The organism is Streptomyces sp. NPDC041940, assembly GCF_055589465.1.
Genome location: NZ_JBVJBP010000030.1, coordinates 1 through 56,495, shown reverse-complemented (window position 1 = coordinate 56,495; position 56,495 = coordinate 1). Strand labels below are relative to the sequence as shown.

The following is a 56,495-nucleotide window of genomic DNA, read 5'->3' as shown; positions in this document are numbered from 1 at the left end:
GACCCGGGGCATCCGGCCGTGGTCCGGTCGCTGTGGGCCGGTGCCGGGGCCCTGGTCCTGGCCGGGGGCACGGCCTACTTCCTGCTCCCGCTGGAGGGCCTCGCCGCCGACCGCCCCTGGCTGGGCTGGCCGCTGTTCGTCCTGTGCCTGGGGCTGGTGGCCGCGCTGCTGCTGCGTCAGGTGCGCGACATCGTGCTGGAGAAGCCGCACACCCGGTCGGGCCTGGTGATCTCGCTGCTGATGTGCCTGGCCGTGCTGGTCTTCTCGTCCGGCTACTACGCGCTCGCCCAGCAGCCGGGCCAGTTCACCGGCCTGCGCACCCGGGTCGACGCGCTGTACTTCACCGTCGTCACGCTCGCGACCGTCGGCTACGGCGACATCACCCCGAGCGGGCAGGAGGCCCGCATGGTGGCGGTCGTCCAGATCGTGTACACGTTCGTCTTCCTCACGGCGGCGGCCACCGCGCTGACGCGCCATCTGCACATGGTCGTCGCCCAGCGCGACCGGCGTCCGCCGCCGTCGTCCTCCTGAACCCGGACGGCGGCTACGCCGGGCGGGAGGCGCGGTAGTTGAACACCGACCACAGCACGAACAGACCGGTCACGATCATGATGATCGACCAGAACGGCTGGTACGGCAGCCAGATGAAGTTCGCGATCAGTGCCAGCCCGACCACGCAGGCGCCGGCGACCCGCGCCCACAGGGCGCCGGTGAACAGACCGAACCCGGCCACCACCACGAGCACCCCGACGACCAGATGGATCCAGCCCCACGCGGTCAGGTCGAACGCGAAGACGTACTCGCCGAAGCTCGTGTACACCTCGTCGTTCGCGATCGCGGCGATGCCCTGGAGCACCGCGAAGAGGCCGTAGACGACCATCAGGGTGCCGCCGAGAGTGAGGCCACCGGCCGCCAACGGGTCGCCGTCACCCCGGTCGCCGGGCGCGTTGTCGGGGGCGGGCGGAGCGGGGGGAGGGGGCGCGGCACTGGTCATGGCTGCCTCCTGGATCGGATGTCTGGTAACCCCACTGGAGCACCCGCCCGCGACCGGCGCGCCCGCGGCTGCGCCGAACGGGTGGACGCGGAGCCGCGGCTCCGTCAGGGACCCGGGCGAACGGTCCGGCGGACCGCGTCGCGGAGCCAGCGGTGCGCGTGGTCGGCGGCGTGGCGGGGGTGCCAGGCGATGCCGATGGCCAGGGGCGGCAGCGGCACGGGGACATCGAGCAGGCCGAGGCCGAGCGCGGTGGCGGCCTCGGTCAGGGGCGACGGCGGGGCGCCGGGCAGCGCGGCGGGGACGAGGCAGACGACGTCACTGCGGGCGGCGAGGTGCAGCGCGGCCAGGTGGCTGGGGAGGACGGCGGTGACCCGGCGGCGGAGATTGCGCTCGGCCAGGGCGGTGTCGAGGGGCCCGGTGAACCGGCCGCGGCGGCTGACCACGACGTGCTCGGCGGCGGCGAGCCGGTCCGGGGTCAGGGTCTCCCGGGCGAGGGGATGACCGTCCCGGACCGCGGCGACCATCCGCAGCGTGACGAGTTCCTCGACCCGGGTCTCGGGATCGACGTGGTCGATCGATCCGATCTCCAGGTCGATCCGGCCGTCGCGGAGGGCCGGCCCGGCCTCCAGTTCCTCGGCCCGCAGCCGCAACGAGATGCCCGGTGCCTCCTCCCGGGCCAGGCGCAGCAGCCCGGGGGCCAGCGCCGCGGCGACCAGGTCGGAGGCCTGGAGGCAGAAGGTGCCGCGCAGAGTGGCGGGGTCGGCCTCGGAGCCGGGGCCGAGCAGTGCCCCGAGGCGGTGTACCACCGCGGCGGCCTCGTCACGCAGCGCCTGGGCTCGGGGGGTGGGGACCATGGCCTGCCCCGCCCGGACCAGCAGGGGGTCCTGGAGGAGACGGCGGAGGCGGGCGAGGGTGCGGCTCATGGCCGCGGGGGAGGTGTGCAGGCGGGCGGCGGCGCGGGTGACGCTCTGCTCGTCGAGCAGGGCGTGCAGTGCCACGGCGAGATTCGCGTCGATGGCCGGGTCCGGGCTGTTCACCAGAGTAATTCCATTCCGGGCAATGATCCCTTGCTGAAGTTCCCATTGTGGCAACGGTGTTGGTCTCCGGAGGATGAGGATCACCGATCCGGCACCCGATCCGTGAGGCTCTCCATGATCGTCATCACTGCTCCCACCGGGAACATCGGCCGCCACCTGCTGCCCTTGCTCCTGGATTCCGCCCCAGCCCTGGGCGAGGAACTGCGGGTGGTCGTGCGCGACCCCGCCCGGCTCCCCGGCACCGTGCGCGACCGCGTCGAGGTGATCACCGGCTCGCACGGCGACGCCGAGGTCGTCGACCGGGCCTTCGACGGCGCGGACGCCGTCTTCTGGCTCGTCCCGCCGGACTCGTCCCTGCCCCCGCACGACGCCTACTCCGGGTTCAGCCTCCCCGCCACGGAGGCGCTCGCCGCCCACCGCGTCGGCCACGTCGTCGGCGTCTCCGCGCTCGGCCGCGGCACCCCGGTCGCCGACCGCGCCGGACTCGTCACCGCCTCCCTGGCCATGGACGACCTCATCGCGGGCACCGGCGTCGCCTACCGGGCCCTGGCCAACCCGTCGTTCTTCGAGAACCTCCTGGAGGAAGCGGAGTCGATCCGCGAGAAGGGCGTCTTCACCGATACCGTCGCCGCCGACCGCAAGGCCCCCTTCGTCGCGGTCGCCGACATCGCCGCCGTCGCCGCCCGCCTGCTGCTGGACCGCTCCTGGACCGGCACGGACAGCATCCCGGTGCTCGGCCCCGAGGACGTCTCTCCCGACGATCTCGCCCGCATCATGAGCGAGCAGCTGGGCCGTCCCGTGCGCTACGAACGCCAGTCGCTCGACGACCTGCGGGCCACCCTCGCCGGCCACGGCCTCGACGAGGCGTTCGTCCGGGGCGTCGCCGACATGAAGCGGGCCAAGGACGACGGCCTCGACGCCGGTGCCGTCCGCACCCCGGACACCGCGACCCCCACCACGTTCGCGCGGTGGTGCGCCGAGACCCTCAAGCCCGTCGTCCAGAGCTGACCCCACTCGCCCCGCACCGAAGGAGCCACCATGCCCACCGAGGAAACCGCCCTGCCCGTGACGGCTTTCATGCTCGTCAAGACCACACCCGAATGGCTCGCCCTGAGCCCCCGGGAGCGGGTGAACGCCTTCGCCACCGAGGTCGTCCCCGTGATCAAGGCCAAGACCACAGGCGTCCGCTCACGCTTCTACGACACGGAGTTCTACTCCGCGCGCGTCACCGACGTCTGGGTCTGGGAGGCGGACGACCACCACGCCTACCAGCTGCTCGTCGACGCCCTGCGGGAAACCCCCTTCTGGGACCGCTGGTTCGAGGTCGTCGACCTCCTCGTCGGCACCGAGAACGGCTACGCGCGCACCTACGGCGTCGACGCCGTAGCCACCATCACGACCTGACGCGCCGTCCTACGGCCGTCCCCCGCGGGCGAGGGCACGGATACGGTCGACCCCCTCCACCGCGAAGGTCTCGCCGGGGGCGATCTCCGTGAACCCCGCGTCACGGACCACCGGCAGTCCGCTGTTCGTCAGTTCCGGCCAGCGGGCCGGGGCGGCCGTCCGTACGGCGAGCGGGAAGCCCGCGTCGTGCCAGGCGGCCCGCTCCTCGCCGGTCAGCTCCCACCAGGCCAGTTGGGCGGCGTGGCCCGCCTGGGCCATCGCCTTGCCGGCCGTCATGCCGAGGTCCGGGTTCACCCACAGGACGGGGGCGGCCGGGTCCGGGTCCACCGGCGGCTCCGGGTCGTCCAGGTCGGTGCCGGAGACCTGGAGCCGGGCCAGGTCCTTGGGCCAGCCGTCCAGCGGGACCGGCGGGAAGACCCGTACCTCGGCGGACTTGCCGGTGACGGTGATGCCGGGCAGCGCCTCGGCCCGCCGCCACTCGGCGCCGCGCGCCCGCCGCACCACCTTGCGGATCCGTGCGTCCTGCCAGTCCCGCATGGCCCGCGCCCACTCACCGTCCCCGGCCGACCGCTCGTCGCCCAGAATCGTCAGCACCGCCCGCGCGGCCGTCTCCAACGCGTCCGTACGCGCCGGCGGGTCCGCCCGCTCGATCCGCACGACCAGCGGCAGCACGAACTGCGGCGCCGTGTCGCGCACCGAGGGCTTTGATCGGAAGGGACTGTCGCTCACGGGCGTCGGGTCTTCGCTCACGAAGCCCAGTGTGCCAGCCGCAAGATCGTGCAGGTCACCCCGAGCAGGCCGTGCGCTGGGCCTCCTGCCACTCGCAGACGGGGCAGAGGGTGATGCCCTTGTACGACTCCGGGTATTCCGTGGGCCTCCGGCACAGGACGCACTCGGCGTACGGGGGTCCCTCCGCCCGGGGTGGCCTGGCCGGGGCGATCAGGCAGTAGTCGTCCTCGCTCATACGTCCAGGGTAGGGCGGTCAGGGGCGGCTGGCCCACGATCGTCCGTACGGCCCGTTCGGTCGCCGGGGCGGCGCTGCGGGTGCAGTGCAGGACGACCACCGACCCGGGCCGCACCTCGTCCAGCACCTGCCGGGCGACCACGTCCGGGTCCGTTTCGTCATGTCGGCGTCGAAGGTGAGGGCGACGGTCCGGCCGCGGGTGCGGGGACCGTGTTCGAAGACGGGGGTGAGGCCGGCCGGACCGGGGGAGTCACCCGGGCGTCAGATGTCCCGCCGCTCCAGCGGCTTCGTCGCCGGGCCCTGGATCACCTTGCCGTCGGTGTCGAAGCGGGAGCCGTGGCAGGGGCACTCCCAGGCACGCTCCGCGCCGTTGAAGGCGACCAGGCAGCCCAGGTGGGTGCAGCGGGCGGAGACCGCGTGCAGGGAGCCGTCGTCGTCCCGGTAGACCGCGACGCGGTGGCCGTCGGCGCGGACCACGGCACCCTCGCCCGGCGGCAGGGCCTCCACGGGCGGCACGGGCCGCAGCCGGTCGCCCACGAAGTGCCCGGCGACCTTCGCCTGCGTCCTGAGGAACGACGGCGCCTCACGCACGGCCGGACGCAGCCGCCGCGGGTCGTACAGCCCGCTCCACGCGCACTCCTCGCCCGTGATCTGCGCGGTGAGCAGGCGGCCCGCCATCATGCCGCCGCTCATGCCCCAGCCGCCGAAGCCGGTGGCCACGTACGCGTGCCGCGCACCCGGGTGCAGCGGGCCGACCAGCGGAACGGTGTCGGTGGGGTCGGTGTCCTGCGTGGCCCAGCGGTGGGTGACGTCCAGGTCCGGGAAGTGGCCGGTGGCCCAGGCGGTGAGGTGTGCGAAGCGGGCCCGTGGATCACCGGTGCCGGGCGTGAAGTGCTCGCCCGTGACGATGAGCAGCCGCCGGTCGCCCTCGTGGGGTGCGGTGCGCACGGAGCGGATGCCCTCGTCGGGCGTGATGAACATGCCGTCCGGGTCCTGGTCGGCGGGGATCGTCCCGGCCACCACCAGCTCGCGGCGCGCCGACAGCCGGGCGAACAGCAGGGCCCGGTCGAAGATCGGGTAGTGCGTCGCGACGACGACGTCCCGGGCCCTGACCGTCGCCCCGGTCGTGGTCGACAGCCGGCACGGCTCGCCCTCGTCCAGGCCGAGGACGGCGGTGTCCTCGTGGATCCGCCCACCGCGTCCGACGAGGTCAGAGGCGAGGGCCAGCAGGTACTTGCGCGGGTGGAACTGCGCCTGCCCGGTGACCCGGACCGCGCCCGCCACCGGGAAGGGCAACCCGGTCTCCGTCACGAACTCGGCGTCCAGCCCGGCCTCGGCTGCCGCCCGTGCCTCGGCGCGCAGCTCGTCCACCCGGCCCGCGTCGCACGCGTACGTGTAGGCGCTCCGGGTCTCCCAGTCGCAGTCGATGCCCAGCTCCCCGACGATCCCGGCCGCGCGCTCGATCGCCTCGGACTGGGAGCGGGCGTACAGCCGCGCGCCCTCGGGGCCACGGGTGCGCCGCAGTTTGTCGTAGACCAGCGTGTGCAGGGCGGTGACCTTGGCGGTGGTGTGCCCGGTGACCCCGGCCGCGACCCGCCCGGCCTCCAGCACCGCCACGCTCCGCCCGGCCCGGGTCAGCTCCCACGCCGTGCACAGTCCGGCGATCCCGGCGCCGATCACCGCCACGTCGACGTCCAGGTCCTCCGTCAGGGCCGGATGGTGGCCGTCCGGTGCCGTATCGAGCCAGTACGAGCTGCTGACCTGCTGGTTCTCGCTCATGGGTCGCCGAGTACCCCCGAGGGTCCGCTTCAGTGGGCGGGCGTGTCGCTTTACAGAAGGAACCGGCGGAGCTAATGTACAACCAAATGGTTGTAGATGAGTTGGGTGACGAGACGGTGGACCGGCTGTTCCACGCCCTGGCCGACACCACGCGCCGGGACATACTGCGCCGCTGCGTGCGCGGGGAGCTGTCGGTGTCGCGGCTGGCCGAGTCCTATCCGATGAGCTTCGCGGCCGTGCAGAAGCACGTCGCCGTGCTGGAGCGGGCGGGTCTCGTCACCAAGCAGCGCAGCGGACGGGAGCAGCTCGTGTGCACGGACCCCGAAGCGGTGGGCCGCGCACGCCAGGCCCTCGACGAACTCGAGTCGGCATGGCGCGGGCGCGTGGACCGGATGGCCCGGCTGCTCGCCGAGGACCCCGGAACCGAAGAGAACGACGCTACGGAAGGACCCGAGAGATGAGTGTCACCAGTGTCGACAAGGACCTCGACCACCTCACCCTCACCCTGGTCGCCGACTTCGCCGCCCCCGTCGAGCGGGTGTGGCGGCTGTGGGCCGACCCCCGGCAGCTGGAGCGCTGGTGGGGCCCGCCGACCTACCCGGCGACCGTCGAGCAGCACGACCTGACCCCCGGCGGGGAGGTCACGTACTTCATGACCGGCCCGGAGGGTGACCGGCACCGCGGCTGGTGGCGGATCACGTCCGTCACCGCGCCTACGGCCCTGGAGTTCACCGACGGCTTCGCCGACGACGACGGCAAGCCCAAGGACGACATGCCGACCATCTCCGTGCGGGTCGCCCTCACCGAGCACGGCGGCGGAACCCGCATGGAGATGCGCTCCCTCTTCGACTCCCGTGAGCAGATGGAGCAGCTGGTCACCATGGGCATGGAGGAGGGCCTGAAGGAGGCCGTCGGTCAGATCGACGCCCTGCTGGCCGCCTGACCTTCTCCCGATCGTCCGCCGGGGCGCCGGGGCGCCGGGTTCCGCACCCGGCGCCCCGGTCGGGAGCGCGGCCGGGGCTACCGGCGCCAGGGGCCCGTCACCGCGAACGTGGTGCCGGGGGTGTAGCAGTTGACGTACATCGTGTCGCCGTCGGGGGAGAAGGTGACACCGGCGAACTCACCCCACTCGGGCTCCTCGGGGGTTCCGATGTTCTGCCTGCCGCGGGCCATCGCGTACACCTCGCCGCGCCGGGTCACGCCGTAGACGTGCTGGGCGCCGTTGCCGTCCTCGCAGACCATGAGGCCGCCGCTGGGTGCCAGGCAGATGTTGTCCGGCGACTCTCCCGGCTTCTGGATGTCGGTGTCGGGGCCGAAGGCGATCACCAGGGTCAGCCTGCGGCGCTCGGGGTCGTAGCGCCAGATCTGCCCGTAGTGGTCGGCCGCCGAACCGTCCGAGCGGCGGGCGAAGGACGACACGAAGTACACCGACCGGCCGCCCCAGTAGCAGCCCTCCAGCTTCTGCGCGTGCGTGATGCCCCCGCGGCCGAAGTCCTGGAACCGGATCGCGGTCTGCCCGGCCAGCGGGTCCGGTACGTCCACCCACTCGATGCCGTCGAACTCGGCGCCGATGTCCTGGATCGTGGACAGGTCGGGCACGCCGGGCACCCGCATGGCCTGGAGCCGGCCGCCCGCGCGCAGTGAACCCCGGCCGCCCAGCGGCTTCTTCGGCAGGAAGCGGTAGAAAAGGCCGAAGGGCTTCTCGAAGGCGTCCTCCGTCTCGTACACCACCCCCCGCCGGGGGTCGACGGCGATCGCCTCGTGCTGGAAGCGGCCCATCGCGGTCAGCGGTACGGCTCCGGTGCGGCGCGGGTCGACCGGGTCGACCTCGAAGATGAAGCCGTGGTCCTTGGTGTAGCCGTTGGTGCCGGCCTTGTCCTCGGTCTCCTCGCAGGTCAGCCAGGTGCCCCACGGGGTGGGGCCGCCCGCGCAGTTCACGGCGGTGCCGGCGATCGCGACGCGCTCCGACAGGACGTGGTTGCGGGAGTCCAGCGTCAGGGCCGTACAGCCGCCCTTGCCGGCCGGGTCGTACGTGATGCCCTCGATCGTGGGGACCGGGATCCTGCCGTCGGCGCGGTTCTCGTGATTGCGGACCAGATGGACCCGGTCGCCCTTGCCCGCGAAGGCCGACATGCCGTCGTGGTTGGAGGGGACCTTGCCCTCACCCGAACGGAGCCGGTCTCCCTCGCGGGAGAGGACCCGGTAGCGGAAGCCTTCCGGGAGGTCGAGCAGGCCTTTCGGATCGGGGACGAGCGGGCCGTAGCCGTGATGGCCGAGGCCCTGTGCGGCGGCGGTGCCGGTGAAGAGTTCGGACAGGGCACCGGAGAATCCGATCCCGATGCCCAGGGCACCCGTTCCGGCGAGCACCTGACGACGCGTGGTGGTGAAACGACCGGTTTTGGTCATGGCGGAACCTTCCTGCTGGCGGACAGGAACTGTGATCCCGCTGTGTCTATCACCTGGTGCGGACGGCGTGAACCACGCGCGTAGCGCGGGTCACTGCTCCACCGCCCGTCGCAGCTCTTCCATGGCCTGTTCTGTCTTGTCGAGAGGGTGCTCCGCCGCGTCGAGGGAGGCCTGTGTCTGGTCGAGGGAAGCCTGTGCCTGTTCGGGTGCCTTTGCCACCTCTGCCTCTGCCTCCGCCTGGGGCTGGGTCTGCCGGCCCTCTTCGTGGCCTCGTTCCAGGAACCGCAGCAGCTCCACCGGGATGGGCAGCACCAGCGTGGAGTTCTTCTCCGCCGCCACGGCCATCACGGTCTGGAGCAGCCGGAGCTGGAGCGCGGACGGCGTGTCGGCCATCTGGCGCGCGGCCTGGGCCAGCTTCTTCGAGGCCTGGTACTCGGCGTCCGCGTTGATCAGCCGGGCCCGCCGCTCACGGTCGGCCTCGGCCTGGCGGGCCATGGAGCGCTTCATCGTGTCCGGCAGGGACACGTCCTTGATCTCCACCCGGTCGATGGTCACGCCCCACTCCACGGCCGGGCTGTCGATCATCAGCTCCAGGCCCTGGTTGAGCTTCTCCCGGTTGGACAGCAGATCGTCCAGCTCGCTCTTGCCGATGATCGAGCGCAGGGAGGTCTGTGCCATCTGGGAGACGGCGAAGCGGTAGTCCTCGACGTTGACGATCGCGGCCGCCGGGTCCACGACCTTGAAGTACACCACCGCGTCGACCCGCACGGTGACGTTGTCCCGGGAGATGCCCTCCTGGGCGGGGATGGGCATCGTCACGATCTGCAGGTTGACCTTCCGCATCCGGTCCACCGCGGGAATGATCATGGTGAACCCGGGCCGCCGCACGTCCCCGTGCACGCGCCCGAGCCGGAAGACGAGCCCGCGCTCGTACTGCTTGACGATCCGCGCCGCCGCGGCCAGATACACGAGGCCACCGGCGCAGACCGCCGCCACCGCCCCCATCAGCTCTTCGACCATGCCGACCTCCTCGTCCAGAGGTCCGATTTCATATGCTTATGTAACGATATGCCCGGACTGGGGTCCGGGGCCATGCCCTCAGGCCCGCGACGGACATACGACCCGCGACCGGCATGCGAACGGCCCGGGGCGCGCTGGAGGGCGCGTCCCGGGCCGGGGTGTCGGTGTCGCGGCGGGCCGCTAGGCCACCGTCACCTTCTCTCCCTCTTTCGACTGCTCCGGCTCCAGCTCGGGCTCCGTGACCTTCACCGGCTCCGTGCCCGTGGCGCTGTGGCGCTCGGCCCAGTTCTCCAGGGCCGTACGGCAGGCGTGGTCGAGGTGGTGCAGGCCCGACAGGTCCAGCTCGACCGGGCGGTCCTGCGGCAGGCTCTCCAGGTTGTCCAGGATCTTCGGCAGCCGCAGGAACGTCGCGTTGCCCGACAGGTACGCCTGGATGGGGCCGGCGCCCTTGTCGATGACCTCGAGCTTGATGTGCGAGGCCTCCCAGGCGGTCTTGACGACCGACAGGGCCAGACCGATCAGGACACCCTCGAACATGTTCACCGCGACGATCGACACGGCGGTGACGGCCAGGATGACCGCCTCGCCCCGGTGCTCACGCCACAGCGGCACGATCTTGCGGAACGGGATGAGCTTGAAGCCCGCGTGGACCAGGATGCCGGCGAGCGCGGGCAGCGGGATCAGGGCCAGCGTGGCCGGCAGGAGCGCCGCGAACAGGAGCAGCCACACGCCGTGCATCACCCGGGACGCCTTGGTCTTGGCGCCCGCGCTGACGTTGGCCGAGCTGCGGACGATGACCGCGGTCATCGGCAGCGCGCCGAGCACGCCGCAGAGCGTGTTGCCCGCGCCCTGCGCCATGAGCTCCTTGTCGTACTGGGTGCGCGGCCCGTCGTGCAGCCGGTCCACCGCGGCGGCGCTGAAGAGGCTCTCGGCGGAGGCGATCAGCGTGAAGGCGATGATCGTGCCGATGATGCCGACCCCCACGCTGCCGAAGGCGTCGAGGCCGGGCGGCTGGATGGAGTCCAGCAGACCCTTCACCTCGACGGTGGCGACCGGCAGGTTGAACGCGGCGGTGGCCGCGATCGCCAGGATCACCGCGGCGAGCGCGCCCGGAACGGCCTGCGCCTGCTTCGGCAGCTTCTTCCACAGCACCATCACCGCGATGGTGGCCGCGCCGAGTGCGAGGGAGGTGAGCGCCTTGGTGCTGCCGAGCGCGTCGGCCGCGGCCCCGGGCAGGCCCAGGATCTTGTCGATACCGGAGGCGGGCGCCTTCAGTCCGGCCGTCGCATACAGCTGGCCGGCGATGAGCACCAGACCGATTCCGGCCAGCATGCCCTCGACGACCGAGACGGATATCGCGCGGAACCAGCGGCCGAGCTTCAGCGCGCCCATGATGAGCTGCAGCAGACCGGCGGCCAGCACGATCACACCGAGCGCGGGCAGCCCGTAGGTGTCGACCGCCTCGTAGACCAGCACGGTCAGACCGGCGGCCGGCCCGGACACCTGGAGGCTGCTGCCCGGCAGGAATCCGGTGACGAGGCCGCCCACGATGCCGGTGATCAGGCCGAGTTCGGCCGGGACACCGGAGGCGACGGCCACGCCCACGCACAGCGGGAGCGCGACCAGGAACACGACGAGGGAGGCGGTGAAGTCCTGCCTCAGGTAAGGGAACTTGGTCATGGCGCCCCTCACAGCTTCTCGAAGGAGTCGGTGTCCGCGCGGTGGTCCCGCACGGTTCCGGTGTGCACTTCGTAGAACCAGGCGTGCAGCCGGAGCCGGCCGTCCGTCAGACGGCTCTCCACGCTCGGGTAGGAGCGCAGCCGCTCCACCTGGGTCAGGACGTGGTTCTGCACGGCTTCGGTGACCGTCTTGTCGGTCGGGTCCGCGCACTTGGGCTCGTCGCAGGCGTGCGCGAGCCAGTCCCGCACGGCGGGGACGCCGGTGAGGTCGTCGCCCCGCACCACCGCGCCGACGGCGCCGCAGTGCGAGTGGCCGCAGACCACGATCTCCTTGACGCCGAGGACTTCCACGGCGTACTCGATCGTGGCCGCCTCGGAGGTGGGGTGTCCGAAGGCGTAGGGGGGAACTACGTTGCCCGCGGTGCGCAGCTCGAAGAGCTCGCCGGGCCGAGCGCCGGTGATCAGGGCCGGGACGACCCTGGAGTCGGAGCAGGTGATGAACAGGACGTCGGGGGACTGGCCCTCGGCGAGGCGGGCGAACTCCTCAGGGCGCTGTCCGTGCGTGCGGGCGTTGTCGATGAGGGGTTGCATGAGTGTGGTGACTCCTCCTGGCGCGCAATGGGGACGCGTCGGACGGGCATGACAGAGGTGGTGGGGGGGGCGGAACGACTCTGTTCCTCAGCAGCGGAAGACCTGAAGCGCTGCCGGTGTGTGCGACGTCGAGGATCTCGACGCGCGATGGTGCGCGGCGCCGGCTCTGACCTGGTCCGGTGCTGTCGGCGGGATGTGCCGCAGCAGGGGCCGCTCCGGCGCGCAGGGCGCGGAGTCGGCGTGGTGGAACCGGTCGCGGGTCCGCAGGGGACCGGTCGGGTCCCCGTGGTGTCCGGCGCGGCAGCCGGCGATCTCGTCGCGCAGTGCCTTCCCGGACTTGGTTCCGGGTCGCGAGGACAGGCCGGAGGGTTCAGTTCCGGGCTGAGCCTTGGCCTCGGCTTTACGGGGTGTGTGCGCGGATGCGAAGGACGCCGTCGGTGCGAAGAACTGAAGGGCGAGCAGGACGGCGGCGAGGATCGAAACCACGGTCCGTGCCGTCGTACCTCGGTACATGCGCCCCCCTTCAGGTGATTCACACGTCTAGCGCTGACCAACACTTGGTCAATGGCTGGTCAAGAAACACGTTAACCCTGCAAAGTCATTTGCAGGGTTAACTTAACGTTTCAAGCTGAAGAGAGCCTGAAAACCGTGGGTGGGTTGGCCTGAACCACCCCTTGGCCCCACGGCAGTTGGTGCGGTATTGGGGTTGTGGTTACCGGGAGTTCGCCAGCTTGCCCGCGTCGCGGGCCAGGGCGGTGAGGCGGGAGATGGCCCGGAAGTACTTCTTGCGGTAGCCGCCGTTCAGCATCTCCTCGCTGAAGAGCTGGTCGAAGGGCAGACCCGAGGCCATCACGGGCACCTCGCGGTCGTAGAGCCGGTCCGCGAGGACGACGAGCCTGAGGGCCGTCGACTGGTCGGGAACCGGCCGCACGCCGGTGAGGCACACCGCCCCGATTCCGTCGGTCAGCGCGCCGTACCGGCTGGGGTGGACCCGGGCGAGGTGCTCCAGGAGGGGCGAGAACGCGTCGAGTGAGGCGCCCTCGGTGGCGTGCGCGGTCTCGGTCACCTGTTCGTCGGTGTACGGCGGCGGCGCCTCGGGCAGACCGCGGTGGCGGTAGTCCTCGCCGTCGATGCGCAGGGCGCGGAAGTGGGCCGACAGGCCCTGGATCTCCCGCAGGAAGTCGGCCGAGGCGAACCGGCCCTCACCGAGCTTGCCGGGCAGCGTGTTGGAGGTGGCGGCGAGCGCCACGCCCGCGTCGACGAGCTTGCCGAGGAGGGTGGAGACCAGGACGGTGTCGCCCGGGTCGTCGAGCTCGAACTCGTCGATGCACAGCAGACGGTGGCCGGACAGGGTCTGGACGGTCTTCTGGAACCCGAGGGCGCCGACCAGGTTGGTCAGCTCCACGAAGGTGCCGAACGCCTTGAGCTCGGGCTCGGCCGGGGTGGCGTGCCACAGGGAGGCCAGCAGGTGGGTCTTGCCGACGCCGTAGCCGCCGTCGAGGTAGACACCGCGCGGGCCGGCCGGGGCCTTCTTCGGCGCCTTGCCGAAACCGAACAGCCGCCGCTTGCCGGAACCGCCCGCTCCGCGGTCGAGGCCCGCCGCGAAGCCCTCCAGGACCTGGACGGCCTCGGTCTGGCTGGGCTGGTTCGGGTCCGGGATGTACGTGCTGAAGCGCACCGAGTCGAACCGCGGCGGCGGCACCATCTCGGCGACCAGCCGATCCGCGGGGACGTGCGGCTCACGGGCACACAGGGAGAGCGGGGCCGCGTCGGCTATCGGGCCGGTACCGGAGGGGGCGGGAGAGGAGGACACGGTTCACCATGCTACGGCGCGTGGAACACTGCACGGCATGCGACGTCTGTTCCCTGTGACCGATGAAACAGCAGCTCCGGCCCCGGGTGGCGCGGCCGGTGAGGAGGGACTCGGGCGGGAGTGGGGCCTGGCAGAGCTGGCCGCCGCGTACCGCTATCCCGAGCCGGGGGCCGGGGGGCCGGTGCCGTGGCTGCGCGCCAACATGGTGTCCACGCTGGACGGGGCCGCCCAGCACGACGGCCGTTCGCAGCCCATCTCCAACGCGACCGACATGCGGATCTTCGGCACGCTGCGGGCGCTGGCGGACGTCGTGGTCGTCGGCGCGGAGACGGTGCGCCAGGAGGGGTACCGGCCGGCCCGCGCGCGTGCCGAGTTCGCGGCGATGCGGGAGGCGGCCGGACAGGCCCCCGCCCCCGCCATCGCGGTCGTCACCGCCAGCCTCGACCTGGACTTCTCGCTCCCGCTGTTCACCTCGCCCCTGGTGCCCACCCTGGTCCTCACGGGAGCCGCGGCCGCCGCGGACCGCGTCGCCACCGCCGAGAAGGCGGGCGCGCGGGTGGTGACCGCCGGGGACGGCATCGGCGTGGACCCCGCCCGTGCCGTCCAGGCCCTCGCCGGTCTCGGCCACACCCGGCTGCTGACCGAGGGCGGTCCGCGGCTGCTGGGGCAGCTGGTGGCGGCCGGAGTGCTCGACGAGCTCTGTCTGACCGTCTCCCCGATGCTCACCGCCGGTGACGCCCAGCGCATCTCCGGGGGGCCCGCCGTCACCGTCCCGCGGCGCTTCTCGCTGCTGTCGATGCTGGAGGAGGACGGGTTCCTGTTCACGAGGTACGGACGGTCCTGACGTACTGAACCTCGCGGCACGGGGTAGAGGCGCTCAGGAAGCCGGACGGTCAGTACGTTCGGAATATGCCGTTCTGTTTGGATTCCGGAGGGCACACTGGATCCGGCAGTTCCCGTGCGAACGCGGGGCAGGATGGTTTCCGCAAGGATCAGAAGGGGCGCCTGGTGTTCACAAGCGTATTGATGATCGAGAAGGCCCTGACGTCCGCCGACGTGGAGTTCGTCACCACCTTGCACGGTGAGGAGCGGGTCTCCTTCGAGGTGCTGCTCCAGCCGCGCGGCGAGCAGGCGGACCGTCTGCTGCGGGCCATCGACGACGTCGCGCTCGGCGAACTCGACGACGCCGTCCGCGAGGGGGAGACCCCGGAGGGCGAGGAGGCGCTGAGCGTCGGGCAGCGGGCGCTGGAGGTGTCCCTCGCGGCGCTGCGGGCGTCCGGGAGCGGGGCGGAAGGGCGGTTGATCGAGGATCATCCGCTGGACGCGCTGAAGTCCTTGGTGGAGGAGGTCGACGCGGACGAGGTCATCGTGCTGACCGACCCCCATTACGTGGAGGAGTTCTTCCACCGGGACTGGGCGTCGCGGGCCCGGCACAAGGTGGGGGTGCCGGTGCTGAAGCTGTTCTCGCACAGTGAGGCGTAGCCGGCCGGCGGTGTCAACGAAGACAAACGCTTCGGCATAGGCTGTGCCGCTGAACGTTCCGCACACCTCCAGGGAGACACGCATGGCACCCGGCCTTCCCACCGCCATGGACCGACCGCACTTCATCGGGATCGGTGGGGCCGGGATGTCGGGTATCGCGAAGATCCTCGCCCAGCGCGGGGCCGTGGTGGCGGGCAGTGACGCGAAGGAGTCGGCGACGGCCGAGGCGCTGCGGGCGCTGGGTGTGACGGTGCACATCGGGCACGCGACGGAGCACCTGGCCGACGACGCGAGCTGTGTGGTCGTCTCGTCGGCGATCCGGCAGGACAACCCCGAGCTGGCCCGCGCGGCCGCGCTCGGCATCCCCGTCGTGCACCGCTCCGACGCGCTCGCCGCCCTGATGGAGGGCCTGCGGCCGATCGCGGTCGCCGGTACGCACGGCAAGACGACCACGACCTCGATGCTCGCGGTGTCGCTGAGCGAGCTGGGCCTGACGCCGTCCTACGCGATCGGCGGGGACCTGGACGCGCCCGGCTCCAACGCCCTGCACGGCGACGGCGAGATCTTCGTCGCCGAGGCGGACGAGTCGGACCGCAGCTTCCACAAGTACGCGCCCGAGGTCGCGATCGTCCTCAACGTCGAGCTCGACCACCACGCCAACTACGCCTCGATGGACGAGATCTACGAGTCGTTCGAGACGTTCGTGGACCGGATCACCGAGGGCGGCACGCTGGTGATCGCGGCCGACCACGAGGGCTCCCGGGAGCTGACCCGCCGGGTCGCGGAGCGCGGCGTGCGGGTGGTGACGTACGGCGAGTCCGAGGACGCCGGGGTGCGCATCCTGTCGGTCGTGCCGCAGGGCCTGAAGAGCGAGGTCACCGTGGTGCTGGACGGCGAGACGCTGACCTTCGCGGTCTCCGTCCCCGGCCGGCACTACGCGCACAACGCGGTGGCCGCGCTGGCGGCGGGTGTCGCCCTCGGGATCCCGGCGGCCGAGCTGGCCCCGGCGATCGCCGCCTACACGGGCGTGAAGCGGCGGCTCCAGCTGAAGGGCGAGGCTGCGGGCGTCCAGGTCATCGACTCCTACGCGCACCACCCCACCGAGATGACCGCCGACCTGGAGGCTATGCGCGCGGCGGCGGGCGACTCCCGGATCCTGGTCGTCTTCCAGCCGCACCTCTTCTCGCGGACCCAGGAGCTGGGCAAGGAGATGGGCCAGTCCCTGACCCTCGCGGACGCCTCGGTCGTGCTGGACATCTACCCGGCCCGTGAGGACCCGATCCCCGGTGTGACCAGCGAGCTGATCATCGAGGCGGCCCGGGCGGCGGGCGCGGACGTGACGCCGGTGCGCGACAAGGCGGACGTCCCCTCGGTGGTCGCGGGAATGGCGAAGCCGGGTGATCTCGTTCTCACCATGGGAGCGGGCGACGTCACCGACCTCGGCCCGCTGATCCTGGACCGTCTGTCGAACTGAGGGGCTGGAAGCTCATGCCGTACGACGTCGAGAAGCCGGACGAGCAGTGGCGCGCGGAGCTGAGCCCTGGCGAGTACGCGGTACTGCGCCAGGCGGCCACGGAGCCCGCCTTCACCGGTGAGTACACCGACACCAAGACCCAGGGGGTCTACTCCTGCCGCGCCTGCGGTGCGGAGCTGTTCACCTCGGACACGAAGTTCGAGTCCCACTGCGGCTGGCCGTCCTTCTTCGACCCGAGGGACACCGACGCGGTGGAACTGATCGAGGACCGGGCCCACGGCATGGTGCGGACCGAGGTGCGCTGTGCACGCTGCGGCTCGCACCTCGGGCACGTGTTCGAGGGTGAGGGGTACCCCACGCCCACGGACCAGCGGTACTGCATCAACAGCATCGCGCTGCGCCTGACCGCCGCCGAGGACTGAGACAGCCCTCAGCGCCGGATCCGGCATTCTTTCTGTGTCAGCCGCTTCGTCTCTCCGGCGGCGCGGCTGCACACCACCCGGGTCTCGGAGGTGCCGTCGCCGGCGCGGCGGACCTCCTTGAGGACGATGCTGTGCCCGGTGCGGTCGCCGTACAGCGGGGCACGGGTGAAGTCGATGGTCCCGGTGGCCATGCCCTCGATCTTGACGTTGCGCAGGTTCACCCAGGTCGAGGCGCGGCTCTGGGGACGGTCGTCCCGGGTGGCCGCCCAGTACAGGGCGCGGGTCGCGTCGTGTGCCAGGGCGGTCTGGCCGCTGGCCAGGGCGGGGCTGTCGTAGCGCAGGTTCCCGCCCCGCAGTCCCGGCAGGTGTGCGGCCGCGTCCAGGTAGAAGGTGGTCGTGGTGCTTGCCGTCTGCAACTCGGCCAGGGCCGCGTGGTACAGCGTGACCTGCGGCGCGACGGACTGTCCGCCGGTGGTGAAGTCGGCCTTGGACAGGTCGTCGCCGGTGAGGATGGCCAGGGGCGTTCCGGCGCAGCCCGGCTCGGTGCCCAGCTGGGTCATCAGGGGATCGATGTCCTCCACCCGGCCGGCGAAGTAGATCACCGACGGGACCCGGCCGCCCCGGCAGATCTCCTGGGCGTGCGAGCGGAGTTCCGGCTTGCCACCGCTGAGGGTGTAGCGGCGCTGATCGAGCGGGGTGAAGCCCTGCCGGCGCAGCATGTCCTGGCCGTAGCGGGCCTGTTCGTCGGTGTACAGGTCGTCGGTCTTCGCCGTGTCGCGGGCGAGGACGAGGGCGTACTGCCGACGTTCCGGAGTGCGCAACTGGGCGGCGACCAGGCCGAGTTGTTCGATCTGCCACTGGTCCGTGGCGGCCAGGCTGAACCAGTTGGCGAACTCGCGGGGCAGATAGGTGGCGGAGTTCGTACCGGAGACGATCGGCAGGCCGGCCTCCATCAGCGTGCGGGTCGTCGCCCTGCTCGACTTCAGGTCGCGGCCGGTGCCCACGACCCCCACCACGGTCGGGTCGTGGGCGGCGTACGCGGCGATCTCCTCGGCCATCTCCTCCTGGTGGCCCAGGTCCACGCCGCCGTTGGCGAGCAGGACCCGCAGTTTCACGCTGGAGTTCTTGTTGATGACGGCCTGGGCCAGGTACACGCCCGCCAGTTCCTCGGCGCCCTTCACGAGTGAGGAGCCGTCCGAGGCGTCGGCGCTCAGCGGCCCGGCGTAGACGACGGTGACGTACTTGCCGGGGTGGTGGGCGAGGACGTCCGCGTTCTTCCGGGCGATGCGGTCCTCCAGCTCGTCCACCGTCCAGGGCGTGGCGTCCCCGGCCGTCAGGGCCTTGGGCTCGTCGCCCGGGTCGGGCGCGGGCAGCCAGTCGGCGAAGCGGACGCCGTCCGTCGCTATGCCGATGCATTCCGTGCCGCCGCCGGGGGCCGTCTCGCGCCGGGTGTCCCGGTTGGCGGTCAGCACGGACGCCGAGCAGTACCGGTCGTGCAGGGCCTCGGCCCGCATGACGGTCCCGGCGGTCAGCAGGGCGATCACCAGGACCAGGGTGTGCAGGGCCCACACCAGCCGGGCGGGCGTGGGCCGGGTGGAGGCCCGCAGATGGCGGGTGCGTTCCTCGACGGGACCGAGCTGGTCGTGCGGCAGCGGCACCTTCATCACCCAGGGCAGGACGGACCGCTCCCGGCTGGGTGACTGTTCGGCGCGCAGGTTGTGCGCCCACTCCCGGTGCCAGGTGCGCAGCCGCTCGCTGAACCTGGGCGGTGCGGCGGCCGGGTCGGGCGTCGCCGGAACCGCGCCGCGCTCCAGGCGTGGCACGTCCCGCGTGTGCACCGCGGCGACCACCACCAGCGGGTCGAGTTCACTGCGGCGGCTGCGGACGTCGCTGATGGCCCGGATCAGTTCCACGCCGCCGTTGCGGGCGTCCGCGTGGGGCAGGAACAGCATCGGCGGGCGCGGCCGTTTGAAGCCGCGCAGGTCCCAGCTCCAGCGGCGGTGGTTGTCGCGCAGGTCCTCCCGCAGTGCCAGCACGCAGAGCTGGAGGTGGAAGTCGCCGCCGGCGGTGAGTGCCTCGGCCACGTCGTACGCCCGGGCCGCGATCGCCTTCCAGGACCGCACCGGCCGCAGCAGCGAGACCTCGGTGGGATCCTCGTGGTCCGCCGCCCTGAGGAAGGTCGTCGTCATGAACCAGCGGCTCTCCCGGCGCAGCCACAGGAAGATCGGCGCCCGCCCCGGCAGGGCGTAGTTGAGGACGGTCAGCAGCAGCAGGAAGACGAGACCGGCGCCCACCGCCACGTACCACTCGCTGCGGGCCATGAGCGCGGCGAGCACGGTCACGAGGCTCGCCGGGAGGATGTGCGCCATGTCGAACTGCGGCAGCCCCGAGCGCCAGCGCGCGGTGTTCCTCGGCCGCCAGCGCTGTTGGGCCAGTTGGTTCAGCAGCCGTTGCCGCTGGTCCTGACCGGCCTCGGGGCTGCCCGGCTCGGGCGCCGGCCAGGTGTCGCCGAGGGCCGCGACCGCGTCGTCGATGGCATGCACCAGCCGCAGCCGCGGGAAGGCGTAGCGCCGGTAGACCGCCTTCGGGCCGCCTCACTTCCTCGGATTGCTCAGTGCCCGCACCATGGCCGCGGCCTTGCGCACCTCCGTGGCGCCCTCGTAGGCGTCCTGCGCCACCGCGCAGCGCGTGCCGTGTGCCTCCTGGCCCGCGTGCAGTTGCCGGACCAGCCCGGTCACCGCGTCGTCGTCCGCGCCCTCCTGGGCGTGCACGACGAACACCGGCATCGGCGGCTCGGTGCTCGTGCGGAAGTCCTGGATGAGGATCTCGAGCTGATCCTGGAGGTGGAGTCCGGCGCCACGCTCCGGCATGCCGTCATGCCCCCCGGGACAGTCCGGCGGCGTGCGATCAGCGTTCACCATGGGCAATCCCCCGTTCGCCTTCGGTGACCTACGAGGTTAGCCGGTGCGGGTGAGGTGGGAGTGGGTGACGGACGAACTTCGGGAACGTTTCGGCTGGTCCGTTCCGACGCGCTGAATGGACGATCCATCGCCCTGTTGACATTTGGTTGAACGAGCCAGAGGATTCCCGGGGTGAGCCACTCCGCGCACCTGCATCCCGGCCTCGACGAGGCCGCCCACCGCTGCCTCGTCGCCGGCTTCGCCGGCACCACGACCGTGCCCGACACCCTCAAGCGGCTCGTCGACCGCGGTCTCGGCGGGGTCATCCTGTTCACCCGCAACGTGCGCGACGCGGAGCAGGTGCGGCGGCTCACCGACACCCTGCGGGCCCTGCGGCCCGACCTGATCGTGGCCATCGACAACGAGGGCGGCGGCATCGGCCACCTGGTGAGCGCGGGCGCGCCCGACGTCCCCGGCTCCTACGCCCTCGGTGTCGCCGACGACCCGGCGCTCACCGCCCGCTGCGCCGACGCGCTCGCCGGGCACCTCGCCACACTCGGCGTCACCGCCTCCTACGCCCCCGTCGCCGACCTCCAGCACCACCCCCGCAACCCGATCGTGCGCACCCGGTCCTTCGGCGCCGAACCCGTCCTGGCCGCCCGGCATCTGCGGGCCTGGATCACCGCCACCGAGCGGCGCGGCGTCGCCTCCTGCGCCAAGCACTTCCCCGGGCACGGCGGCACCGAGACCGACAGCCACCACGGCATCGCCGTCGATCCGCGGTCGTACGACGAACTGCGGGCCGACTTCGAGCCGTTCCGCGCGGCCGTCGAGGCGGGCGTGCCGATGATCATGAGCGCTCATGTCGTCTACCCGGCACTGGACCCCGAGCGGCCCGCCACCCTGAGCCGCCGCATCCTGGGCGATCTGCTCCGCCACGAGCTGGACTTCGACGGGGTCCTGGTCAGCGACGCCCTGGAGATGAAGGCCATCGCCGACCGCTACGGCGAGGCCGCCGGGGCGCGGATCGCCCTCGCGGCCGGCGCCGACCAGGTCATCGTGGCCGTGCCGGACCTGGAGATCACTCTGGCCTGCCGGGACGCGGTGCTCGGCGCGCTGCGCTCCGGAGTGCTGTCCGAGGAGCGGGTGCGGGAGGCCGCCGGGCGGGTGCGGCGGCTGGCCGATCGGTACGCCGCTCCGGACGGGGCGGTCGACGGCTGGGACACCGGGGCCGGTCTCGAGGCCGCCCGCCGGGCTGTCCGCGGCCGGCCGGTGCCGTCGGCCGTGCGCGGCGCCCACGTCGTCGACCTGTTCCCGCCGCCGCATCCCGCGCTCAACTGGGGCGGCGAGGACCTGCTGACGGCGGTGCGCGCCGTCGACCCCACGGCCACGGGCACCGCGGTCACCGGAGACCCGGCGGATCCGGACGCCGTCGTGGCGGAGATCCTGCGCGCCTGCGGTGACGCGCCGCTGGCCGTCGCCACCTGTGACGCCGGGCTCCACCCCTGGCAGGAGCGGCTGCGCGCCGCCCTGCTCGCCCGGCGGCCCGACGCCGTACGGATCGACACCGGGCTGCCGGAGGGCGGCGCGCTCTGCTCCTACGGGCGGGGGCGGGTGAATCTGCGGGCCCTCGCCGAGGCGCTGGCCGGCGCCTGAGCGCTCACGGCACTCGGACGACCTCCTTGATGCCGCGCGCCGTGAGGTACGCGGCGTCGTCCGCCCGCTCCGCCAGGACCACCGCCGGGCGGACGCCGTCGGCGCGCAGGGCCATCCACGCGTCGAAGTACGCGCCTCCCGGGCCGGAGACGGAGCGGGTGGACGGCGTGCAGTCCAGGACCAGGGCCGTGTCGCGGGGCCGGGAGGGGTGGTGCCCCGCGCGTACCTCGGCGACGGTCTCGGCCAGGGCCGTCGCGATCGGCTTGGCGCCGCCCCGCGCGTCGAAGAGGCCCAGGGTGTATTCCAGTTCCGGGTAGTCGGCCAGGGAGCGGTCCACGTCGTGGGAGCACCACCAGGTCACGCCCCACAGTCCCTCGCACCCGGCCGCGTTCCGCACGGTCGCCCGCGCGAAGTCCGGGGCGTCGGCCGCCGGGATGTGGGGTTCCGGGGCGCCCGTCTCCTGGACCCAGACCGGGCGGGCCGGGTCCTCGGTATAGGCCTTGGCGAGTTCCGTGCCGTACTCGGCGAGGTGCAGCACCTGAGGGGAACGGGGGCCGTAGCGGCGGGCGCAGTCGCCGGAGAACACCCAGGGGTGGACGGTGGTGACATCGCCCTTGCGGGCCGAGGCCTCGGGGGTGAAGGGGTGGTCGTCGCCGTACCAGGCCGCGTCGTAGGCGGAGTGGGTCGCGAGCCGGCCCGGGGGCAGGTGCTCGCGGGTGGCGGACAGCAGGGTGTCGAGGTAGTGGTCCACCTCGTCGGCGGTCACCGGGTTGTGCTCGACCAGGTTGTTCAGCTCGTTGCCCAGCTGCAGGCCGATGAGGTTGGGGCGGCCGGCGAGGGCGCGGCCGAGGGTCCGCATCAGCTCGGCCTGGGCGGCGACGGCCTCCGGGTCGGTGAAGACGTTGCGGTGGTGCCAGCTTCGCGTCCACTCCGGATAGAAGTCGAAGCTGGACAGATGGCCCTGCACACCGTCCACCAGGACGTCGAGACCGGCCTCGGCCGCGATGTCGACGAGGTGGCCCAGTTGGTCCACGGCCGCCGGGCGGATGAGCGTGCGGTTGGGCTGGAGGAGCGGCCACAGGTGGAAGACCCGGACGTGGTCGAGGCCGAGCGCGGCGATCTGGTCCAGGTCCTCGCGGGCGTGCGCCGGGTCGAAGTCGTGCCAGGCGTGGAACCAGCCGCGGCGGGGCGTGTAGTTGACGCCGAAGCGGAGCGTGGGGATGGGATCCTCCTCGGGTCGAGCACCCAGATCCCTTGCTCTGGGTGAATGCATCAATCACCATAGTCGGCGATGGGTAATGAATTGAACCAGGAGTTCCGGGATCTGGTGGTCGGTCTCGACGCGGGCGGCACGCGGACCCGGGCGGTCCTGGCGGCCGCCGCCGACGGGCGTCCGCTGGGCGAGGGTGCCGCCGGGCCGGGCAACGCCCTGACCGTCCCGGTGCCGCGGCTCACCGAGCATCTCGCCGAGGCCGTCGGACAGGCCGTGCCCGAGGCCCTCCGTGCCCGGGTCGTGGCCGTGGCCGGCGGTTTCGCGGGGGCCACGGACGCCTTCGCCGACGAACCGGGGCGGCACAACGCCCTGACCGCCCTGGCAGCCGCCCTGCGCCGGCTCGGCATCGACGCCGGGGCGCCCCTCGTCCGCAGCGACATCGAGGCCGCCTTCGCCTCCGCGCCGGGAGCCCCGGCCGACGGCCTCGCCCTGGTCGCCGGCACCGGCGCGGTCGCCATGCGCATCACCGGACGCCGCGCAACCGCCACCGTGGACGGTGACGGCTGGCTCCTCGGCGACGACGGCAGCGGCTTCTGGATCGGCCGTGCCGCAGTACGGGCCGCCCTGCGGATGGCCGACGGGAGGGGCGCCCCGACGGTACTGGCGGCCGCGGTGGGAAGGGAGCTGGGCGTGCCGGAGGAGGTGCTGCCGGGCGGGCCGTCCCTCGCCCCGCCCGGCGGTGTCGTGGTCCGGCCGCTCGGAGAGGACGCCCCGTACGAGACAGGCGCCGGGGCCGACTCCCCGGGCCCCGCCGGGCACGGCCTCCCGCCCCACGACGAAACCCCCTGGTCCCGCCCCCACCGCGAGGCCTACCGTGGGCACCTGCTCCCGGCCGTCATGGCTCAGCCGCCCGTCCGCCTGGCGCGCCTCGCACCCCTCGTCGTCCGGGCCGCCGGGGACGCCGTCGCCCTCGCCATCCTCGACGAGGCGGCCGACCAGCTCACCGAGACCGTCAGGGCGTTGGAGCCCGCCTCCGGGGAACGTGTCGTCGCCACCGGTGGACTGCTCGGCCCCGACGGGCCCCTGACCGCCCGCCTGGAAGCCCGCCTCCGCACCCTCGGCCTCACCCTCGACTGGGTCCCCGACGGCCGCCGCGGCGCCGTCGCCCTGGCCCGGCTCGCCCACGAGGGCCGCACATGACCGTCACCACCCTCCGCTACCGCGACCCCACCGCCCCACTCGACGACCGTGTCCGCGACCTGCTCGCGCGCATGACCCCGCGCGAGAAGGCCGGCCAGCTCAACCAGCGGATGTACGGGTGGGACGCCTACCGCCGCACCTCCGACGGCGGCTTCGAACTCACCGACGCCCTGCACGCCGAGACCGAGCGCTTCGCCGGACTCGGGGCCCTGTACGGACTGCTGCGCGCCGACGCCTGGTCGGGTGTCGACCACACCACCGGGTCCGGCGCCGAGGCCGGTGCCGAACTGGCCCACCTCGTCCAGCGGCACGTCGTCGAGCACAGCCGGCTCGGCATCCCGGCCCTGTTCGTCGAGGAGGTGCCGCACGGGCACATGGCCCTCGACGGCACGGTCCTGCCCGTCAACCTCGCCGTCGGCGCCGGCTGGGACCCCGGGCTCTACGAGCGGGCCGCCGCCCACGCCGCCGCCGAACTGCGGGCCCGCGGCGGTCATGTCGCCCTGGTCTCGGCGCTGGACATCGCCCGGGATCCGCGCTGGGGCCGGACCGAGGAGTGCTTCGGCGAGGACCCGTATCTGGCCGCCCGGCTCACCGAGGCGCTCGTCCGCGGTATGCAGGGGGAGCCTCTCGGTGAGCCGGACGGGCTCTTCGCCCCGGACAAGGCCCCCGTCGTCCTCAAGCACTTCGCCGGGCAGGGTGCCACCGTCGGCGGCCGCAACTCCGCCGAGTCCGAACTCGGTCTCCGGGAGCTGCACGAGATCCACCTCCCCGCTGCCCGCGCCGGTGTCCGGGCCGGAGCCGCCGCCGTCATGGCCGCCTACAACGAGGTCGACGGGATGCCCTGCTGCGGCAACCGCGCCCTGCTCACCGGACTGCTGCGCCACCGCTGGGGTTTCGACGGGCTCGTCATGGCGGACGGACTGGCCGTGGACCGGCTGGCCCGTATCACCGGCGACAAGGTGTCGGCCGGTGCTCTCGCGCTCGACGCGGGGATCGACCTGAGCCTGTGGGACGAGGGCTTCACGCATCTGGCGGAGGCGGTCGAGCGGGGGCTGGTGAGCGAGGAGGCCCTGGACACGGCCGTCGCGCGGGTGCTGCGGCTCAAGTTCCGGCTCGGGCTGTTCGAACAGCCCTACAGCGCGGGCCCGTTCCCGGACCCCGCCGCCGGACGTGAGCTGAGCACCGCCCTCGCCCGGGCCGCCGTCACCCTGCTCCACAACGACCAGGGCGTGCTGCCCGTAGCGACCGGCTGCCGTGTCGCCGTCCTGGGGCCGCACGCCGACACCGTCGCCCACCAACTCGGCGACTACACCGCTCCACAACGCCCCGGCACCGGCACCAGCGTCCTCGACGCACTCCGGGGCACCGGCATCGACGTACGCCACGCCAAGGGCTGTGCCCTCACCGGCGACGACCTCTCCGGCATCCCGGAGGCGATCGCCGAGGCCGCCGCGTCCGATCTGGCCGTGCTCGTGCTGGGCGGCAGCAGCGCCCGTACGCCCGGCACGGAGTTCGACGCCAACGGCGCCGCGCGCACCGTCGTGTCCGAGATGACCTGCGGAGAAGGCGTCGACCTGGCCGGGCTGCGGCTCGGCCCGGCCCAGCACGCCCTGCTCGACGCCGTCACGGCGACCGGCACACCCACCGTCGTCGTCCTGGTCCAGGGCCGCCCGCACGCGGTCCCCGAGGCAGCCGAACGCGCCGCCGCGCTGCTCACCGCCTGGTACCCCGGCCCCTGGGGCGGCGAGGCGATCGCGGACGTCCTGCTCGGGCTGGCCGAGCCCGTGGGCCGACTGCCCGTCTCCATGCCCCGCTCGGCGGGCCAACTGCCCGTCTACTACAACCACAAGGACACCGAGTACGGCGGCTACACCGACGACAGCGCCGAACCGCTCCACTCCTTCGGGCACGGGCTGTCGTACACGAGCTTCGCCTATGGACCGCCACGGCTGTCGGGGCGGACCGTCGAGGTCGACGTCACCAACACCGGGGAACGGCACGGGCGTACCGTCGCGCAGTTGTATCTGCGCCGCCTCGTCACGCCGGTCTGGCCGCGCGCCCTGGAACTCCGCGGTTTCCAGGCCGTCGACCTGGAGCCCGGGGAGTGCCGTACGGTCGCCTTCGACCTCGGGCCCGAACAACTGGCGCAAGTGGGCGCCGACCTGGAGACGGCGGTCCTGCCCGGCACGGTCGAGATCCGCGTCGCGGAGTCGGCGCGCCGGGCCCTGACCGCCGTACCGGTCGGGCTCCGGGTCGGTCAGAGCTTCACGGCACCGGACGAGACGCCCCTGTAGAACCACCGCTGGGTGATCACGAACAGCACGAGCACAGGGATCACGGAGATGACGGACCCCGCCATCACCATGCGCTGGTCGTAGCCGAACGACGACGACTGCAGCCGGGCCAGACCCAGCGTCAGGGTGAACTGCTCCTCCGAGCGCAGCACGATCAGGGGCCACAGGAAGTCGTCCCAGGCGCTGATGAAGGTGTTGATGGTGACGACGAGGATCGCGCCGTAGGCGGAGGGCAGATACAGATACCGGAAGCGTTTCCACTCGCCCGCCCCGTCCAGCATCGCCGCGTCCTCGATCTCACGCGGTACGGCGAGGAACGCGGCCCGCATGATGAGGACGTTGATCGCGGCGACGAAGCCGGGCAGCCAGACACCCGCCAGATGGTCGACCAGGCCCATGTCCCGGATGCTGAGGAACAGCGACACCATGATCGACTCGAAGGGGAACATCATGGACGCCATCAGCACCACCCAGACCAGCTTGCGGCCCTTCCAGCCCGGCTTGGAGAGCATGTAGCCGGCCAGGGTGGAGAAGACGAGCTGGCTGGTGACGGACAGCGCGACGATCACCATGCTGTTCCCGATGTACGTCCACACCGGCACCTGGTCGAAGATCTCGCGGTAGGCCCGCAGGGTCGGGTGGTGGGGGATCAGCGAGGCACCGGCGCCGAAGACGTCCTCGCCCGCGCCCTTGAGGGACGACAGCAGCTGCCACAGCAGCGGGCCGACGGTGATGAAGAGGACGAACACCAGCAGCAGATAGCGGACGACCAGTTCGCGCGGCCGGCCGTAGTCCCGCCAGCGGGGCATCACACGGCTGCGGCGCTTGTCGACGGCGGTCGTCATCCCTCGTCCTCCTTCGTCAGACGCTGGGCGAGCAGCGTGAGGCCCAGGGTCAGGGCGAACAGGGCGACGCTGACGGCGGCGCCGTAGCCGGCGTTGCCGGTGAGCGGGTCGAGGCCGACGTCGCGGATGTAGAAGGGCAGTGTGCGGTCGGCGCCGCCGGGGCCGCCGGTGGAGCCGCCCAGCATGTAGATCTCGGTGAAGACCCGCAGCGAGCCGATGCCGGTCAGGGTGCCGACCAGCATCATCGAGGTGCGGACGCCGGGCACGGTGACGTGCCAGAAGCGGCGCACGACGCCCGCGCCGTCCACGGCCGCCGCCTCGTGCAGTTCCTTGGGGACGTTCCCGAGGGCGGCCAGGTAGAAGATCATGTACCAGCCGAGGCCCTTCCAGATCGTCAGCCCCATCGCCGACAGCAGGATCAGCCACGAGTCCGACAGGAACGGGATGGCCTCCCGGACGATGTGGCCCTTCTGCAGCCAGGTGTTGACCAGTCCCTGGTCGCTCAGCAGCCACTGCCAGCTCAGGCCCACGACCACGCTGGAGGCGAGCACCGGCGTGTAGAAGGCGGAGCGGAAGAAGCCGATGCCCGGCAGGTTCTTCTCCACCAGGATCGCGAGCAGCAGCGGCAGCAGCACCATCAGCGGGACGACGAACAGCGCGTACAGCAGGCTGTTGCGGGTGGCCAGCCAGAAGTCCGGATCGCCCAGCATCCGGCGGTAGTTGTCCAGCCCGACGAGGTTGTAGGCCCCGCCGAGCGGCTTGGCGTCGGTGAAGGAGACGACGACCGTGTTGAGGAACGGGAACACCCCGAACACGGTCGCGCCGATGATCGCCGGGGTCATCCACAGCCAGGGCAGCCACCAGCGGCGGTGCAGCGCCGCGCCCCCCGCGTCGGCGCTCGGGCCGGGCGTCACGAAGCGGAGGGCGCGGCGCAGGGGCCCCGGCGGCCGGGAGGGGGAGGCGCCGCCGGGGCGTCGGGCGCCCGCACCCGGGGGAGCGGGGACGGGCGCCTGGTGGACGGTCGGTTGCGTCATCCTCAGCTGCCCTGCTCGATGAGCTGGTCGGCCTTGGACTGCGCGTCCTTCAGAGCGTCCTCGGCGCTCTTCTTGCCCTGCATGGCCAGCTGGATCTGGGCCGAGATGGCGTTCAGCTCACCGGGCGTCAGGGCGATCTCGTCGGCCGTGGCGGTCTTGCGGTCACTGGCGACGATCTTGCGGGCCTCGGCGAAGGGGTCGTCGCCCTTGACCGACTGGAAGAACGGGTCGTTCAGGGAGGCCGTGGTGGAGGGGAAGATGACGACGTTCGGGTCCTTGGCCCAGGCGAGCTGGTTCTCGGCGTTCGTCAGGAACCGCGCGAAGGCCAGCGCGGTGGCGGCTTTCTTGCTGGTGGACGCCACGCCGACGTACTGCGGGGCGCCGACGGTGTGGCCGAGGGCGTCGAGCATGAACCGTCCGACACCGGTCTTCTTGTAGACGCTCGGGTTGTTCTGCTGGATGAACCGCAGGAAGTTGGGGTTCGTCGGGCCGTAGACCAGCTTGCCCTGGCCGTAGACGTTGGCCGGGTCCTGCGTGGAGGACAGCGAGTCCCTGGGCATGCCGCCGGCCTTGTAGAGCTTGGTCATGGCCTCGACCCACTGGGCGGTCTTCGGGTCGTCGGCGAAGGTGAACTTCTTGCCGTCGGCCGAGAGGATCTCTATGCCCATCTGCTGCCAGTCGGCCGGGATGCGCAGCTGCGGGTTGGCGAGGAACGCGTAGTACTTGCCGCCGGAGGCCTTGGCCACCTTCTCCGCGTCGTCGAACAGGCCGAGCACGGTCGTCGGAGGTTTGGCCGGGTCCAGGCCGGCCTTCTTCATCAGGTCGGTGTTGAAGGTCTGCACGATGCCGCCGGAGTACCAGGGCAGCACGCTGTGCACCTTCTTGCCGTCCGCGTCGGCGTACATGCTGGACTTCCACAGAGCGGGGGCGAACGGCTCGCCCGCGTCCGGCGCCTTGTCGTCCAGGTTCAGCAGATAGCCGTTCTTCGTCAGCGCCACCGCCGTGTTGACGTTGATGTTCACCACGTCCGGGAGCGTGCAGCCCTGTGCGTCGGCGACCAGGCGCTGGGTGAAGGTGGCGTCGCCCGGGTCGTCGATCCAGTTGACCTCGGCGCCGGGGTGGGCCTGCTCGAAGGCGTCGATGACGCCGTTGAAGTACTTCCCGAAGTCCTTCTTCAGGTTGGTGGTCTGGAAGGTGATCTTTCCCTTGACCTCGCCGGAGAGCTTGCCGGAACCGACGTTGCCCTGGTCGACCTTGCAGCCGCCGGCCGTGGCGTCACCGCCGTCGGAACCGCCGCCGGACAGGCCGCAGCCGGCGGCCGTCAGGGTCAGGACGACCAGACAGGTCAGGGATCCGGTGAGTCTTCTTGCGCGCATTGCTGCCCTCCTGGGACCAGTCGTCGCTGGATCGAGTCGCTGGATCAAATCACCAAGTCGGACTTCGATTGATGAAAATGTGGACCAGAATTCATCGGAGGTCAATGGTTTTGCTCAGTGGCGGTGTTCGTGGTCCTGGTGCGTGGGGTCGCCGGGGTGTTCGTAGCCCTCGGCGTACTCGACGTCCGCGCGGGCCTCGTCCAGCCAGGTGAAGAAGGCGCGGTGGGCTGCGGCTTGGCGTAGTTCTTGTTCGATGCCGGGGCGTACGTGCCGGTACGGATGGATGTCCGTGGGAGCGGGTTCGGTGTAGGGGTCTACGCCGCGGCTTAGGGCGTCGGGGGTGAGGAAGCGGTCCTGGTTGCGGTCGTAGTAGTCCCGTACGGCCGACTCGGGGATGTCCTGCTCGCGTTCCAGGTCGGTGAGCAGGGCTCGGGCGGCGGGGGAGTGGGTGAGGGCTGCGGCGATGATGCTGCCGAGGGTGGCGACGTCGGGCTCGGGGACGTTCAGCGGGTGCGTCGGGAGAGGATCGGAGGGTGGGGGGAGGCCTCGTTCTGCGCAGGCGCGGCGGGCGAGTTCGTCCGCGATGACCACCTGGGTTGCCCAGCGCCGTTGTTGGCGGTGTCGTCTTGCGGGTGCGGCGTCGTTGTGGCTGGTCGCGCAGTTCCCCGCGCCCCTGGGGGGCGAGGTACCGCCCCCACTCAAGAAGGCGGCCACGCGTTCCCTCGGGATCGCCTCGCCCCGGACGCGTGCCGCGTGCTCAGACGTCATGGCGTCACCACCAGCTCCACGGCCTTCGTGTACGCCACGCAGCCGTGCCAGGCGATCTTGGCCATCAGCCAGTACGACCCGGGCGGTACCGCGTCGCCGTTCACCTCGATGACCGACTCGCCCCGCTCCCCGCCGGGCACCGTGAAGCCCTGGCAGCCCGGGGTGACGCCGGGCCACGTGCCCCAGGAGGACACGGCCCAGATCGTGCCGTTGACGGGGGCGTGGGTGGGGTTCCGCAGGGTCACGGGGACCCGGGCCCGTTCTCCCCGGCGGACGGTCACCCGCTCGACTCCCAGATCCGTCACCAGGGTCGGGCCGGTGTGCCCGTCCGGTACGTCCAGGGCCACCACGTCCTCGTACGTCTGGCCGCCGTACGACAGCCGGGCGGCGAGCCAGTGGCGGCCGGGGGCCGCGTCCGGGGGCGGTGTCACTGTGATGTCGGTGAGGGTGAAGCCGCCGGGGCCGAGGGCGTAGGGGAGTTCGGCGGGGTCGGTGGTCCAGCCGGGTGGGGCGTCGAAGGTCACCGTGCCCGACACCGGGGCGTCGGTGAGTTCCGAGGAGACCCGGACGGTCGCGGTGACCGGGGCGTCGGCGGTGAGGGCGGTGGGGGAGAGGTAGACCGCGACGGGCATGTTGCCGCGTGGGGCGGGGCCGGAGTTGTGGAGCCAGTAACGGGTGGCGACCGGCTGGGCGGGCTCGTGGGCGTCGGCGCCCGGTCCGGGTGCGAGGTCCGGCGCATGGGCCGGTGTGGCCAGGATCGTCGCGACCTCGAAGCCGGACAGCTCTACTCCCAAGGCGCCGTCCGCGTCCGGGGCGAGTGGTTCCCCGGGCGTCTCCAGGACGTCGGCGCGGGCGCCCGCCGACCAGGCCACGGGGCCGGACAGCCGGGCCCGCGCCGGGCGTCCGTCGGCCTCGTGCACGCGAACGACGACGCCCTGCCCCGGATCCACGGGCGCCGCGCCACCCCGGGCCAGCGGGGAGCCGGCCGGCTTGAACGCGTCGAGCAGTACCTCGCCGTCGGATTCCAGGCCCAGCAGAGCGACTTCCCTCGGGAGGGCGCCCGAGGAACGCCGGAGCCGTGCCGTCAGCGGGCGGTTGTACGCGTGCCCGGCCTGGGGCAGGCGCAGTTCGCGCCAGTCGCCCGGGCCCGCGACGACGGCGTACTCGAAGGTGTGCGACCAGCGCTGGAGCTGGAAGCCGGAGCCGTCGGGGGCGGTGCGGCGAGGCGGGTCGATCCAGATGCCGGACGGCCAGCCGGTGCAGGAGCGCATCAGGGACATGTAGAGGTCGCCGGAGGAGGTGATGACGCAGCCGGGCGTGCCACGGTTGAGGACCGCGAAGCCGCGACCGTCCCAGGCGTCACCGGGCGGCAGGGCCTCCCCGCCGCCCGCTGCCGTGGCCGTCACCGTGAAGTCGTCCAGGTCGGCGACGAGCGCGTCGACCGCCTTGGCGTCGTCCTCCGGGCGGGCGCCCGCCACCACGAGCAGTGGCAGGCGTTCCAGGTCGCGCAGGTCCGCCCCGGGGATCCACTCCTCGCGCAGCGAGGCGCGCGGCGCGACCCAGACGGCGGCCACGCCCCGGTCGGCGAGCTGCCGCCCGAGTTCCCGTCCGGCCGCCGGGTCCCAGCCGAGCGCCTCGGCGACCACGGGGTTGCGGTCGGGGCCGCCGACGGCGATCCGGATGTCGGGGAGGTTGGAGTCGACCTCCAGGTCGCCGTAGCGGGGCCCGCCCGCGATGGTCGAGGTCGCCGTGACCCCGGCCCGGACCAGGGCCGCCGCGAGCGGGGCACCGAGATCGCCCGCCGTGTCCCAGTCGGAGTAGACGAGTTCGGCGACGCCGATCGAGCGGTGCCCGAGGAGCGTGCCGGAGTCGTCGTGCACCGCGACCCGGGCGGTGGAGCCCAGGCCGAACCAGGTGTTCGCCGGGTTGTCCAGCGTCCAGGGGAACCGCTCGCTGTCCACCTCGACGAACCCGAACCCGCGCCCGATCACCGCGTCGGCGACCTCGTGCACCGGCAGCCCGCCCCGTACGTCCGACGGCCAGCGCACCCGGATCAGCCGGTCGGCGCCGTCGTACCCGTCGAGGGTCGTGGTGACGTCGAGCCGGTCGACGCCCTGCCACAGCGTCAGGCGCTGGGTGCAGCGGAAGAGGCCGAGGTCGGCGGTGACGGTGATCCGGGAACCGGCGGCGGAGTGCTCGGCGCGCACCTCGGCGGTCACGTCCCGGCCGCGGGCGGCGGTCGTGCCGGTCGGGGTGAGGTGCCAGGGGCCCTCGCCGAAGCGCGGATGCCTCGGGTACTCCTCCTGGACGACGATCTCGTTGCCGATGTCCCCGGGCCGCAGCAACTCCCGGCCGCCCTCGGCCAGTGCGCGCAGACTGCAGACGCCACCGCCGCGCGCCGGGTCGACCGTCACCTCGTAGAACTCGTTGCGGATGGTGAGACCCTCGGCGGGCTCCCATCCGGGGACGGTCCCCTCGGCGAGCGGGAGCGTCTTGTAGCCCATGCCGGGCACTTCGGGGACGACGACATGGACGCGGCCGTCCTCGCGGACCGCGGGCAGTCCCCGGGGCACGAGCCCCGGGTCGTCGACCGTCAGCACGTCCCGCCGCGCCCAGGTCGCGGAGTTGAAGACGACCAGGTCGGGACCGTCGCCGGGGGCGACCTGGTCGGCCAGGGCCTGGGTCGCGTCGGCGTGCACGCTCACGGCCAGGTCGTGCAGCTCCCGCCAGCCGGTCATCAGGTCGATGTACACCTGGTCCGACTCCGAGCCGGTGATGGCGTCGTGGTGGGCTCCGTAGACGAGCTGCCGCCAGGCCTTGTCCAGGGCCGCGTCCGGATAGGCGTGCCCGGTGACGAGGGAGGCGAGTGTCGCCCAGGCCTCGGCGTCGGCGAGCAGCGACTCACCGCGGCGCTGGGCCTGCTTGGTGTCGATGTAGGAGACGTCCTTGCCCGTGTAGACCGGGTTCATGTCCCGGGTCTGGGGCGATGCCTTGCGGCCCTCCGCCTCCAGTTCCGCGCGGACGGCGGCGAAGAAGTCCCGGGGGATCGCGCTGATGAACCGCGGCCACACGTACCGCGCGTTCCAGTCGCGGTGGATGTCCATGACCCAGCGGCACGGCGGCGCGTAGTCCCCGCCCACCGGCAGCAGTACGTTGCGGGTGAGCGCGACCTGCTTGAGCCGCTGGAACAGCTGGTACGCGGCGGCGTTCGCCTCCGGCAGGGTGGGCGCGTTGTCGATCGCCCAGCCGGCGCCGTAGTGGTTGACCATGTACGCGGTGAGCAGGCCGCGCCCCGAGGGGGCGATCCAGTCGAACTCGGCCGGGAACTGCATCCGGCCCGGGTCCCTGGGCTCCTCGCCGAACACCGACAGCGTCGGCCCCCACTGGTGGAACGGGCCGCGCGCCCACGAACTGGAGCTGATCCCCGCGTCCGCCATCAGCCCCGGGAACTGCGGGTCGTGCCCGAAGGCGTCCAGCTGCCAGGCCGTCTCGGGCGAGGCCCCGATGATCCCGCGCTGGAAGCCGTCGCCGTACAGGGCGTTGCGCACGGTCGCCTCGGCGCCGGTGAGGTTGGTGTTGGGCTCGTTGTAGGTGCCGCCCATGATCTCGACGCGGCCGGTGCGGATCAGCTGCCGCAGGAAGGCGCGCTCCTCCGGGAAGGAGTCCCAGTAGGGCTTGAGATAGTCGACCTCGGCGAGCACGAAGGTGTACGCCGGGTCGCGGCGGGCCAGGTCGCAGTGGGCCCGGACCAGGCTCATGCCGGACTGGCCGCGCGAGTCGAAGGTACGGGCGGGCAGTCCGCTGCTCGCCGGGTCGTCGGCGACGTCCCAGGTCTCGGTGTAGGCGCCCTGGGTGTTCCACCAGACGGGGTCGTAGTGGAAGTGGCTGACCATGAACATGGTCCAGCCGGGTTCGGCCGCCGTGAACTCGCCGGTGCGGGTGGTGACTTCGTCCCCGTCCGTGGCGGTGACGGTGATCTCGCGGCGGTCGCCGGGCACCAGGTCCTCGCCGGTCACGGGTATCTCGGCGCGTGCGGTGCCGTCCTCGCCGACGGTGGTCTCCGCGGTGCCGGTGAGGCCCGGGCCCCCGACGGTGAGCCGGACCGTCCGGCCCGGGGCGTGGCTCAGCTCGACGGCCACCACTTGGCGCGGCTGCTCGGTGGTCCCGGTGAAGAGCTCGGTCGACTCGGCAGAGGTGACACGCATGGGGCTCCTACGAGTGCTCTGGGGGAGCCCCATCCTGCACGGCAGGAATGATTCAAACAACCACCTTCACGTCAACTTGGTGGTTCATCCATGCACCCTCGGCCGGATTCACTTGGTCCGGCGGGACTTCACCGCGTGCTGCGGGGTGATGTGGTCGGTCAGCGCCAGCGAGGCGCTCGCCCGCTGGTAGGTGAGCTGGGCGACCCGGACGTAGAGACAGTCCACGAGCATCAGCACGGAGTGCCGGCTGCTGATGCTCTCGGCCCGGAAGCTGGTCTCCGCCGAGGACGGGATGAGCCGGATGTCGGCGGACCTGGACAGCGGCGAGCGCGGGTCGGTGGTCAGGGCGATGGTGGTGGCGCCGCGCTCCTTGGCCATCTCGAACGGTTCGAGGGTCTCGCGGGTCGTCCCGGAGTGGGAGATGCCGATGGCCACGTCCGCCGGGGTGAGCAGGGCCGCCGAGGTGGCGGCCGCGTGCACCTCGGTCCAGGCGCGGACCGAGCAGCCGATGCGGAACAGCCGGGTCTCCGTCTCCTGGGTCACCGCGCCACTGCCGCCGACACCGTAGACATCGATGCGCCGCGCACGGGCCAGGGCCTGGGCCGCGCGTTCGAGCGCGTCGAGGTCGACCCGGTCGATGGTCTGCTGGATGGCCCGCAGGTCCGCCGTGCCGACGACCTGCACGACCCGCTCCAGGCTGTCGTCCGGCGAGATGTCCGGGCCGATCTCGGCGGTCCCCCAGTCGGACACCTCGCCCCGGCCGCGCTCCTGGGCCAGTTCGATCAGCAGGTGCTGGTAGGAGTCGAGGCCGATGGCCCGGCAGAAGCGGGTCACGGTCGCCTGGGAGGTGCCGGTGCGGCGGCCCAGCTCGGCGGCCGAGCAGTGGGTGACGGCGGCCGGATCCTCCAGGATCAGCTCGCCGACCTTCCGCAGGGAGCCCGCCAGCCGGGGCAGCTCGGTGCGGATCAGTGTGGTGACGTCCGTGGGAGGCATGGGGAGAAGGTACCAGCCACCCTTCCGCGCATGACTTGAATACCAGGACCCGATATGGTTTATAGATTCATCGATGGAGAAGTGTAGGGTGGTTCAATCCATCAGTGGGGAGTGTGTCGCGTGTCCGTCGAGTCTGTGAGCGCCCAGGGGTTCGCGCGGGAGAGCCTCGCCGTCCTCCACCAGGTCATCGAGTCCGCCCGCGACGAGGTGGCCGCCGCCGCCGACCTGGTCGCCGAGTGCGTCCGCGCGGACGGCGTAGTCCACGCCTTCGGCACGGGCCACTCGCAGGCCCTCGTCCTCGAACTGGCCGGCCGCGCCGGCGGACTGGTCCCCACCAACCGGCTGAGCATCGCCGACCTCGTCCTCTACGGCGGCGAGGACCCGGCCGTCCTCGACGACCCGCTCCTCGAACGGCAGGCCGGGGTGGCCCAGCGGATCTACGACCTCGCCGCCCCGAACCCCCAGGACCTGTTCGTCGTCATCTCCAACTCCGGCGTCAACAACGTCATCGTGGAGCTGGCCCTGCACGCCAAGGAACACGGCCACCGCGTCCTGGCCCTCACCTCCCTCACTCACACCCGGGCCGTCCCCGCCGCCCATCCCAGCGGGCGGAAGCTGGCCGACATCGCCGACGTCGTCCTCGACAACGCGGCCCCGCGCGGCGACTCCCTGCTCGAACTCCCCGGCGGCGGCTCGGTCTGCGCCCTGTCCACGCTCACCGGCGTGATGCTGGTCCAGATGACCGTCGCCGAGGCCGCCGGACGCCTCCTCGCCACCGGCGAACGCCCTCCGGTCTATGTCTCGGCCAACGTGCCCGGCGGATTCGAGGGCAACCTGGAGCTGGAGAAGAGGTACGCGGGCCGGATCCGCCGCACCGCGAGCTGAACCGCACCGTACGGAACGGCCGGGGCCCCGCTGAGGGGCCCCGGCCGTTCCCATCTCACTTCACCGGTACGGGCGTCAGCGCGACGGCCAGCGGATACGCGCCTGTCGTCAGCGGCGCCCCGACGGCACCCGACTCCGTGTCGACGGGGACCAGGGCGCCCGCGTCGGCGGTGGTGACGTACGCCGTGCCGCCGTTCCAGTCCAGGGCGACGTCGAAGGCGGACCTGCCGACCGCCACCGTCTCGCCGGGGGCGCCGGTGACCGTGTCGACGGGCGTCACAGTGTCGCCGGTGCTGGGGCTGACCCACAGGGTCCGGCCGTCCGGGGACAGCGCGAGACCGTAGGCCTGGCCGGAGACCAGGAAGGTCGGCTCGGTGTCGTTCGTGGCCGTGTCGATCGGAGTGACCGTCGAGCCACCGGAGTTGGACACGTACACCGTCTTCCCGTCCGGCGCGGCCACGATGTTGAACGGGCTCGGGCCGACGGGGACGGCGGCAGCAGCCTTCCGGGTGGTCAGGTCGACCGGCGTGACCGTGTTGTCCTTGATGTTGGGCACGTAGAGCGTCCGGCCGTCGGGTGTGATCGCCAGGTTCTCGGGCCCGTTGCCGACCTGGACGGGCGCTCCCGGGGCGAGGGAGGCCGTGTCGACGGGCTGGACCGTGCCGTCCGAGTAGTTGGCGACCCAGAGGGTGCGGCCGTCCGGGGTGAGCACGAGCCCGGCGGGGACCTTGCCTACGGGGACCGTGGCGGTCACCTTCCCCTGCGCCACATCGATCACGCTGACCGTGTTCGAGCCCTGGTTGGCCGCGTAGGCGGTACGTCCGTCCGCACTCGTCACCACCTCACCCGGGTTGGCGCCCACGGCGACGTTCGTGGTCTTCTTCGAGGACAGATCGACGGAACTGACCGACGCCCCGCTGAAGTTGGCCGTCAGCGCCCTCGGCGAGCCCGTGCCGTCGGTGACCTGGACCGGGAGCGCACGGTCGAGCACGCCCTCGCCCGCCACCCCGACGGACCGCACCCCGGCACTCGCGTTCTCCCCAGCCGTGATGGTGACCGTCGCCGATGCGCTGCCCCCGGCCGGGACGGTCGCGGTGCCCTCGGCGGGCGAGACGGACACGCCGTCGGGGGCGGTCAGCTTCCAGGTCACCGTCCGGGCGGTGGTGGCGGCCTTGTCGGAGAGGGAGAGCGTGATCTTCGCGGAACCGCCCGGCTTCAGGCTCACGGAACCGGGCGCGAAGGCCGCGTCCACGCCAGGGTCGGGCGCGTTCTCGATCATCGCCGTGTAGAGGAACCGGTCCATCACGCCCGGCGCGACCTGCTGGGGTATCGCGTCCAGTTCCTTGCGCTGGGACCTCAGCCGGTTCCAGTACGTGGCGACCGCGTCGGAGTCACCGCGCTTGCCGGCCAGCAGCAGATCCACGGCCGTGCGCCCCGCGGTGCCGTAGCGGCCGAGCTTGTCCAGCCAGGCCGAGGTCTCCTCCAGGAACCCCCGATTGTCGAGACGGGCCCGGAGTTCACGGGGCGTGGCGGCCATGTCGCCGAAGTACAACCGGAGCGCGGCGGCGGCACGGTCGAGGCCCGAGTCGTCGTCGTACGCCTTGCGGAACCTGGCGATGAGGGCGCTCAGCGTCGGGGACTCGGTCGGGTCCAGCTGGGACGAGTAGTTGTTCTCGGCGAAGATCCGAAGCCACTTGGCGGCTCCGGCTCCGGCACTGGCACTGGCTCCGTCTCCGGCGAGGTCGCGGACCGAGGCGAGGAAGGCGGCCCGGGGGTCGTAGGTGTCCGGGTTCCACAGATAGGCGGCGGAGGTGAACAGGGCGAGCCGGCTCGCCTGGCCCTGCACCATCGGGTTGGCGGTCACCCCGGTCGCCGCCTTCGCCACGCCGGGCTCACGGCCGGTGTAGGGGCCGAGCAGGAGACGGCTGGTGACGTAGTCGTTGACCGGGTAGTTGTCCCAGACCAGGATCGGATGGCCGTAGACCTCACGGGCCTTCGCGACCTGGTCGGCGGTGATGGTGGGGGCGATCACGCCTACGCCGGTCCACTCCACGACCACCGACGGGTCCAGCTTCTCCCGCAGCGCCTTCTTGTAGGGGGAATCGGCGAGGTCGGAGTACTCGGTGGGAACCATCTCCAGCGGGTGCAGGCCGGAGTGGCCGGCCGAGAAGTCCTTCCAGACCTCGTTGAGCAGATGCGCCTGCGCCGCTCCCGCCGCACCGCCGCCCGTGCCGAACTCCGTCTCGTCGGCGGGGCAGTTCCACTTCGTGTAGCTGATGTCGTCCAGCGGGATCGCGAAGGAGCGCACGCCGATGGCGTACAGGGAGTCGAACTTGCGGGTGAGGGCCTTGATGTCGGCGGCCGAGGAGTAGCAGACCGACAGCCCCGGTGAGAGGGCGTAGGTGAAGCGGACGTGGTTGGCGTCGGCCCGGTCGACCAGTTCCTTCAACTGCCGCAGCTCGGCGGGCGGGTACTCGTCGCGCCACTGGGCGCGCAGATACGGGTCGTCCTTGGGGGAGTAGACGTAGACGTTCTGCTTGGTGCGGCCGTAGAAGTCGAGCTGGTCCAGCCGCTCGGTGTGCGACCAGGGGGTGCCGTAGAAGCCCTCGATCACTCCGCGCAGCGCGGCCGTGGGCCAGTCCCGGACGGTTACCACGGGCACGGTCTTCTTGACCAGTTGGCGCAGGGTCTGGGCCGCGTAGAAGGTGCCGGTGCGGTCGGTGCCGGACAGGGCGAGGAGGGTGCGGCCCTCCTTGCGGCCGGAGGCGAGAACGTAGCCGCCGGACGGCAGTCCCGCGGGGGAGGGGGACTTGAGGCGCTTCAGGGCCGAGGCCGTCGCGGTGTTCTCCTTCGGGCCGCCGAGGAACACGGTGAACCCGGCCTTCGCGGGCGGTTTGCCGACGGTCACGATCCGCTTGGCTCCGGCGTCGCGCAGGACGGCCTCGACGACCCGCAGGGCCGACGGATCGGTCCCGCGCCCGACGACCGCCACGACCCGCTCGGGAACCGTGAGGCGGCCGGGCCCCGCGTGCATGCTCTTCGGCCGCGGCCACACCTGGGGCGGGGCGGCGGCCTTCGAGGGCTCGTCCGGTGCGGCGGCCGAAGGCGGCACCTGCGCGAGCGTGAGGCCCAGTGCCAGCAGCAGCGCGGCGCCGGGCAGTCTGAGACGAGTGGCTGGGAACACGGATTCTCCTTCCCGGGGAGGGATGAAGGGAGAGGTGAATGGAGCCACCGAGTGATGCTAGAGATGCTGAATCAAGCAATCAATGGGCTGTCGGAGATCGGCTCTGCCCGGAGCATTGACGCCGCCCGCCCGGACTCCCACACTGGCGTGACTACGTAGTCAAACAAGCTCATCCCATCAGTGAGCTGTGGACTGACTACGTAGTCCATGCTCGTGCCACCTCCTGGGAGCCCTCATGACGACGACCGGAGCGGAAGGCGGCCGTCGCCGCCGTGGTCCCGGCATGACCGAGGTCGCACGGGCCGCCGGGGTGTCGCAGAAGACCGTCTCCCGGGTCGTCAACGGCGAGCCGCACGTCAGCCCGGAGGTACGCGACCGCGTCCTGAGGGCCATCCGCGAACTGGACTACCGTCCCAACACCGCGGCCCGGGCCCTGCTCCTCGGCCGCTACCGGCGGATCGGCGTGGTCTCCCTGGGCAGCTCGCTCTACGGCCCCTCGACCCTGCTCATCGCCCTGGAACGCGCGATGCAGCGCGCCGGGTACTCCGTCGCCCTGGCCAGCACCCTGGAGGGGCAGAAGGTCTCGGTCGCCGTGGACGCGCTGCTGGAGCAGGGCGTGGACGGGATCGTGCTGTCCGAGCCCATCGATGACGGCGTGCCGCTCAGGCTCAGCGCCGATGTGCCGGTGGTCAGCGTCGGTGAGGGCGTGGAACTCGCCCAGGGCACCTGTGCCGTGGTCGGCGGCGACGGCGTCACGGCCGCCCGGCTCGCCACCGAGCATCTGCTGTCCCTGGGCCACCGCACCGTCTGGCACCTGCCCGGCCCGCAGGACTGGTGGGCCGCCCGTGACCGGCTGCGCGGCTGGCGCGAGGCCCTCGCCGCCGCCGGCGCCCCCGAACCGCCCCTGCCGTCACCCGGAGACTGGAGCCCGGCCTCCGGGTACGCCGCCGGGCGGCAGCTCGCCGGACTCTCCGATGTGACGGCCGTGTTCGCCGCCAACGACGACATGGCCATCGGCGCCCTGCGCGCGTTCGCCGACGCGGGCCGCGCCGTCCCCGGTGACGTGAGCGTCGTCGGCTACGACGACATACCCGCCGCCGCCTATCTCTCCCCGCCGCTGACCACCGTCCGGCAGAACTTCGCCGCCGTCGCCGACCGCGCCGTCGACGTACTGATCGCCCTCATCGAGGGCCGCCCCGCACCGGCCGAACCCGCCGACCAGGCGGTCGAGTTGACCGTACGGGCCTCCACCGGCCCGATACGCGACGACCCGGGCCCCGCGCTTCCCCGTCAGTAGCCGCACCACGTGAGGAGTCACGTGTGTACACCCCACCATGCCCTGCCCCTCCGACCCGCCGCGCCCTGCTGCGCGGAGCCCTCGGCCTCGGTACGGCCGCCGCGCTCTCCGCCTGCGGAGCGGACGACACGACTCCCCGCACCTCCGGCGACGTCACCCTCTCCCTGTGGACCCACGACCCGGGCTACGAGGCGTTCTTCGTGAAGGGCGTCCCGGAGGCCGACCGCGCCACCGACTTCCGCTACCACCTGAAGGTCACCCGCTCCGGGCCCCCGGACATCGTCACCAAGCTCCTCGCCCAGGCCGTCGCCGGACGCGGCACCCCCGACCTGGTGGGCTTCGAGATCGGCAGCTTCCCGCGCATGCTGCGCGGCGACATCGCCGAGCGGCTGCTGCACGACTTCACGCCCGACATCAAGGCCGTGCCCGGCCTCAAGGACGACCTGCTGCCCGCCCGCACCGCGCCCTTCAGCCGGGACGGCCATGTCTACGCCTTCGACTCGGACACCCCGATGGTCGTCTACTTCTACCGCGAGGACCTCTTCGACGAGTACGGGCTTCTTCAAGGCGACCAGACCTGGGAGGAGTTCGCCGAGGCCGGTGCCCGGGTCTACCGGGACCACAACGCGTCGATGTGCGTCGTCTCCACGGTGGGCAGCGATCCGGGCCAGGTCGTGCAGTCCTTCCAGATGCTGCTCTACCAGCGCGGCGGCGCGTTCTTCGACGCCGACGGGAAGCTGCGGCTGGACTCGCCGGAGGCCGAGGAGGTGCTGCGGTTCCTCTGCGAGGGGCTGCGCAGCGGGTTCGTCATCGACGTGGCCGACTACTACGGGGCCGCCATGCAGACCGCGCTGAAGCAGGGCCGGGTCATCGGTCTGCCCATGGCGATCTGGTACAAGAACTACGGCCTGTTGCCCAACGTGCCCGAGCAGAAGGGCAAGTGGCGTGTGCGGGCGCTGCCGCGGTTCTCCGCTGGGGGTGGGGTGACCGCCGCGCTCGGCGGCACCGGGTTCGGTGTCGTCAAGGACAAGGCCAACACCCGGGCCGCCACGGAGTTCCTCTTCAGGACCTGGCTCACCCACGAGGGTCAGGTGCGGCGGTTCACCGAGACCGGGTATCTGCCCACGCGGCGGTCCGTGTACGAGGATCCGCGTCTGGGGGCGTACGAGGACGAGTTCTGCGGGGGGCAGCGGCTGTTCGGGCTGTATCGGTCGCTGCTGCCGGATGTGCCGGCGTTCCATCAGAGTCCGGACCAGTCGATTCTCTACGACGTCCTGGCGGGCAACTTGTTGCGTGCGTATCGCGGTGACCTGACTCCACGGCAGGCGCTGAAGCAGACCGCTGCGGATTTTCGTGACCAGGCCGGGCGGTAGTTCGGGTGCGGCGCCGTTGGGGCTTGTCGCGCAGTTCCCCGCGCCCCTTGAGGACGTTGCCGAACCCTGCGGAACAGGAGCACTCACCGTGACCACCACTGTTGCCAGGTCGCCCGGCACCGCCCGTGCGCACAGCGACCCGGGCCGGAAGGAAAGCCGCCCCCGCGGCACCTGGGCGCCCTACCTCTTCATCTCGCCCTTCTATCTCCTCTACGTCCTGTTCATGCTGGTCCCGGTCGGGGTATCGGTGTGGCTGAGTCTGACCGAGTGGGTCGGGCTCGGGGCCCCGCACTGGGTGGGGCTGCGCAACTACCGGCTGCTCGTCACGGACATAAGTTTCCACCGGGCCCTCGGGAACACCGCCGTCTTCGTGCTGGTCGCGGTCTGTGTCATCGTGCCGCTCGCGCTGCTCATCGCCCAGGCGCTCAACGCCAAGGGCCTCAGGGCCCGTGACCTGTGGCGGACCGCCTACTTCGTGCCGATCGTCGTGTCCCCGATCCTCGTCGCCCTGGTCTTCGGCCTGATCTTCGACCGGCAGTTCGGGCTGGCGAACGCGGTGCTGCGGGCCCTGTTCGGCACCGGCGGTGTCGACTGGCTCGGTGATCCGACCGTCGCCAAGGTGAGCATCGCCCTGGTCATGCTGTGGCGCTGGACCGGCTACCTCACCGTCTTCTTCCTCGCCGGGCTCCAGAACGTGCCCAGGGAGCTGTACGAGGCCGCCGCGATCGACGGGGCCGGGCGGCTGCGTACCTTCACCACCGTCACCCTGCCGGCGCTGAAGCCGGTGACGGCGTTCGTCGTCGTCACGTCCTTCATCGGCGCGGCCCAGATCTTCGAGGAGCCGTATCTGCTCACCGGCGGCGGACCGGCCGAGTCGACCCTCTCGGTGACCATGTTCATCTACCGGGCCGCCTTCCAGCGCCAGCAGTTCGGCTACGCGGCGGCCGCCGCCGTCGTCCTCTTCGTCCTCGTCTTCGGCCTCAGCCAACTCGTCAACCGTCTCCTCGGCATCGGGAGGGCCACCTCATGACACGCGCCCGCCTGCCCCTCTACGGCTTCCTGGTCCTGCTGTTCCTGGGGTTCCTCGCCCCGCTGCTGTGGGCGCTGAGCGGCTCCTTCAAGCCGCGCGGCGAGATCTTCGGCTACCCGCCGCGACTCGTCCCCGACCCCTTCACCCTGGACAACTACCGCACCCTGCTCACCGAGCAGCCCTTCGGCCGCTGGTTCCTGATGAGCACCGTGGTGGCCGTCGTCGCCACCACCGTGTCCGTCTTCGTCTGCGCGCTCGCCGGCTACGGCTTCGCCAAGTTCCGCTTCGCCGGGAAGCGGCTGCTGTTCAACGTCATGTTCAGCTCGCTGTCGATACCGTTCGCGGTCGTTCTCGTGCCGCTGTTCGTGATCCTCGTGAAGACCGGGCTCGGCAGCCCGTGGTTCGCGCTGATCGTGCCGTGGGTGGCGCCCGCGTTCGGGATCTTCATGATGCAGCAGTACATCGTGCAGACCATTCCGGACTCGGTGCTGGAGGCCGCCCGCATCGACGGGGCGAGCGAGTTCGGCATCTTCCGCACCATCGTGCTGCCGCTGCTGCGGCCCTCGCTCGGCGCCCTGGCCGTCTGGCAGTTCCTGCAGAGCTACAACAGCTTCCTGTGGCCGCTGGTGCTGGTCTCCGACAGCTCCCAGTACACCCTGCCGCTGGGCCTGCAGACCCTGTTCGTGTCGGAGCAACGGCAGTACGACCTCGTGCTCGCCGGAGCCGTCCTCGCCGTCCTGCCCGCCGTCGCCCTCTTCGTACTGCTGCGCAAACAGCTCCTCGAAGGCCTGTCCACGGGCGCGGTCAAAGGCTGACCTCCCGCCAACTCACCTGAAGGAGAAGCATGTTCGAGCTGCCCCGGCGCGTCCTGTTCGGTGCCGCCTACTACCACGAGTACCAGCCGTACGAGCGCCTCAAGGACGACCTCGACCTGATGGCCGAGGCCCGCTTCACGGTGATCCGCGTCGGCGAGTCGGTGTGGTCCACCTGGGAGCCCGAGAACGGCCGCTTCGACCTCGACTGGCTCCAGCCGGTCCTGGACGGCGCGCACGAGCGGGGCATCTCGGTCATCCTCGGGACGCCGACGTACGCGGTGCCGCCGTGGCTGGCCCGGCAGTACCCGGAGATCGCGGGCGAGTCCCGCACGGGCGAGCGCCACGGCTGGGGCGCCCGCCAGGAGGTCGACTTCACCCACCCCGCGTTCCGCTTCCACGCCGAGCGGATCATCCGCAAGGTCGTCGGGCGGTACGCGGACCACCCGGCGGTCATCGGCTTCCAGGTCGACAACGAACCCGGTCTGCACCTCTTCCACAACCACGGCGTCTTCCAGCGCTTCACCGACGAACTGCGCGAACGGTACGGCGACGTGGAGACCCTCAACCGCGAATGGGGCCTCGTCTACTGGTCCCACAGGCTGTCCACCTGGGCCGACCTGTGGACCCCGGACGGCAACGCCCAGCCGCAGTACGACCTGGCCTGGCGGCGCTTCCAGGCCCGGCTCACCACCGAGTTCATCGCCTGGCAGGCCGAGATCGTGCGCGAGTACACCCGCCCGGGCCAGTTCGTCACGACCTGCATCTCCTACGACCGCCAGGGCGTCGAGGACGACCGGCTCACCGAGAGCCTCGACGTCACCGCGGGCAACCCGTACTACACGATGCAGCACGCCCTCGCCCTGCCCGACGTGAACGGCGACGGGCAGCACTGGACGACCAACGGCACCTGGGCGCTGTACCGCAGCGCCGACCGCATGTACTCCTCCCGCCAGGAGCCCTACCTGGTCACCGAGACCAACGCGCAGGCCATCAGCGGGCCGTGGGACAACCGCCCCGCGTACGACGGCCAGTGGCGCCAGGCCGCCTGGGCGCTGATCTCCCGGGGCGCCTCGATGATCGAGTACTGGCACTGGCACACCCTGCACTTCGGCACCGAGACCTACTGGGGCGGCATCCTCCCGCACAACGGCAGGCCCGGCCGCGTCTATCGCGAACTGGCGGCACTGGGAGGGGAGTTGGAGAAAGCGGGGGACCTGGTCGCCTCCCTCACCCCGGACGCCGACGTCGCCTTCCTGTACGACGGGCCCAGCAAGTGGGCGCTCAAGGGCCAGCCGCCGCTCGCCGACACCGACGGAAACCCGGACGGGAGGTCGTACGAGAGGATCTTCGACGCCTTCTACCGGGGCGCCTTCGACGCCGGACTTCAGGCACGCGTCCTGCATCCCGGGCAGCTCCCGGACGCCGATCTGCCGCCCGTACTGGTCGTCCCCGGCTACTACGCCGCCGACGACTCCGTTCTCGACCGGCTCCGCGCCTACGCCGAGGCCGGCGGCCATCTCGTCCTCGGCCCCCGCACCGGCTACGGCGACACCGAGGCCAGGGCCCGCACCGACCTCCAGCCGGGCCGCCTGGCCGAGGCCGCCGGGGTGACGTACGACGAGTTCAGCAACCTGCGCGACCCGCTGCCCGTCACCGGCACCGACTCCCTCCCCCTCCCGGCCGACGCGCACGCCCTGCACTGGACGGACGGACTGCGGACGCGGGGCGCCGAGACCCTGGCGGCGTACACGCATCCGCACTTCGGCCGCTGGCCCGCGGTCACCACCCACCGCCACGGCACCGGCCGCATCACCTACGTCGGCACCGTCCCCGACCCGGTCTTCGCCCGGGCCCTGTTCGACCGGTACGCCCCGGACGGCGCCTGGCGCCCCGCCCACCCGAGCGTCACGGCCACCTCGGCGACCGCCCGGGACGGCCGCCGCGTGCGCTTCCTGCACAACTGGTCGTGGGACGAGGTGTCCGTACCGGTGCCAGCGGCGGTGCGGGACGTGCTGTCGGAGACCGTGTACGCGGACGCGGTGCCGCTCGGGCCCTGGGACGTGAAGGTGCTTCAGGACGAGGCCGGGTAGCAACCATCCTTTCCGGCCGAGGAGTTCCGGCCGCCTGTTCGCTGGGCATCGTGTGAGGGGCCGCGCCGCCCCGGAGGGGGAGCGGGCGGGCCGTGTCGGCCGGCGAAGGGATGGGAAAGCCATGACGTCACCGCTGCCCCCGGGAGAGACGCTGCCACAGCCGTTGCTGAACCCGCCGGCGTCGATCGCGGTGTTCCTGGTCGCCACGATCGAGCCCGGCGGGGAGGCCGCCGTACGGGAGGCGCTGGGCTCCCTCGCGGGCCTGGTGCGCTCCGTCGGCTTCCCCAGCCCCGACGGCGGTCTCGGCTGTGTCGCCGGGGTCGGATCCCGGGCCTGGGGACGGCTGTTCGGCGGGCCGAGGCCCGCCGAACTGCACCCGTTCCGCGAACTGTCCGGGCCCCGGCACCACGCCCCGGCCACCCCGGGCGACCTGTTCTTCCACATCAAGGCCGCCCGCACCGACCTGTGCTTCGCCCTCGCCGCCGAGCTGGTGCGGCGGCTGCGCGGCGCGGTCACCGTGCGGGACGAGACGCAGGCCTTCGCCTACTTCGACTCGCGCAACCTCCTCGGCTTCGTCGACGGCACCGAGAACCCCGTCGGCCCGCCCGCGGCCGACGCGGCCCTGGTCGGCGAGGAGGATCCCGCCTTCCGCGGCGGCAGTTACGCGATGGTGCAGAAGTACCTGCACGACGTGGACGCGTGGGACGCCCTCGCCGTGGAGGCCCAGGAGAAGGTGATCGGCCGCACCAAGCTCACCAACCTCGAACTCGACGCGCCCGGCTCCCACAAGGACGTCAACACCGTGCTCGGCCCGGACGGCTCGGAGCAGAAGATCCTGCGCTCCGCGATGCCGTTCGGGCGGCCGGGGCACGGGGAGTTCGGCACGTACTTCGTGGCCTACGCGCGCACGCCCGGGATACCCGAGACGATGCTGCGCAAGATGTTCCTCGGCGGGCCGGGCTCGGGGCCCGACCCGCTGCTGGACTACTCACGGGCCGTCACCGGCAGCCTGTTCTTCATACCGCCGGCGGACTTCCTGGAGGCCTTGCCCGAGAGCTGACAGGCCCGTCGCCGGCGCTCGACTAGACGCGTTCCAGCGGCCGGTGCGGTTCGGCGGGGAGCCGCACCTCGATGGAGTCGCCGGGGCGCACCACTCCGCCCTCGCGCACGATGCTCATGACGCCGGTCTTGCGCACGATCCGGCCTGCCTCGTCACGGCCGACGACCTGCTTCAGCAGCCCGTCCTGGAAGGCGTCGATCTGGACGCAGGGGTTGCGCAGGCCTGTCACCTCGACCACCGCGGCCTCGCCGATGTGCAGCAGGGTGCCGGCCGGCAGGCCGAGCAGGTCGATGCCGCGTGTGGTGATGTTCTCCCCGAGCGCGCCGGGCGCCACCTCGAATCCCGCGTCCGCGACCTCGGCGAAGAGCTCCTCGTGGATGAGGTGCACCTGGCGCAGGTTCGGCTGGGTGGGGTCCTGGGCGATCCGCGAACGGTGCTTGACCGTCACCCCCGCGTGGACGTCGCCCTCCACCCCCAGCCCCGCCAGCAGGGTGATGCTGTCCCGGTTCGGCTTGGTGAACGAGTACTCGCCGTTGCTGCTGACCGCCGTCACCGTCGCGCTCATGCCTTCGGCCCCCTTCCGTTCGGCAGTGATCCTTCAGGAGCCTAACCGGTCGGCTCCGTCGCCGTCCGTTCCCCGGGGAACCCCGCCGACCGCAGCACCCGCCGCCCGGCGTCCACCGCGAAGACCTCACAACCCTCCCGGGCCGCCGCCCACTCGACGCCCTCGGCGCCCAGTGCGAAGGCCGCCGTCGCGACGGTGTCGGCCTCGGTGAGGGTGGGGGCGACGACCGTGAGGCTGAGCAGCCCGGTCGCCGGGCGCCCGGTACGCCCGTCGACGATGTGGTCGCCGCGCTCGTAGCGGGCGGACGTCGCGACGGCCCGGTCCGTGAGGTCCAGGACCGTGCACAACTGGTCGGCGTGCTCGGGATGCCGGACGCCCACACGCCAGGGGCCGCCGACGGCGACCACGTCACCGCCCGCGTTGAGGCAGAAGCGCCGCGCCCCGGCCGCCGCCAGCAGCTCCGCGCCCTTCTGCACCGACCAGCCCTTCACCACGGCGCAGGGATCGAGGCCGCGCCCCGGCAGGCGTACGTCGAACGCGCCCCCGGTCGCGACCCGGTACTCCTCGCACAGGTCCAGGACCTCGCGCAGCGCCGGGCTCGGCTCGGACACCTCCCCACGGTCCAGCCGCGACACCTCGCTGTCCGGCCGGAACGGGCTGAACCGCGTGTCGACCTCGTGCAGCCAGGCGAAGAGGCCGTCCACCGCCGCCTCGGGGAAGCCCTTGTCGTCGATGCGTACCGACACCGGGAACCCCATCACGTGCTCGACGCGCCGCATCGCCTCAGCCCTTCGCGTCGATGGCGGCCTGGAGCGACTCCTTGTAGCCGTCGCTGGTGACCGTGGCGCCGGACACCGTGTCGATGTCCGCGCTCTGCGCCTGGAGCGTCTCCTCGATCAGCTTGGGCACGGCGGCCGTGGTCTGCGGATGGTCCGGCTGCTGCAGCATCCGCACCGAGGCGATCTTGTCGCCGTCGAAGGTGACCTCGACCTGCACCGGGCCCTTCTCGGTGTCGAGGGCCGAGCCCTTCACGACCGTGGTCGTGGAGCCACCCGACGAGGAGGCCGAGGGCGTGGAGGCCGGAGCGGCGGCCTCGGTGGCGGTCGACGACGAACCGGTGTCCTGGGAGGGCGCGTAGCGCCAGACCGGGATCAGGCCCGCGATGCTCAGGACGAGGACGGGTATGGCTCGTTTCACGACAATCTCCTCGTCATCCGGCCAGGCTGAAGCGTTCGAAGTGGATCTGCGGCTTGGGCACGCCCAGCTCGCGCAGGCTGCCGAGCACCCCGTTCATCATCGGCGGCGGGCCACAGAGATAGACGTCCCGGCCGGCGATGTCCGGCACCAGACGGGCCAGTTCCCCGGGCGCCAGCCGGTCCGGCACGGCCGGTCCCGTCACCAGGTGCAGCTCCGCGCCCTTGGCGAGCGCGAGGTCGCGCAGTTCGTCGTAGAGGACGGCGTCCTGGTCCGTGGCCACCCGGTAGATCACGACCGCGTGGCCGTGCAGTTCCTCCAGCAGGGCCCGGATCGGCGTGACACCGACACCGCCCGCGATGAGCACGGCGTCCGGGCGGGTGCGGTGCAGGGTGGTGAAGGCGCCGTAGGGGCCCTCGGCGAACACACGGGTGCCCACCTTCAGGTGCCGCAGGGCCGCGCTGCCGTCGCCCGCGCGCTTGGCGGTCAGCCGGAGCGTACGGCCGTCCGGGGCGGCGGACAGCGAGAACGGGTTGGCCTGCCACCAGCGGTCCTTGGTCAGGAACCGCCACAGGAAGAACTGTCCGGCCCGGGCGGGCAGCCGGTCCAGGTCGCGGCCCGTGATGTAGATGGAGACGACGTGGTCGTTCTCGGGGACGACGGCCGTCACCCGGAGCCGGTGGCGGAGGTTGCGCCACAGCGGCAGTACCAGACGGCCCACGAAGACCGAGGCGAGGGCACCGCCCCACACGGCGTACCAGTACGTCTTCGCCGCGGACGACGAGGCGAACGTCGTGCCCGCCGCGACCTGGTGCGTGAACGCCAGCACCACCGCGACGTAGGTGTACAGATGGATGAAGTGCCAGGTCTCGTAGGCCAGCCTGCGCCGGGAGGAGCGGGCCGAGACCACCCCGACCACGATGATGATCGCCAGGGCGGTGATCGCGCGCAGCACGCCCTCGACGGTCTCCGCGAGGTCCACGAGCTGGTTCACCGGGTCCAGGGACGAGGACTGGGCGTAGCCGAAGACGATGAACACCGCGTGCGCGAGCAGCAGCCACAGCACCGAGAAGCCCGTCCAGCGGTGCCAGGACGTCAGCCGGTCCATGCCGATCCGCCGGTCGAACCAGGGCAGCCGGGCCACCAGCAGCAGCTGGAACGCCATGAGCAGTGAGCCGTACAGACCGGTCAGCCGGCCCAGCACGATCAGCGTGTTGGAGGCGAAGCCGGCCTGGACGAAGAACACGGCCACCACGACCGCGTTGGCGAGCAGCAGCGCGTACAGGCCGGTGCGCCCCACCACTCTGGGGCGCACGCCCGCGCGGGTCGCCGCGGGAGGTTGTTGGAGGGTCGTCACGGTCGGCAGCTCCTTGATCGGATCCTGGGATACCGAGCTTGTCGCGGGGGAGCTGTCGAAATACTGTCGCTCAACTTTCAAGTGATTATCGATCCCGCAGCGAAGCCACGAGCGGCTATGGAGGCGCAGGACACGTGAAGCACTATGAGCGGGTGGAAAAAGTACGCCTCCTCGTCGTCGACGACGACCCGCCCATCGCCGACCTGGTCGCGACCGTCGCCCGCTACGAGGGCTGGGACGCGGTCACGGCGTACACCGGCGAGGACGCGCTGAGGCGGGCCGCCGAGTTCCACCCGGACATCGTGGTGCTCGACCTGATGCTGCCCGGCGTGGACGGCTTCGGCGTCCTGGACCGGCTGCGCGCCTCCGGGACGATGGTGCCGGTGGTGTTCCTCACCGCGCGCGACGGCGTCGCCGACCGGGTCGCGGGCCTGACGCGGGGCGGTGACGACTACCTGGTCAAGCCGTTCGCCGTGGAGGAGCTGATGGCCCGGCTGCGGACCGTGCTGCGGCGCAGCGCGGGGCCCGCCTTCCAGCGGTCCGTGCTCCAGGTCGGCGATCTGACGATGGACGAGGACACCCGCGAGGTGCGGCGCGGGGAGAGGCTGCTGTCGCTGACCCCGACCGAGTACGAGGTGCTGCGCTATCTCATGCGCAAGTCGCCCACCGTGCTCACCAAGGCGCAGATCCTCGACCACGTCTGGGAGTACGGCTTCGGCGGCCGGTCCAACGTCGTCGAGCTGGTCGTCAGCCGGCTGCGCCGCAAGCTCGACGAGACGGACGACGGCGGCGCGCCCCTGATCCACACCGTGCGGGGCTTCGGGTACGTGCTGCGGCAGGCCTCCGAGTGATCGCCAGACTGCGCCGCACCTACCGCAGGATGCGCCTGGGCACCCGGCTGGCCCTGGGCCTCGGCGCCCTGGCGCTGGTCGTGTTCGCGGTCGTCGGCACGGCCCTGACCACGTACATGCGGGACTATCTCTCGGCCCAGCTCGACACCCAGCTGGCACAGGCCCAGATCGCCCAGTCCAAGAGCATCGCGGACTACGGCACGCTCTCGGGCAAGAAGTACTACAGCTGGTTCTACGCCGTGTACGACGTCTCGGACGGCACGCCCGAGCTGCGCAGGCCCGAGGACCCCGCCGACCTGCCGAAGGACGTCGACGACTTCACCTCCCTGGCCCGGGCGCAGACCGCCGCGCACACGGAAGTCCTGCGCACCGAGCACCTCAAGGGCGCGGGCTCCTACCGGCTGCGTGCCTGCCAGGTCGAGCCCGGGGTCGTCCTGGTCAGCGCCGCGCCCATGGAGGACATCGAGGACACGGTCGGGCAGCTGATCACCATCCAGGTCGTCGCCTTCGGAGCCGCGCTGCTCGCGCTGGTCGTCTTCGGCCGCAGGACACTGCGCCGCGGACTGAAGCCGCTCAGCGACATGGCGTCCACCGCGCACGGCATCGCCTCGCACGACCTGACCGAGTCGGCGGCCCGGCTGCCGCTGCGCGCGGACGGCCGGGACGGCGGGCCCGAGGTGGACGAACTGCGGACCGCCTTCAACACGATGCTGGAGCACATCGACCACTCCCTCGCCGTGCGCGCGGAGGCCGAGCAGCGGCTGCGCCGGTTCGTCGCGGACGCCTCGCACGAGCTGCGCACCCCGCTGATGTCGGTCCGCGGCTACGCCGACCTCTTCCAGTACGCCGCCGCCAACGCCCCCGAGGAACGCGACCGGCATCTGGCCCGGCTGCGCGCCGAGGCCGCCCGGATGGGCGTCCTCCTGGACGACCTGCTGCTGCTCGCCCGGCTGGACGCGGCGGAGGTGGAGGAGCCGCTGCGGCTTGAGGACGCCGACCTGGTCGAGTTGGTGTGCCAGGCCGCCGACGCCTTCCGCGCGGGCCGCCCCGACCATCCGCTGACCGTGCTCGCGGGACCGCGGCCGGTGCGGCTGCGGATGGACCCGCTGCGCATCCGGCAGGTCGTCGACAACCTCCTCACCAACGCCGCCGTGCACACCCCCGCCGGGACGAAGGTGTCCGTGGAGGTGTGCCTCGCGCCCGGCTCGGCCGAGGTACGGGTCGCCGACACCGGTCCGGGCATCCCGTCCGACGACCGGGCCCGGGTCTTCGACCGCTTCTACCGCGTCGACAAGGCCCGCAGCCGCGACCGCGGCGGCAGCGGCCTCGGCCTCGCGGTCGCCCAGTCCCTGGTCCGGGCGCACGGCGGCCGCATCGAGCTGGACAGCGAGCCGGGGGCGACGGCCTTCACCGTCCGCCTGCCGCAGGACGGGAACGGGACCGGGAACGAGCCACCGGCCGCCCCGGGGCCGGAAACCACCGCCGTCTAGACTCGTCCGGCAACAGCGCGTACGACCATGGCCAGAAGTCTCCGCCAACCCGAAGGGCCCCGGCGCCTTGATACGGATCGAATCAGTCACCAAGCGGTACCCGGACGGCACGGTGGCGGTCGACCGGCTCTCCATGGAGATACCCGACCGCTCGATCACCGTCCTCGTCGGACCGTCGGGCTGCGGCAAGACGACCACCCTGCGGATGATCAACAGGATGGTCGAACCGAGCGAGGGAACGATCCTCCTCGACGGCGAGGACATCCAGCGGCAGCCCGTCACCACCCTGCGCCGGTCCATGGGGTACGTCATCCAGAACGCCGGCCTCTTCCAGCACCGCACGATCGTCGACAACATCGCGACCGTGCCCCGCATGCTCGGCTGGGGCAAGCAGAAGGCCCGGGACCGGGCCGCCGAACTGATGGAGCGCGTGGGCCTCGACGCCGCGCTCGCCAAGCGCTACCCCTACCAGCTCTCCGGCGGCCAGCAACAGCGCGTCGGCGTGGCCCGGGCGCTCGCCGCCGACCCGCCGGTGCTGCTCATGGACGAGCCGTTCTCGGCGGTCGACCCCGTGGTGCGCAAGGTCCTCCAGGACGAACTGCTGCGCATCCAGGAAGAGCTGGGCAAGACCATCGTCTTCGTCACCCACGACATCGACGAGGCGATCAAGCTCGGCACGATGGTCGCCGTACTGCGGGAAGGCGGCCACCTCGCCCAGTACGCACCGCCCGCCGAGCTGCTGTCCAACCCCGCCGACGCCTTCGTCGAGGACTTCCTCGGCGCCGACCGCGGTATCCGGGGCCTGTCGTTCTTCCCGTCCGCGGGGCTCACGCTGACCAACGACCCGGTGATCCGGGTCGACGCCACCGCCGAGCAGATCGCCGCCCCCGACGCCCCCTGGCTCCTGGTGACCGACGCGGACGGCAAGCCGCTCGGCTGGAGCGCGCCGGACGATCTGACGGCCGGTGACATCAGGCCTGACCGGCTCCTCTCCCACGGGCGGCCGTTCGTGCCCGGCACCGACTCGCTGCGGGCCGCCCTCGACTGCGCCGTACTCTCCCCGACCGGCTGGGCCGTCGCCGTGGACGCCGGGGGACGGGTGACCGGTGTGGTCGAGCAGCACACCATCGGCGAGGCGATCCGCGGCGCCCACGCGGCACGGCGCGACGACGCGGACGAGCGCGACGACGAGGACGAGAAGGTCGCCGGATGAGCGACTACCTCCACAACTTCTTCGACATCCCGAGCGACCTCCAGCACAGCTGGTTCGGGCTGATCGGGCTGCACCTGCGGGAGGCCCTGCTGCCGGTGGCGGCCGGACTGCTCCTGGCGCTGCCGATCGCCCAGCTCTGCGTGCGCTTCCGCTGGCTGTACCCGCCCGTCCTCGGCCTGACGACCGTGCTGTACGCCATCCCGTCCCTGGCGTTCTTCGTCGTGCTCATCGACTACACCGGCCAGACCGAACTCACCGTGATGATCCCGCTGGCCGTGTACAGCCTGGTGGTGCTCGTCCCGGCGATCGTCGACGGGGTGCGCTCGGTGCCCCCGGAGACCCTGGCCGCCGCTACCGCCATGGGCTTCGGGCCGGTACGGCGGTACTTCCAGGTGCAGTTGCCGATCGCGGTACCGGCGATCATCGCGGGCCTCAGGGTGGCGACCGTGTCGAGCATCTCCCTCGTCAGCGTCGGCATGCTGATCGGCAACCAGGGCGCGCTCGGCAACCTGCTCCACGACGCGCAGATCTACAACCGGCCCGAACTGACCTGGAACTCCGTGATCACCACGGCGCTCCTGGCGATCCTCGTCGACGCCCTGCTGGTCCTCGTCCGGGTGCTGCTGACGCCCTGGATGCCGAGCGGGAGGGCCCGGCGCAAGCCGGCGCCCGCCCTTGAGGAAGCCGCCCGGTGAACGTACTCAACTTCGTCAACGCGTTCTTCAGCGACAGCGCCCACTGGCAGGGCTACGACGGCATCCCGGCACGCCTCGGGGAGCATGTCCAGTACACCCTGCAGGCGCTGCTCCTCGCCGCCGCGATCGGACTGCCGATCGGCCTGGTCACCGGGCACTACGGGCGCGGCGGCAACGCCCTGTCCCTGGTCGCCACCGCCGGGCGGGCACTGCCCAGCTTCGGTCTGCTGGTGCTGATGACCACCCTGCTGGGGTTCGGGATGCTGCCCGTGATGATCCCGCTGGTCATCCTCGCCGTGCCGCCGATCCTGGTCACCACCTACGAGGCGATGCGCTCCGTCGACCCCTCGCCGGTGGACGCCGCCCGCGGCATGGGCATGCACGAGTCCCGGATCCTCTTCCAGGTGGAACTGCCGGTCGCCCTGCCGCTGATCCTCAGCGGCCTGCGGTCGGCGGCCATCCAGATCGTGTCGACGGCCACCATCGCCGCGTACGTCAGCCTGGGCGGCCTCGGCCGGTACATCGTCGACGGCCTTTACCAGCGCAACTACGAGAAGGTGGTGGGCGGCGCGACGCTGGTGGCCGTCCTCGCGCTGGTCACGCTCGCGCTGTTCTGGGCGGCGGCCCGGGTCGCGGTGTCGCCGGGTGTGCGCAGGAGATGACGCCAATTGGTGACCAAGCTGCTCTTGACTGACCGAATACCCGCTGGCTTGGATCAGTGGGTGATGACTACACGGAAGAGCAGCACCCGGTCCATATCGAGGCACCCCGGCGCGGCAGCGGTCGCGCTGGCCGCGGCGGCAGCTCTTCTCGGGGGCTGTTCCTCCGGCGGCACCTCCGACGACCCGCTCAAGGGCGGCGGGGCTGAGGGCGGCGCCGTCGTCGTCGGCTCCAACAACTTCGCCGAGTCCATCCTGCTCGCCGACATCTACGGCGAGGCCCTCAAGTCCAAGGGCATCAAGGTCACCTACAAGCCCAACATCGGCAGCCGCGAGACCACCTACGGTCTGATGAAGAACGGCAGCGTCACCGTGCTGCCGGAGTACAACGGCTCCCTGCTGGCCTACCTCGACGCCAAGGCCAAGCCGAAGACGGTCGAGGAGACCACCACCGCCATCAAGGGCAAGCTCGACTCCAAGCTGGAGCTGCTGAAGCCGTCGGCCGCGCAGAACAAGGACTCCGTGACGGTCAACGCGGAGACCGCGAAGAAGTACAAGCTGACCCCGGAGTCGTCCATAGCGGACCTCAAGGGCGTCGCCGAGGACCTGGACTTCGGCGGCTCGCCGGAGTTCCAGACCCGGCACCAGGGTCTGGTGGGCCTGAAGTCGGTGTACGGGCTTGAGTTCAAGTCCTTCAAGTCCCTCGACGCGGGTGGTCCGCTGACCCAGACGGCGCTGAAGAAGAACACCGTGCAGGCCGCGGACCTCTTCACCACCGACCCGACCATCGCCCGGGACAAGTTCGTCGTCCTGAAGGACCCGGAGAACCTCTTCGGCTTCCAGAACGTGCAGCCGCTGGTCCGCAAGGGCGAGCTGTCCAAGGAGGGCGCCGCGGCACTCGACGCGGTCTCGGCCAAGCTCGACACGAAGGCCCTGCTCGAACTGGACGCGCAGGTCCAGCTGGAGAAGAAGGACCCGCTGGACGTGGCCAAGGCCTGGCTGAAGTCGCAGGGCCTGGCCTGACACTCCGCTGACGCGGGGCGGGGGGGGGGGGGGGGGGGGGGGGGGGGGGGGGGGGGGCGGGGAGGGGGGGGGAGGGGGGGGGGGGGGGGGGGTCGGTGGGAGGGGGGGTGGTGGAGGTCGGGCGGGGGGGGGGGGATCCCCACCCGCGCGGGTGGGGGGACCTCC

Annotated in this window: 49 protein-coding genes and 2 pseudogenes (1 of these 51 running past the window's edge); 25 read left to right on the top strand and 26 right to left on the bottom strand. The window is 71.8% G+C overall.

The genetic code is table 11. The features are described 5' to 3' along the window. Positions 1-531, top strand: the 3' portion of a protein-coding gene (locus ACZ6I3_RS35930) for a potassium channel family protein (RefSeq protein WP_469420451.1). 51 nt of this gene lie to the left of the window's left edge; only the last 531 of its 582 coding nucleotides appear in the window; its start codon lies off the left edge, out of view; it ends in the stop codon at positions 529-531. A 13-nt stretch (positions 532-544) separates the two neighbouring features. On the opposite strand, the gene ACZ6I3_RS35925 is transcribed toward ACZ6I3_RS35930, so the two are convergent. Both ACZ6I3_RS35925 and ACZ6I3_RS35920 read right to left on the bottom strand, forming a co-directional pair. After that, positions 545-994 (bottom strand): DUF7144 family membrane protein, encoded by a 450-nt coding sequence (locus ACZ6I3_RS35925; RefSeq protein WP_469420449.1) that lies wholly within the window; start codon positions 992-994, stop codon positions 545-547. 104 nt (positions 995-1,098) lie between these two features. Continuing rightward, complete coding sequence (locus ACZ6I3_RS35920; RefSeq protein WP_469420517.1) at positions 1,099-2,040, bottom strand: LysR family transcriptional regulator; 942 nt, start codon at positions 2,038-2,040, stop codon at positions 1,099-1,101. Between the two features lie 105 nt (positions 2,041-2,145). Here ACZ6I3_RS35920 and ACZ6I3_RS35915 point away from each other — a divergent pair, with 105 nt between their 5' ends. Together ACZ6I3_RS35915 and ACZ6I3_RS35910 are read left to right on the top strand one after the other, a co-directional pair. Continuing rightward, entirely contained in the window at positions 2,146-3,039 is an 894-nt protein-coding gene (locus ACZ6I3_RS35915) for an NAD(P)H-binding protein (protein WP_469420447.1), read from the top strand. A gap of 21 nt (positions 3,040-3,060) precedes the next feature. After that, positions 3,061-3,435, top strand: a pseudogene (locus ACZ6I3_RS35910) (darcynin family protein); the annotation flags it as partial. A 9-nt stretch (positions 3,436-3,444) separates the two neighbouring features. Here the strand turns inward: ACZ6I3_RS35910 and ACZ6I3_RS35905 are convergent. The 4 genes and pseudogenes from ACZ6I3_RS35905 to ACZ6I3_RS35890 all read right to left on the bottom strand — a co-directional run bounded on the left by ACZ6I3_RS35905 (position 3,445) and on the right by ACZ6I3_RS35890 (position 6,178). Beyond that, a complete protein-coding gene (locus ACZ6I3_RS35905) occupies positions 3,445-4,185 on the bottom strand; it encodes a peptidyl-tRNA hydrolase (protein WP_469420445.1) in 741 nt (246 codons plus the stop codon). A 34-nt stretch (positions 4,186-4,219) separates the two neighbouring features. Next, a complete protein-coding gene (locus ACZ6I3_RS35900; RefSeq protein WP_469420444.1) occupies positions 4,220-4,399 on the bottom strand; it encodes a hypothetical protein in 180 nt (59 codons plus the stop codon). Positions 4,400-4,433: 34 nt separating this feature from the next. Then, a pseudogene (locus tag ACZ6I3_RS35895) lies at positions 4,434-4,553 on the bottom strand (polysaccharide deacetylase family protein); the annotation flags it as partial. A 107-nt stretch (positions 4,554-4,660) separates the two neighbouring features. Continuing rightward, the gene (locus ACZ6I3_RS35890; protein WP_469420442.1) at positions 4,661-6,178 is read right to left on the bottom strand and encodes an FAD-dependent oxidoreductase; all 1,518 of its coding nucleotides are present in this window, start codon (positions 6,176-6,178) and stop codon (positions 4,661-4,663) included. Between the two features lie 86 nt (positions 6,179-6,264). On the opposite strand from ACZ6I3_RS35890, the gene ACZ6I3_RS35885 reads away from it, so the two are divergent. Next, complete coding sequence (locus ACZ6I3_RS35885; RefSeq protein WP_469420440.1) at positions 6,265-6,639, top strand: ArsR/SmtB family transcription factor; 375 nt, start codon at positions 6,265-6,267, stop codon at positions 6,637-6,639. Continuing rightward, positions 6,636-7,121, top strand: coding sequence for an SRPBCC family protein (locus ACZ6I3_RS35880; RefSeq protein ID WP_469420438.1), 486 nt, complete (start codon positions 6,636-6,638; stop codon positions 7,119-7,121). The genes ACZ6I3_RS35885 and ACZ6I3_RS35880 overlap by 4 nt, the downstream gene beginning before the upstream one ends. 77 nt (positions 7,122-7,198) lie before the next feature. Here the strand turns inward: ACZ6I3_RS35880 and ACZ6I3_RS35875 are convergent, their stop codons facing one another. The 6 genes from ACZ6I3_RS35875 to zapE form a co-directional block, all read right to left on the bottom strand. Then, complete coding sequence (locus ACZ6I3_RS35875; protein ID WP_469420436.1) at positions 7,199-8,584, bottom strand: PhoX family protein; 1,386 nt, start codon at positions 8,582-8,584, stop codon at positions 7,199-7,201. Between the two features lie 90 nt (positions 8,585-8,674). Further along, positions 8,675-9,604 (bottom strand): slipin family protein, encoded by a 930-nt coding sequence (locus ACZ6I3_RS35870; protein WP_469420434.1) that lies wholly within the window; start codon positions 9,602-9,604, stop codon positions 8,675-8,677. Between the two features lie 180 nt (positions 9,605-9,784). Beyond that, positions 9,785-11,284: a SulP family inorganic anion transporter gene (locus tag ACZ6I3_RS35865; protein WP_469420432.1), complete on the bottom strand. Its 1,500-nt coding sequence runs from the start codon at positions 11,282-11,284 to the stop codon at positions 9,785-9,787. Between the two features lie 8 nt (positions 11,285-11,292). Then, positions 11,293-11,874 (bottom strand): carbonic anhydrase, encoded by a 582-nt coding sequence (locus ACZ6I3_RS35860; RefSeq protein ID WP_469420431.1) that lies wholly within the window; start codon positions 11,872-11,874, stop codon positions 11,293-11,295. An 87-nt stretch (positions 11,875-11,961) separates the two neighbouring features. Then, positions 11,962-12,387, bottom strand: a complete 426-nt coding sequence (locus ACZ6I3_RS35855; RefSeq protein ID WP_469420429.1) for a hypothetical protein — start codon at positions 12,385-12,387, stop codon at positions 11,962-11,964. 199 nt (positions 12,388-12,586) lie between these two features. Continuing rightward, on the bottom strand, positions 12,587-13,687 hold the full coding sequence (gene zapE, locus ACZ6I3_RS35850) for a cell division protein ZapE (RefSeq protein WP_469420427.1): 1,101 nt from the start codon (positions 13,685-13,687) through the stop codon (positions 12,587-12,589). Positions 13,688-13,724: 37 nt separating this feature from the next. Between zapE and ACZ6I3_RS35845 the strand changes: the two genes are divergently transcribed. From ACZ6I3_RS35845 to msrB, 4 genes are all read left to right on the top strand, one after another. Continuing rightward, on the top strand, positions 13,725-14,531 hold the full coding sequence (locus ACZ6I3_RS35845) for a pyrimidine reductase family protein (protein WP_469420425.1): 807 nt from the start codon (positions 13,725-13,727) through the stop codon (positions 14,529-14,531). A gap of 164 nt (positions 14,532-14,695) precedes the next feature. Further along, positions 14,696-15,169 carry an indole-3-glycerol phosphate synthase gene (locus tag ACZ6I3_RS35840; protein ID WP_469420423.1) on the top strand — a complete coding sequence of 158 codons (474 nt, stop codon included), beginning with the start codon at positions 14,696-14,698 and terminating at the stop codon, positions 15,167-15,169. An 82-nt stretch (positions 15,170-15,251) separates the two neighbouring features. Beyond that, positions 15,252-16,643: a UDP-N-acetylmuramate--L-alanine ligase gene (murC, locus tag ACZ6I3_RS35835; protein ID WP_469420421.1), complete on the top strand. Its 1,392-nt coding sequence runs from the start codon at positions 15,252-15,254 to the stop codon at positions 16,641-16,643. 14 nt (positions 16,644-16,657) lie between these two features. Next, entirely contained in the window at positions 16,658-17,065 is a 408-nt protein-coding gene (gene msrB, locus ACZ6I3_RS35830; protein WP_469420420.1) for a peptide-methionine (R)-S-oxide reductase MsrB, read from the top strand. Positions 17,066-17,073: 8 nt separating this feature from the next. Here the strand turns inward: msrB and ACZ6I3_RS35825 are convergent, their stop codons facing one another. After that, positions 17,074-19,608 (bottom strand): type 1 periplasmic-binding domain-containing protein, encoded by a 2,535-nt coding sequence (locus ACZ6I3_RS35825; protein ID WP_469420418.1) that lies wholly within the window; start codon positions 19,606-19,608, stop codon positions 17,074-17,076. A gap of 51 nt (positions 19,609-19,659) precedes the next feature. Beyond that, a complete protein-coding gene (locus ACZ6I3_RS35820) occupies positions 19,660-19,935 on the bottom strand; it encodes a hypothetical protein (protein ID WP_469420416.1) in 276 nt (91 codons plus the stop codon). Positions 19,936-20,157: 222 nt separating this feature from the next. Here ACZ6I3_RS35820 and ACZ6I3_RS35815 point away from each other — a divergent pair, with 222 nt between their 5' ends. Further along, on the top strand, positions 20,158-21,621 hold the full coding sequence (locus tag ACZ6I3_RS35815; RefSeq protein WP_469420415.1) for a glycoside hydrolase family 3 N-terminal domain-containing protein: 1,464 nt from the start codon (positions 20,158-20,160) through the stop codon (positions 21,619-21,621). 4 nt (positions 21,622-21,625) lie between these two features. Here ACZ6I3_RS35815 and ACZ6I3_RS35810 read toward each other — a convergent pair whose 3' ends face one another. Continuing rightward, a complete protein-coding gene (locus ACZ6I3_RS35810; protein WP_469420413.1) occupies positions 21,626-22,894 on the bottom strand; it encodes a glycoside hydrolase 5 family protein in 1,269 nt (422 codons plus the stop codon). 18 nt (positions 22,895-22,912) lie between these two features. Between ACZ6I3_RS35810 and ACZ6I3_RS35805 the strand changes: the two genes are divergently transcribed. Then, positions 22,913-24,034 (top strand): N-acetylglucosamine kinase, encoded by a 1,122-nt coding sequence (locus ACZ6I3_RS35805; RefSeq protein WP_469420412.1) that lies wholly within the window; start codon positions 22,913-22,915, stop codon positions 24,032-24,034. Continuing rightward, positions 24,031-26,328 (top strand): glycoside hydrolase family 3 N-terminal domain-containing protein, encoded by a 2,298-nt coding sequence (locus tag ACZ6I3_RS35800; RefSeq protein ID WP_469420410.1) that lies wholly within the window; start codon positions 24,031-24,033, stop codon positions 26,326-26,328. The genes ACZ6I3_RS35805 and ACZ6I3_RS35800 overlap by 4 nt, the downstream gene beginning before the upstream one ends. On the opposite strand, the gene ACZ6I3_RS35795 is transcribed toward ACZ6I3_RS35800, so the two are convergent. The 6 genes from ACZ6I3_RS35795 to ACZ6I3_RS35770 all read right to left on the bottom strand — a co-directional run bounded on the left by ACZ6I3_RS35795 (position 26,292) and on the right by ACZ6I3_RS35770 (position 35,549). Beyond that, a complete protein-coding gene (locus tag ACZ6I3_RS35795; protein ID WP_469420408.1) occupies positions 26,292-27,173 on the bottom strand; it encodes a carbohydrate ABC transporter permease in 882 nt (293 codons plus the stop codon). The two genes, ACZ6I3_RS35800 and ACZ6I3_RS35795, sit on opposite strands and share 37 nt — an antisense overlap. After that, positions 27,170-28,207 carry a carbohydrate ABC transporter permease gene (locus tag ACZ6I3_RS35790; RefSeq protein ID WP_469420406.1) on the bottom strand — a complete coding sequence of 346 codons (1,038 nt, stop codon included), beginning with the start codon at positions 28,205-28,207 and terminating at the stop codon, positions 27,170-27,172. The genes ACZ6I3_RS35795 and ACZ6I3_RS35790 overlap by 4 nt, the downstream gene beginning before the upstream one ends. Positions 28,208-28,209: 2 nt before the next feature. Beyond that, complete coding sequence (locus ACZ6I3_RS35785) at positions 28,210-29,583, bottom strand: extracellular solute-binding protein (protein ID WP_469420404.1); 1,374 nt, start codon at positions 29,581-29,583, stop codon at positions 28,210-28,212. Positions 29,584-29,697: 114 nt separating this feature from the next. Then, the gene (locus ACZ6I3_RS35780) at positions 29,698-30,351 is read right to left on the bottom strand and encodes a peptidyl-prolyl cis-trans isomerase (RefSeq protein WP_469420402.1); all 654 of its coding nucleotides are present in this window, start codon (positions 30,349-30,351) and stop codon (positions 29,698-29,700) included. Beyond that, on the bottom strand, positions 30,348-34,556 hold the full coding sequence (locus ACZ6I3_RS35775; protein ID WP_469420401.1) for a glycoside hydrolase family 38 N-terminal domain-containing protein: 4,209 nt from the start codon (positions 34,554-34,556) through the stop codon (positions 30,348-30,350). The genes ACZ6I3_RS35780 and ACZ6I3_RS35775 overlap by 4 nt, the downstream gene beginning before the upstream one ends. Positions 34,557-34,664: 108 nt before the next feature. After that, positions 34,665-35,549, bottom strand: a complete 885-nt coding sequence (locus ACZ6I3_RS35770; protein ID WP_469420400.1) for a MurR/RpiR family transcriptional regulator — start codon at positions 35,547-35,549, stop codon at positions 34,665-34,667. A gap of 120 nt (positions 35,550-35,669) precedes the next feature. On the opposite strand from ACZ6I3_RS35770, the gene ACZ6I3_RS35765 reads away from it, so the two are divergent. Next, a complete protein-coding gene (locus tag ACZ6I3_RS35765) occupies positions 35,670-36,434 on the top strand; it encodes a sugar isomerase domain-containing protein (RefSeq protein ID WP_469420398.1) in 765 nt (254 codons plus the stop codon). A 55-nt stretch (positions 36,435-36,489) separates the two neighbouring features. On the opposite strand, the gene ACZ6I3_RS35760 is transcribed toward ACZ6I3_RS35765, so the two are convergent. Continuing rightward, entirely contained in the window at positions 36,490-39,618 is a 3,129-nt protein-coding gene (locus tag ACZ6I3_RS35760; RefSeq protein ID WP_469420396.1) for a beta-N-acetylglucosaminidase domain-containing protein, read from the bottom strand. Between the two features lie 235 nt (positions 39,619-39,853). Here ACZ6I3_RS35760 and ACZ6I3_RS35755 point away from each other — a divergent pair, with 235 nt between their 5' ends. The 6 genes from ACZ6I3_RS35755 to ACZ6I3_RS35730 all read left to right on the top strand — a co-directional run bounded on the left by ACZ6I3_RS35755 (position 39,854) and on the right by ACZ6I3_RS35730 (position 47,283). Beyond that, positions 39,854-40,915: a LacI family DNA-binding transcriptional regulator gene (locus ACZ6I3_RS35755; RefSeq protein ID WP_469420394.1), complete on the top strand. Its 1,062-nt coding sequence runs from the start codon at positions 39,854-39,856 to the stop codon at positions 40,913-40,915. A 23-nt stretch (positions 40,916-40,938) separates the two neighbouring features. Beyond that, positions 40,939-42,288, top strand: coding sequence for an ABC transporter substrate-binding protein (locus ACZ6I3_RS35750; RefSeq protein WP_469420392.1), 1,350 nt, complete (start codon positions 40,939-40,941; stop codon positions 42,286-42,288). A gap of 88 nt (positions 42,289-42,376) precedes the next feature. Next, positions 42,377-43,318 (top strand): carbohydrate ABC transporter permease, encoded by a 942-nt coding sequence (locus ACZ6I3_RS35745; RefSeq protein WP_469420391.1) that lies wholly within the window; start codon positions 42,377-42,379, stop codon positions 43,316-43,318. Further along, positions 43,315-44,133 (top strand): carbohydrate ABC transporter permease, encoded by an 819-nt coding sequence (locus tag ACZ6I3_RS35740; RefSeq protein WP_469420389.1) that lies wholly within the window; start codon positions 43,315-43,317, stop codon positions 44,131-44,133. The genes ACZ6I3_RS35745 and ACZ6I3_RS35740 overlap by 4 nt, the downstream gene beginning before the upstream one ends. 29 nt (positions 44,134-44,162) lie before the next feature. Next, entirely contained in the window at positions 44,163-46,223 is a 2,061-nt protein-coding gene (locus ACZ6I3_RS35735) for a beta-galactosidase (protein WP_469420387.1), read from the top strand. Between the two features lie 121 nt (positions 46,224-46,344). Beyond that, positions 46,345-47,283 carry a Dyp-type peroxidase gene (locus tag ACZ6I3_RS35730; RefSeq protein WP_469420385.1) on the top strand — a complete coding sequence of 313 codons (939 nt, stop codon included), beginning with the start codon at positions 46,345-46,347 and terminating at the stop codon, positions 47,281-47,283. Positions 47,284-47,305: 22 nt separating this feature from the next. Here ACZ6I3_RS35730 and ACZ6I3_RS35725 read toward each other — a convergent pair whose 3' ends face one another. The 4 genes from ACZ6I3_RS35725 to ACZ6I3_RS35710 are packed head-to-tail and all read right to left on the bottom strand — an operon-like array spanning position 47,306 to position 50,399. Next, a complete protein-coding gene (locus ACZ6I3_RS35725; RefSeq protein ID WP_469420384.1) occupies positions 47,306-47,848 on the bottom strand; it encodes an MOSC domain-containing protein in 543 nt (180 codons plus the stop codon). A 41-nt stretch (positions 47,849-47,889) separates the two neighbouring features. Continuing rightward, a complete protein-coding gene (locus tag ACZ6I3_RS35720; RefSeq protein ID WP_469420382.1) occupies positions 47,890-48,627 on the bottom strand; it encodes an FAD:protein FMN transferase in 738 nt (245 codons plus the stop codon). 4 nt (positions 48,628-48,631) lie between these two features. Continuing rightward, on the bottom strand, positions 48,632-49,045 hold the full coding sequence (locus tag ACZ6I3_RS35715) for an FMN-binding protein (RefSeq protein WP_469420381.1): 414 nt from the start codon (positions 49,043-49,045) through the stop codon (positions 48,632-48,634). Positions 49,046-49,058: 13 nt separating this feature from the next. Then, a complete protein-coding gene (locus ACZ6I3_RS35710; RefSeq protein WP_469420379.1) occupies positions 49,059-50,399 on the bottom strand; it encodes a ferredoxin reductase family protein in 1,341 nt (446 codons plus the stop codon). Positions 50,400-50,551: 152 nt separating this feature from the next. Here ACZ6I3_RS35710 and ACZ6I3_RS35705 point away from each other — a divergent pair, with 152 nt between their 5' ends. From ACZ6I3_RS35705 to ACZ6I3_RS35680, 6 genes are all read left to right on the top strand, one after another. Next, positions 50,552-51,250: a response regulator transcription factor gene (locus ACZ6I3_RS35705; RefSeq protein ID WP_469420515.1), complete on the top strand. Its 699-nt coding sequence runs from the start codon at positions 50,552-50,554 to the stop codon at positions 51,248-51,250. Then, on the top strand, positions 51,247-52,740 hold the full coding sequence (locus ACZ6I3_RS35700) for a sensor histidine kinase (protein WP_469420378.1): 1,494 nt from the start codon (positions 51,247-51,249) through the stop codon (positions 52,738-52,740). The genes ACZ6I3_RS35705 and ACZ6I3_RS35700 overlap by 4 nt, the downstream gene beginning before the upstream one ends. A gap of 67 nt (positions 52,741-52,807) precedes the next feature. Then, entirely contained in the window at positions 52,808-53,953 is a 1,146-nt protein-coding gene (locus ACZ6I3_RS35695; RefSeq protein ID WP_469420376.1) for an ABC transporter ATP-binding protein, read from the top strand. Beyond that, complete coding sequence (locus ACZ6I3_RS35690; protein ID WP_399021504.1) at positions 53,950-54,648, top strand: ABC transporter permease; 699 nt, start codon at positions 53,950-53,952, stop codon at positions 54,646-54,648. Before ACZ6I3_RS35695 ends, ACZ6I3_RS35690 begins: the two co-directional genes overlap by 4 nt. After that, complete coding sequence (locus tag ACZ6I3_RS35685) at positions 54,645-55,310, top strand: ABC transporter permease (RefSeq protein WP_469420374.1); 666 nt, start codon at positions 54,645-54,647, stop codon at positions 55,308-55,310. The genes ACZ6I3_RS35690 and ACZ6I3_RS35685 overlap by 4 nt, the downstream gene beginning before the upstream one ends. Before the next feature lie 63 nt (positions 55,311-55,373). Beyond that, positions 55,374-56,330 carry an ABC transporter substrate-binding protein gene (locus tag ACZ6I3_RS35680; protein ID WP_469420373.1) on the top strand — a complete coding sequence of 319 codons (957 nt, stop codon included), beginning with the start codon at positions 55,374-55,376 and terminating at the stop codon, positions 56,328-56,330. Positions 56,331-56,495 lie beyond the last annotated feature (165 nt).

What these genes read in the sequence shown, in the direction of transcription:
- ACZ6I3_RS35915 (WP_469420447.1), top strand. Translation starts at nt 2,146, where the DNA reads ATGATCGTCATCACTGCTCCCACCGGGAACATCGGCCGCCACCTGCTG.
- ACZ6I3_RS35730 (WP_469420385.1), top strand. Translation starts at nt 46,345, where the DNA reads ATGACGTCACCGCTGCCCCCGGGAGAGACGCTGCCACAGCCGTTGCTG.
- ACZ6I3_RS35890 (WP_469420442.1), bottom strand. Translation starts at nt 6,178, where the DNA reads ATGAGCGAGAACCAGCAGGTCAGCAGCTCGTACTGGCTCGATACGGCA.
- ACZ6I3_RS35720 (WP_469420382.1), bottom strand. Translation starts at nt 48,627, where the DNA reads ATGCGGCGCGTCGAGCACGTGATGGGGTTCCCGGTGTCGGTACGCATC.
- ACZ6I3_RS35780 (WP_469420402.1), bottom strand. Translation starts at nt 30,351, where the DNA reads ATGACGTCTGAGCACGCGGCACGCGTCCGGGGCGAGGCGATCCCGAGG.
- ACZ6I3_RS35755 (WP_469420394.1), top strand. Translation starts at nt 39,854, where the DNA reads ATGACGACGACCGGAGCGGAAGGCGGCCGTCGCCGCCGTGGTCCCGGC.
- ACZ6I3_RS35870 (WP_469420434.1), bottom strand. Translation starts at nt 9,604, where the DNA reads ATGGTCGAAGAGCTGATGGGGGCGGTGGCGGCGGTCTGCGCCGGTGGC.
- ACZ6I3_RS35875 (WP_469420436.1), bottom strand. Translation starts at nt 8,584, where the DNA reads ATGACCAAAACCGGTCGTTTCACCACCACGCGTCGTCAGGTGCTCGCC.
- ACZ6I3_RS35680 (WP_469420373.1), top strand. Translation starts at nt 55,374, where the DNA reads ATGACTACACGGAAGAGCAGCACCCGGTCCATATCGAGGCACCCCGGC.
- ACZ6I3_RS35795 (WP_469420408.1), bottom strand. Translation starts at nt 27,173, where the DNA reads ATGACGACCGCCGTCGACAAGCGCCGCAGCCGTGTGATGCCCCGCTGG.
- ACZ6I3_RS35725 (WP_469420384.1), bottom strand. Translation starts at nt 47,848, where the DNA reads ATGAGCGCGACGGTGACGGCGGTCAGCAGCAACGGCGAGTACTCGTTC.
- murC (WP_469420421.1), top strand. Translation starts at nt 15,252, where the DNA reads ATGGCACCCGGCCTTCCCACCGCCATGGACCGACCGCACTTCATCGGG.
- ACZ6I3_RS35785 (WP_469420404.1), bottom strand. Translation starts at nt 29,583, where the DNA reads ATGCGCGCAAGAAGACTCACCGGATCCCTGACCTGTCTGGTCGTCCTG.
- ACZ6I3_RS35900 (WP_469420444.1), bottom strand. Translation starts at nt 4,399, where the DNA reads ATGAGCGAGGACGACTACTGCCTGATCGCCCCGGCCAGGCCACCCCGG.
- ACZ6I3_RS35855 (WP_469420429.1), bottom strand. Translation starts at nt 12,387, where the DNA reads ATGTACCGAGGTACGACGGCACGGACCGTGGTTTCGATCCTCGCCGCC.
- ACZ6I3_RS35860 (WP_469420431.1), bottom strand. Translation starts at nt 11,874, where the DNA reads ATGCAACCCCTCATCGACAACGCCCGCACGCACGGACAGCGCCCTGAG.
- ACZ6I3_RS35865 (WP_469420432.1), bottom strand. Translation starts at nt 11,284, where the DNA reads ATGACCAAGTTCCCTTACCTGAGGCAGGACTTCACCGCCTCCCTCGTC.
- ACZ6I3_RS35690 (WP_399021504.1), top strand. Translation starts at nt 53,950, where the DNA reads ATGAGCGACTACCTCCACAACTTCTTCGACATCCCGAGCGACCTCCAG.
- ACZ6I3_RS35810 (WP_469420413.1), bottom strand. Translation starts at nt 22,894, where the DNA reads ATGCATTCACCCAGAGCAAGGGATCTGGGTGCTCGACCCGAGGAGGAT.
- ACZ6I3_RS35735 (WP_469420387.1), top strand. Translation starts at nt 44,163, where the DNA reads ATGTTCGAGCTGCCCCGGCGCGTCCTGTTCGGTGCCGCCTACTACCAC.
- ACZ6I3_RS35925 (WP_469420449.1), bottom strand. Translation starts at nt 994, where the DNA reads ATGACCAGTGCCGCGCCCCCTCCCCCCGCTCCGCCCGCCCCCGACAAC.
- ACZ6I3_RS35885 (WP_469420440.1), top strand. Translation starts at nt 6,265, where the DNA reads ATGGTTGTAGATGAGTTGGGTGACGAGACGGTGGACCGGCTGTTCCAC.
- ACZ6I3_RS35845 (WP_469420425.1), top strand. Translation starts at nt 13,725, where the DNA reads ATGCGACGTCTGTTCCCTGTGACCGATGAAACAGCAGCTCCGGCCCCG.
- msrB (WP_469420420.1), top strand. Translation starts at nt 16,658, where the DNA reads ATGCCGTACGACGTCGAGAAGCCGGACGAGCAGTGGCGCGCGGAGCTG.
- ACZ6I3_RS35805 (WP_469420412.1), top strand. Translation starts at nt 22,913, where the DNA reads ATGGGTAATGAATTGAACCAGGAGTTCCGGGATCTGGTGGTCGGTCTC.
- ACZ6I3_RS35790 (WP_469420406.1), bottom strand. Translation starts at nt 28,207, where the DNA reads ATGACGCAACCGACCGTCCACCAGGCGCCCGTCCCCGCTCCCCCGGGT.
- ACZ6I3_RS35800 (WP_469420410.1), top strand. Translation starts at nt 24,031, where the DNA reads ATGACCGTCACCACCCTCCGCTACCGCGACCCCACCGCCCCACTCGAC.
- ACZ6I3_RS35880 (WP_469420438.1), top strand. Translation starts at nt 6,636, where the DNA reads ATGAGTGTCACCAGTGTCGACAAGGACCTCGACCACCTCACCCTCACC.
- ACZ6I3_RS35740 (WP_469420389.1), top strand. Translation starts at nt 43,315, where the DNA reads ATGACACGCGCCCGCCTGCCCCTCTACGGCTTCCTGGTCCTGCTGTTC.
- ACZ6I3_RS35770 (WP_469420400.1), bottom strand. Translation starts at nt 35,549, where the DNA reads ATGCCTCCCACGGACGTCACCACACTGATCCGCACCGAGCTGCCCCGG.
- ACZ6I3_RS35775 (WP_469420401.1), bottom strand. Translation starts at nt 34,556, where the DNA reads ATGCGTGTCACCTCTGCCGAGTCGACCGAGCTCTTCACCGGGACCACC.
- ACZ6I3_RS35820 (WP_469420416.1), bottom strand. Translation starts at nt 19,935, where the DNA reads ATGCCGGAGCGTGGCGCCGGACTCCACCTCCAGGATCAGCTCGAGATC.